Genomic DNA, 57671 nt, shown 5'->3' on the forward strand with positions numbered 1-57671 from the left:
CAGGGGAGTTCGTGGATGCGTCGTTGCGGTTGCTGAGGCCTGGTGGACGGTTTGTGGAGATGGGGTTGCTGGATCGCCGCGACCCCGAGCAGGTAACCGTCGAACACCCGGGAGTCACCTACCGCGGTTTCATGCTCATGGATGTGGACCCCGATCGGCTCCAGGAGATCCTGACCTGCATTGTCGATCTTTTCGAGGCGAATGTGCTCACTGCGTCTCCACTCACCGCATGGGATATACGGGATGTGCCGGAGGCGTTGCGGTTGATGAGTCAGGCCCGGCATATCGGGAAGAACGTGCTCACCGTGCCGACGCCGCTGGCGCCCGAGGGCACGGTGTTGATCACCGGTGGCACGGGGGGATTGGGCGCGTTGGCGGCCCGGCATCTGGTGACCGAGTACGGGGTGCGCAGGCTGATATTGACCAGCAGACGCGGCCCGGATGCACCCGGTGCGGGGCAGTTGCGTGACGAGCTCGTCGCCCTCGGTGCGCATGTGGACGTGGTCGCCTGTGACGCGGCCGACCGGGCCGCGGTGGATGCGGTACTGGCGGCGATCCCGCTGGAGTATCCGTTGACCGGTGTCGTGCATCTGGCCGGGGTACTGGCCGACGCACTTCTGGAGAACATGACCGCGGAGCGGATCGAGCAGGTGTTACGGCCGAAGGTGGACGCGGCGTGGAATCTGCACGAGGCGACGCGGCATGCGGATCTGTCGATGTTCGTGTTGTATTCCTCGATCGCGGGCGTGATCGGTAATGCGGGGCAAGCCAATTACGCGGCGGCCAATGCGTTCCTCGACGCGCTGGCACACCACCGGCACGTGAACGGTCTACCCGCGACCTCCATCGCCTGGGGGCCGTGGCAGCAGAGCACCGGCATGACGCGGGAGCTCGCTGACGCCGACTTCGCTCGCTTGCGGCGGGAGGGTTTCCCGCCGCTGGGCGAGGGGGAGGGGATGGCGCTGTTCGACGCCGCACTCGCGGGTGGCGCGTCGGCGTTCGTCGCGGCCCGCGTCGACCGGTCCGCGCTCACGGAGAGCGGCGATCACGACCCCCGTCCGATCATGCGCGACCTACTGGGACCCGCCCGGCGCCGAGCCGAGGCCGTGCTGGGTGGATCGCCCCAAACGGTGCACCGCCTGGCGGGCCTGTCGACGGCCGAGCAGGACCGTATCGTCCTCGACCTGATCCGCAGCGAGGCCGCGGCGGTTCTCGGTGGCGACGCCGAGACCATCGCCGCCGACAAACCCTTCAGCGATATCGGATTCGACTCACTCGGTGTCATGGAATTCCGCAACCGGCTGAAATCGGCCCTCGGCGTCCAGGTTCCCGCGACCGCGATGTTCGACTACCCGACTCCGATGGATCTGGCCGGCTACCTCCGTCAGGAGCTCGCTCCGGTGGAGGACCCCGCGAAACGGATCACGGCCGAAGTCGAAGCGCTGGCCCGCAGTTTCGCCTCCGCCGACCTGTCCGCCGCCGACCGGTCGTCACTGGCGAGCACCTTGTCCGCCCTGCTGCGCGAACTCGAAGGCAGGGACGCCGGGGATGTCGATCCAGGTGGGGACGCCGACCACCTCGACACCGCCGACGATGACGAACTCTTCGAATTCATCGACAACCTCAGCTGAACTTGCGCGATCAGGAGCCCACCGATGGCCGACACCGACGAACTACGCCGCTACCTCAAGAAGACCGCGAAGGAGCTCTACGAGACCAAACAACACCTGCGCGAACTCACCGATCGAACGCGTGAGCCCATCGCCATCGTCGGCATGGCCTGCCGGTACCCCGGCGGAGTTCGTTCACCCGAGGATTTGTGGCGCGTCGCCGCCGAGGGCGTGGACGCCGTCGGAGTGTATCCCTCCGACCGTGGCTGGGATCTGGAGCGGTTGTTCGATCCCGATCCGGACGTACCTGGGACGATCTACACACGCGAGGGCGGATTCCTCGACTCCGTAGCCGATTTCGACGCGGGTTTCTTCGGCATCAGCCCGCGCGAGGCCGCCGCGATGGACCCACAGCAGCGTCTGATGCTCGAGGCTGCCTGGGAGGCGCTGGAAGACGCCGGCATCGACCCCGCATCGCTACGCGGCAGCGATACCGGCGTTTTCGCCGGGGTGGCCCACCAGAACTACGGGCCCCGCGTCGGCTCCCCGGATATCACGGCCGAAACGGAAGGCCATGTGTATCTCGGTGTTTCCAGCAGTGTGCTGTCGGGCAGGATCGCCTACACCCTCGGGCTGGAGGGTCCGGCCGTCTCGATCGACACGGCATGCTCGTCGTCGCTGGTCGCCCTGCATCTCGCGTGCCGGGCGCTGCGCAACGGTGACGCCACCCTCGCCCTCGCAGGCGGGGTCACCGTGATGTCGGACCCGTCCCTCCTCATCGCGTTCGCGCGCCAGCGCGCCCTCTCACCCGACGGCCGGTGCCGGGCGTTCGCGGCGGCGGCCAACGGGACGGGCTTCTCCGAGGGGCTCGGCGTGCTGGTGCTCGAACGGCTCTCCGACGCACGGCGGCTCGGGCACACTGTCCTGGCGGTCGTCCGTGGCAGCGCCATCAACCAGGACGGCGCGAGCAACGGGCTGACCGCGCCGAACGGACCGTCGCAGGAAGCCGTTATCGGGCAGGCGTTGCGCGACGCGGGCCTCGAGCCCGCGGATGTCGACGCGGTGGAGGCGCACGGCACGGGCACGATGCTGGGCGATCCGATCGAGGCCCGGGCCCTGATCAACGCCTACGGCGCCCGGCAGACCGACGTGCCTTTGCGTCTGGGGTCGCTGAAATCCAATATCGGTCACACTTCGGCCGCGGCTGGTGTCGGCGGAGTGATCAAGATGGTGCAGGCCATGCGGCACGAAGTGCTGCCGAAGACCCTGCACATCGACGCGCCAACCCCCCATGTGGACTGGTCGGCGGGTACGGTTCGGCTGCTGAAGGAGAGCGAGCCGTGGCCCGCTGGAGCGAGGGTTCGCCGCGCGGGCGTGTCCTCCTTCGGCGCCAGCGGTACCAACGCCCACGTCGTCCTGGAGGAAGCTCCCGCCGACCCCGCTCCCGCTGAGGCAGACTCCGAACCTGGTCCCACGGAGCAGGCAGGGTCGAATCACACATCAGTGGAAACGATTCCGTTACTGTTGTCGGCGGCTTCCGGCGCGGCCCTGCGGGCACAGGCTGATCGCCTGCGGCAGTGGATGGCGGACGGTCCGGAGGCGGACCCGCGGGATATCGCGCATTCGCTGCTCACCTCCCGTGCCCGGCTGGGGTGGCGCGGCGCGGTCGTCGGCCGCGACCGGGACGAACTCCTGGACGGTCTGGTGGCACTCGCCGAGGGGCGTCCCGCGCCGGGCGTCGTCGAGGGTCGCGCGGGCTCGGGGCGCACGGCGTTCCTGTTCACCGGTCAGGGTGCGCAACGCGCCGGGATGGGGCGAGAACTGTACGCCGCGTTCCCGGTGTTCGCCGCGGAACTGGACAGGGTGTGTGCCGAGTTCGATCCGCTGCTCGGACGTTCATTGAAGGACCTGATCCGCACCGAAGCACCGGCTGGCGACAGCGCGCTGGGACCGCTCGATCGAACCGAGTTCACCCAGCCCGCCCTGTTCGCCTTCGAGGTGGCGTTGTACCGGCTCGTCGAATCATTCGGCCTGACACCGGATGTGCTGCTCGGCCATTCCATCGGTGAACTCGCGGCGGCGTATGTCGCCGGTGTGTGGTCGCTGCCCGACGCATGTGTGCTGGTGGCGGCGCGGGGGCGGCTGATGGGCGGACTGCCTGCGGGCGGCGCGATGCTGGCCGCGGCGTTGTCGGAAGACGAGGCAGCCGCCGCGCTCGATGGATACCTCGACCGCGTGTCGGTAGCCGCGGTGAACGGTCCCTCGTCCGTGGTGCTGTCCGGTGACGCCGACGCTGTCGCCGAGGTCGAGGGGCTCTTCAGCGACCAGGGTCGCCGGACGAACCGGCTGCGCGTCAGCCATGCCTTCCATTCGGCGCGGATGGAACCGATGCTGACCGAGTTCCGGACCGTGGCTCGCGGTGTGACCTATCGGCAGCCGACGATCCCGATCGTCTCGAATGTTTCCGGCGAACCAGCCGGTGACGAGCTGACCGATCCGGAGTACTGGGTCCGTCAGGTCCGGGCGGCGGTGCGGTTCGCACCGGGAGTCCGGGCGCTCGTCGCGAGCGGGGTCCGGCGCTTTCTGGAGGTCGGTCCCGACGCGGTGCTGGCCGCGATGACCCGTGAGTGTCTGACCGAACAACCCGATCTCGAGGCCCGCTGCACGGTGGCCGCCGCCGCGCGGCGTGGGGCGGACGAGGTCGGGCAGTTCACCGCTTTCCTGGCGGCCGCCCACGCCGCGGGCGTCGACGTGAATTGGCGTCCGGTGTTCACGGGTCAGCCGCCACGCCGAGTGCCGTTGCCTCCCTATGCCTTCCAGCGTCAGCGGTACTGGTTGCCGCCGGCCGACGGTATCGGTGACGTGGGCCGCGCCGGACTGACCGCGATGGACCATCCGCTGCTCGGCGCTGCGCTGGCCCTGGCCGGTACCGACGAGTGGCTGTTCACCGGCCGCCTGTCCACGATGTCGCAGCCGTGGCTGGCCGACCACACGGTGTTCGGCACGGTGCTGTTGCCTGGAGCCGCGTTCGTGGAGTTGGCGTTGGCGGTCGGCGTGCGACTGGATGCCGGGACGGTGGACGAACTGGTGCTCGAGGCGCCGCTGCGGTTGGACGAGGGGACCGAGGTCGATATCCAGATCAGCGTCGAATCGCCCGATGACACCGGGCGCAGAAGTTTCGTCATCGCGTCGCGGACAGTAGGTGACCGGACCGCCGGCTCCACGCACGCGCGCGGTGTGCTCGCTCCCGATACGGGGGACGCGACGGTGTCCGCCGGTACGGACGGACTGTCCCCGGACGAGGACGCGACGACCGGAGACGCGCTGTACCGCGAACTGGCCGCGCGCGGTCTCGACTACGGGTCCGCGTTCCAGGGGGTGCGCCGATTCTGGCGTCGCGGCGAGGCCGTCCTAGCCGAGGTGCGGCTCGGCGAGATGACCTCGGACGCTTCCCGTTTCGGCGTGCACCCAGCCTTGCTGGATGCCGCGCTGCACGCCGCTGTCGACGAATGGTCCGCTGATTCGGCTGCGCACCAGGCGCCGCTGCCGTTCTCCTTCAGTGGCGTGCGGTTGTACCGCGGTGGCGCGAGCGCGGCGCGGGCGCTGATCCGGCGGACGGGCACCGAGGGAATGCGGGTCGAGCTCCGCGACGATGCGGACGTGTTGCTGCTGACGGTCGATGCGCTGCGGGCGCGGCCGGTCGACAGCGACGCGGTGCGCAACGCCCGCTCCGCCGGGCCGAACGGTCTCTACGACGTGCACTGGACCGCAGTGGCATCCGGTGCACGGTCCGGCGCGGTGCGGCTGGCCGCGGTCGGCGGACCATCGCAGTGCGCTTTCGACGAACACCATCCGGATATGGCCGCGCTGGTAGGGGCCGCCGGGACCGACGCAGGGGACTCGAATGCTCGAGCGCACGCCGACGCGGTGGTGTGGTTCGCCGAGTCCGGACCTCGGCACGCGGACAGCGACGAAGCCGACAGGGTGCGCCGGAGCGTGAACACCGCGCTGGCGGCGGTGCAGTCCTGGTTGCGACTGCCCGAGTCCGGCGACACCCAACTGCTCGTGGTCACCCGCAACGGCGCCGGACTGCGTGGCGAAGATCCGGACCTGGCCGCCGCGGCGACCTGGGGTCTGCTGCGCAGCGCGCAATCGGAGCATCCCGGCCGGATCGTCCTGGTGGACGTCGACAGCGACGCGCTGGTCGCGCCCGAGCTGATCTCGGCGGCCCTCGCGACCGACGAGCCGCAGCTGGCGGCGCGTGGAGGCGAACTGCTCGCGCCCCGGCTCGCCCGGCGGGACGACGTGTCCGGCCCAGCTATCACCATGGGCATGGGCATGGGCACGGGCACGGTGTTGATCACCGGCGGCACCGGTGGATTAGGCGCCCTCGTAGCCCGGCACCTGGCCGCTACGCACGGTGTGCGGGAGCTGGTACTGGTTTCACGGCGCGGCGAACGAGCCCACGGTGTGAGTGAACTGGTGGCCGAACTTTCCGTACTCGGTGCGCGAGCGCGGGTGCTGGCCTGCGACGTCGGTGACCGCGCCGCGGTAGGTGCCCTGCTCGACCAGCTGGCCGACGGTCCCGAGCTGACCGCCGTCGTCCACGCCGCGGGCGTTCTGGACGACGCGACTCTCGACGCACTCACGCCCGACCGGGTCGAGCGGGTATTCGCGCCGAAGGTCGACGCCGCACTCCATCTCGACGAGCTCACCCGTGACCGGAACCTGTCGGCGTTCGTCCTGTTCTCGTCGATCGCCGCCGTCTTGGGCTCGGCGGGCCAGGGCAACTACGCCGCCGCGAACTCGGTGCTGGACGCGCTGGCCCGGCGCCGCGTCGCGGCGGGTCTGCCCGCAGTCTCGGTGGCCTGGGGCCCGTGGAACCAGAACGGTGGAATGACCGCCGAGCTGGGGCGCGCCGGCCTGGATCGGCTGTCCCGCATGGGCTTCCGGCCGCTGACCGAGTCCGACGGTGTCGCGCTGTTCGACCGGGCCATCGGTGCGGACACGCCGCTGGTCGCCGCCGTGGACTTCGATACCGCGGCATTGTCCGCGCAGGCTCGCGCAGGGTCGCTGCCGCGGCTGCTGCGTTCGTTGGTATCGGTGCCGCGCCGCGCCGACGGCGGTGGCGGTGATCTCGCGGCGCGGCTCGCGTCGGTGCCGCCGGACCGGCACGACGCGATCGTGCTGGATTTCGTGCGCCACCAGGTCGCCGGAGTACTGGGGCACGCCACGGGCGAACTGATCGAAGCCGACAAGCCGTTCAGCGAACTGGGATTCGATTCGCTGGGCGCGGTGGATCTGCGCAACCGCCTCACCAAGGCCACCGGTCTGCGTCTTCCGTCGACGCTCGCCTTCGATCATCCGACTTCGGCGGCCGTCGCTCGACTGCTGCGTTCCCGCATCGATGGTGTCGGGTCGAAGGTTCGCCGGTCGGACCGGCGCACGCGGGCCGACGAACCGATCGCGATCGTCGGTATGGCCTGCCGGTACCCCGGCGGTGTGGCGTCTCCGGACGACCTCTGGGAGCTGGTGGCATCGGGAACCGACGCCATCTGCGAGTTTCCGTCGGACCGCGGCTGGGATCTCGATCGTCTGATCCATCCGGATCCCGAGCACACCGGAACCTCGTACGCCAAAGAGGGCGGATTCTTGGGCCACGCGGCCGATTTCGATGCCGGATTCTTCGGCATCGGCCCGCGGGAGGCGAATGCGATGGACCCGCAGCAGCGTTTGCTGCTGGAGGTGTCCTGGGAAGCGCTCGAGCACGCGGGTATCGATCCGACATCGCTGCGGGGCACCGATACCGGCGTCTACACGGGGGTGATGTATCAGGACTACGAGGTTCTGACCCGCAAGGCCGGGCCTGAGGCCGAAGGCTATGTGGGCACCGGCTCGGCGGCGAGCGTCGTCTCGGGGCGCATCGCCTATTCACTGGGCCTGGAAGGCCCCGCGATGACGGTGGATACGGCGTGCTCGTCCTCGCTGGTGGCACTGCATGTGGCGTGCCGCGCGCTGCGGCAGGGGGAGAGTTCGCTCGCCCTGGTGGGCGGTGCGACGGTGATGGCCACCCCCACGGTGTTCGTCGAATTCTCCCGCCAGCGCGGCCTGGCCCCGGACGGGCGGTGTAAATCGTTCTCGGCCGCCGCCGACGGTGTGGCCTGGTCGGAGGGCGCGGCTGTCCTGGTGGTGGAACGGCTCTCGGACGCACGGCGGCTCGGCCACAACGTGCTCGCGGTGGTGCGCGGCAGCGCGGTGAACCAGGACGGCGCCAGCAACGGTCTCACCGCGCCGAACGGTCCGTCGCAGGAGCGGGTGATCGCGGCGGCGCTGGCCGATGCGGGACTCGGACCGTCGGACGTGGACGCCGTGGAAGCGCATGGGACCGGAACGACACTGGGCGACCCGATCGAGGCGCAGGCGTTGCTCGCCACGTACGGGCAGGGCCGTCCGGATCGCCCACTGCGTGTCGGTTCGCTCAAATCCAACATCGGGCACAGCCAGGCGGCGGCCGGCGTGGGCGGCGTGATCAAGATGGTGCAGTCCCTGCGCCATGAGATGCTGCCGAGAACCCTGCATGTGGACGAACTCTCCCCGCATGTGGACTGGACGGCCGGATCGGTGCGGGTGCTGACCGAAGCCGAGCCGTGGACCGCCGGGAGCCGGGTCCGGCGCGCGGGGGTGTCGTCGTTCGGGATCAGCGGTACGAACGCGCATGTGATCCTCGAGGAAGCGCCACCGGCCGAGCGCGACGCGCGTACGGCGGAGAACCCTGATCCGGCGGCAGGCGCCGCACTCGCCGCGGTACCGCTCGTGGTCTCCGCGAGATCCGCGGAAGGCCTGCGCGGTCAGGCCGAACGGTTGCGCTCCTGGCTGGCCGGTGAGCCGGAGATCGACTCGTGGCGGGTGGCGCGCGCGCTGCTCGACTCGCGCGCGCTACTGGATCGCCGCGGCGTGGTCGTCGGCAGCGATCGGCAGGAACTGCTCGCCGGGCTTGCCGCGCTGGCGGCGGGGGCGCCGTCCCCGCACGCGTTCGCGACAGCGGTGGTGCCGGGTACGACGGCTTTCCTGTTCACCGGTGGTGGTGCGCAGCGAGTCGGCATGGGTGCGGGCCTGTATCAGGCGTTCCCGGTCTTCGCGACCGCATTGGACGAGGTGTGTGCGGAGTTCGACCGGCATCTCGGTGGTTCGCTGCGGCAGGTGATGTTCACCGACGAGGCCGGGGTGTTGGACCGGATGGACTGGATGCAGCCCGCCTTGTTCGCGTTCGAGGTGGCGATGTTCCGGCTGCTGGAGTCGTACGGTCTCGTACCGGATGTGCTCGCGGGTCACTCGCTGGGCGAACTCGTCGCGGCGTACGTGTCCGGGGTCTGGTCACTCGCCGACGCCTGTGTGCTGGTGGCGGCGCGGGGACGGTTGATGGGAGCGGCGCCCGCGGGCGGGGCGATGCTGGCGGCCGCGGTGTCGGAGACGGAAGCGGAGGAGCTGCTGACCGGTCTCGGCGACCGGCTCGCGCTGGGGGCGGTGAACGGTCCGGAGTCGGTGGTGTTCTCCGGCTACGCCGATGCCGTCGATGAGATGCAGCGCCGGCTGACCGAGGCGGGACGCAAGAACACCCTGCTGCGGATCTCGCATGCGTCTCATTCGATGCTGATGGAGCCCATCCTCGAGGAATTCCGTGCGGTGGCCGAGGGCCTGACCTATCGCGAGTCCACCGTGCCGATCGTGTCGAACGTATCCGGTGCGCGGGTCGGCGACGAAGTGCGCGATCCGGGCTACTGGGTGGCGCAGGTGCGCAGCCGTGTGCGCTTCGCTCCCGGGGTGCGCAGTCTCCTCGACTCCGGGGTGCGGCGTTTTGTCGAGGTCGGACCGGACGCGGCGCTCACCGCGATGACCGGGGAATGCCTGGCCGAGCGACCCGACTTGGCGGCGAAGTCGCTGGTCGCGGCCTCGTCCCGGCGCTCGGTCGACGAGGTGACCCAGTTCGTCACCCTCCTCGGCCAGTCCTTCGCGGCGGGCGTACCGGTGGACCTGCGGTCGCTGCTGCCCCGAGGAGACGTACGGGTGACTCTGCCGACATATGCGTTCCAGCGCCGCCGCTATTGGGTGCAGCCTGCGCCCGAGCCCGTGGCAGGCTCGTTCGGGCATCCATTGCTGACCAGCGCGGTGCAGTTGGCGGGGAGGGACGAGTGGTTGTTCACCGGCCGGTGTTCCCTGCGCACCCAGCCGTGGATCGGCGACCACGCGGTGTTCGGCTCGGTGTTGCTGCCGGGAACGGCTTTCACGGAGATGGCACTGGCTGCGGGCGTGCATCTGGACGCAGGAGGTGTCGACGAACTGTTGTTGCAAGCCCCGCTGTTGCTCCCCGCGGGCGCCGAGATCGATCTGCAATTGAGCGTCGGGCCGCAGGACGAGGAAGGGCGACGGAGCTTCGCCGTCCACTCCCGCGCCGCGGACCAGGATTCGGCGGACGCGTGGGCGCAGCACGCGAGCGGCGTGCTGACCGCCGCCGACGATCCGGCGCCGACGTGGAGCGAACCGGTGTGGCCGCCCTCTGGCGCCGAGCCCTCGGACGGGTCGCTGTACGACCGGCTGGCGGCGCGGGGCTTCGACTACGGCCCCGGCTTCCAGGGCGTCACCGCACTGTGGACTCGCGGCGAGCAGACCTTCGCCGAGGTCTCCCTCGACGAATCCGTCAGCGTCGCGGCAGCCTCGTTCGGCATCCATCCGGCGCTGCTGGACGCTTGCCTGCACGTGGCGCTCGGCGATCTGCTCGACGGCCTGCCCGCCGAGCAAGTGTTGTTGCCCTTCTCGTTCGCCGGTGTGCGATTGGGACGATCCGGTGTCACGGCGGTGCGTGTCCGCGTCATCCGGGACGCCGACGGACGGGCCGGGATCGACATCGCCGACGATTCCGGCGCCCTCGTGGCGCGCATCGATGCGGTCACGGCCCGCCCGATCGCCGCCGACGCCTTGGCCACGGCGAGCGCGGCGCGGCGTGCGGCGCCCCTGCACCTGCGCTGGATGCGCTCGGAACTCCCCGCGTCGCCTGCCGTGTCCACCGGTGTGACGGCGACGATGGGACAGGTGCGGGTTCCCGGCATCGATTCCCACTACGCCGACGTGGCGGAAGTGGCTGCGGCCGAAGAAGTTCCGGCTGTGATCGTTTGGTCGCTCGATGAGTTGCCCTCCGTCGAGCTGGACCGGACCGGTGATTCCGTGCTCGACGGAAGTGCCCGGGTAGTGCGGCATGCGACCCTGCGGGCATGGGAATTGTTGCGGTCGTGGCTGTCCACCGAGCGGCTGGCGGACACCCGCCTCGTGGTGGCGACCCGCCGGGCGACGGGCTTGGACGGCGAGCCGGTCGATTTGGCCGCTGCCGCGGTGACCGGCCTGGTCCGTAGCGCGCAATCGGAACAACCGGGTCGGATCGTGCTCCTGGATCACGACGAGGACCTGGACGCCGACACGGTGCTCGACGTGATCCGATCAGGGCACGCCCAAGTGGCGGTCCGCGCCGGAGAGATACACCTGCCGCGCCTGTCCTATGGTGAACTACCCGCCGAAACCCTGGTTCATACAGGCGCTTTCGGCAATGGCACGGTGCTGATCACCGGCGGGACGAGCGGGTTGGGCGCCTTGATCGCGCGGCACCTGGTGGTCGCACACGGCGTCGGGCACCTGCTGCTGGTGTCGCGTCGTGGTGCGGCGGCCGATGGGGTCGCGGAGCTGGTCGCCGAGCTGGAACGGCTCGGCGCGCGGACCAGGGTCGCCGCGTGCGACGTGGCCGATCGCGCCGGCATGGCGGCCGTGCTCGAGTCGATCGGGAACGAGCACCCCTTGACGGCGGTGGTCCATTCCGCCGGCCTGATCGACGACGCCACCATCGAGACGCTGACCGAACGACAGATCGATCGTGTGCTCGCGCCCAAGGTCGACGGCGCGTTGATCCTGGACGAGCTCACCCGAGGGCACGATCTGGCCGCGTTCGTCGTATTCTCCTCGGCCGCGGCGATCCTCGGATCACCCGGACAGGGCAACTACGCGGCCGCCAACGCGGTCCTCGACGGGCTCGCGCACGCCCGCCGTGCGCAGGGGCTCCCCGCACTGTCGGTCGCCTGGGGGCTGTGGAATCAGGGCACCGGCATGACCGGCGAGATGGACCGCGCCGCGCTGGCACGGCTGGAGCGGATGGGTCTGCGGATCCTCGGTGACGCCGACGGGATGGCGCTGTTCGATGCCGCGATCGCGATGGACACGGCCGTCGTCGCCTGCGTGGAATTCGACAAGCCCGCCCTGGCAGCGCAGGGACGCGCCGGACTGCTGCCCGAGGTGCTCAGCGACCTGGTGCCCAGCCGCGCGAGACGGGCCCCGAGCGCAAGCGGGCTGCTGGCCGACCGGCTCGCCGCCGCCCCGGAGGACGAACGCGACGCGTTGGTACTCGGATTCGTTCGCGAACACGCCGCGGCGGTGCTGGGGTTCCGGTCCGCGGCTGCGATCGATCCCGAAACCCCGTTCCAGGAATTGGGTTTCGATTCATTGGGTGGCGTCGAGCTACGGAACCGGTTGTCGGAGGGCACGGGTACGCGGCTGCCGTCGACGCTGGTGTTCAACTACCCGACGGTGAGCGCGGTGGCGAAACTGCTGCGGTCGCAATGGGAGGCCACCTCGACCAGCTCGGCGATCGACGACCAGATCGCCGCGCTCACCGCGTTGTTCGCGACGCTGCCGTCCGAGGAGGACAAGGCGCGGCTGGCCGAGCGGATCCGCGCGACACTGACCGACGCCGTGGACGGAGCCGAGCCCGATTCCGATTCCCTCGGCGCTCAGGGCCGCGACGCCGTCGAGGCGGCCGCGACCGCGGACGAACTGTTCGCTCTCATCGACCAGCAGATCACCGGAAAGTAGAGGAAGCTCATGGCACCCAACGACGTGTCGAAGATCGAAGTGACCGATGGCGTGCGCTCGCTGCACCTGGAGTGGGACGATCCCGGCATCGCCGTACTCGGCATGATCCAGCTCACGCGGGACGACCTCGTCGAGCGCATTCGCACCGGTGAACTGCCGCTGCCGCCGCTGGCGAAGCTGCTCAATATCGAGGTCGTCGACGCCGAGCCGGGGCGGATGACGCTGAGTCTCACACCGGACGAGCGCCATGTGAACTTCCTCGGCGTGGTCGGTGGCGGCGTCGTCGGCACGGTGCTCGATGTCGCGATGTGGGGCGCGGTCCAGCTGTCGGTGGAGGACAAGTCCATGCTCACGACCGTGAGTATGAACACCAACCTGGTGCGCGGGGTCTCGCACACCCAGGGGCCGTTGCGGGCGGTCGCGGAGGCGGTGCATGTCGGCCGGACGACAGCGAACGCCGAAGGCCGCCTCATCGACGCCAACGGCAAGGTCTATGCGACCGCCACCGCCACATTCGTGCGGATGGGCGGCGGAAACGGCTGAATCCCCGGTCGGCCCGGGGATCTGGCCCCGGGCCCACTGTCCTCGATCAGAGTTCGGCCGCGAGCTGGGTACCCTGCTGAATGGCGCGTTCGGCGTCGAGTTCCTTCGCCTCGTCGGCGCCGCCGATGAGATGCACCCGGACACCGCGGGATTCGAGCTGGTCCTTCAGGTCGCGGACCGATTCCTGGCCCGTGCACACCACCACATTGTCGACTTCGATCACCCGGCCGCCCTGACGGTGCGGGCCGAAGCTGAGGTGCAGCCCGCGATCGTCGATCCGCTCGTAGTTGACTCCGCCGATCTGCTCGACACCGCGCGCCTCGAGCGCGGCGCGGTGGATCCAGCCGGTCGTCTTCCCCAGAGTCAGTCCGAAGGGGCCCGACTTGCGTTGCAGTAGGGTCACTTCTCGGATAGCCCGGGCGGGCCTACGAGCGCGAAGCTGGCCCGGAGCGTGGATATCGTCGGTGACACCCCACTCGTCGCGCCATTGGTCGAGTGTGAGCGCGGTGTGGTGGTTCGCGGTGAGGAACTCGCTGACATCGAAACCGATTCCGCCCGCGCCGATGACGGCCACCCGGTTGCCGACGGGCCTCTCCTTCCGGATCAATTCCGGATAGGACAGCACCATGGGGTGGTCGATGCCGAGGATGTCGGGAACGCGGGGGCGCACGCCGGTCGCCAGCACCACCTCGTCCCAGCCGCCCGCGGCGAGCTGCTCGGCGGTGGCGCGGACGTCGAGATGCACGGTGACGCCGGTGAGTTCGAGCTTTCGGCGATAGTACCGGATCGTCTCGTCGAACTCCTCCTTGCCGGGGATGCGGCGGGCGAGGTCGAACTGGCCACCGATCCGGCTCTCGGCTTCGAAGAGCGCCACCTGGTGTCCGCGTTCGGCCAGTCCGATCGCGGCCGACAACCCGGCCGGGCCGGCGCCGACGACGGCGACGCGTTTGGCCCGCTTGGTGGGCAGCAGTTGCAGCAACGTCTCATGGCAGGCGCGGGGATTCACCAGGCAGGACACGGTTTGCCGGGTGAAGGTGTGGTCCAGGCAGGCTTGGTTGCAGGCGATGCAGGTGTTGATCTCGTCCACGCGCGATTCGGCGGCCTTGTTGACCCAATCCGGGTCGGCCAGCAGTGGGCGGGCCAGGGAGATCAGGTCCGCGTCGCCGCGCGCCAGGATGTCCTCGGCGACCTCGGGCATGTTGATCCGGTTCGACGCACAGACCGGGATCGTGATGTGCTTCTTCAGCGCCGCGGTGTATCCGACGAACGCGGCCCGCGGCACCGAGGTGACGATCGTCGGTACCCGCGATTCGTGCCAGCCGATATCGGTGTTGACGACATCGACCCCGGCGGTTTCCAGCTCCTTCGCCAGGTCGATGATCTCGGCGAAGGTCTGTCCCTCCTCGACGAATTCGGCCAGCGACATCCGGAACATGATGAGTAGGTCCTCGCCGACGGCGTCCCTGGTCCGGGTGGCGACCTCGACCGGGAAACGCCGCCGGTTCGCCGCCGATCCGCCCCAGCGATCGGTCCGGGTGTTGGTGCGCGGCGCGAGGAATTGGTTGATCAGGAAGCCTTCGCCGCCCATGATCTCCACGCCGTCGTACCCGGCCAGCTGCGCCAATCGCGCGCAGCGCACGTGGTCGGCGATCGTAGTCTCGATCTCCTGCTCGGTGAATGCTCGCGGCTCGAACGCGGTGAGCGGCGACGCCACCGCCGAGGGCGCCAGATTGGTGGGAATGTTCGAATCGCGTCCACCGTGCAGGATCTGCAACGCGATCTTGCCGCCCGCTTCGTGGACTGCCTCGGTGATCGCCCGGTGCCGCTCGGCGTCGGTCTCGTCGAGCATCGCGCACGCGAACGGCCAGAGCCATCCCTCGCGACTGGGGGAGTAACCACCGGTGATGATCAACCCCACTCCGCCGCGTGCGCGTTCGGCGAAGAACGCGGCCAGCCGGTCGATGTGCCAGGGCCGGTCTTCCAGGCCAGTGTGCATGGAGCCCATCACGACTCGGTTGCGGAGCCTGACCCTCCCCAGTTGGATCGGCGACAGCAAATGAGGAAAGGCGCAGCTCATGGGATGAACCTAATGGCAGTGACGTGCCTCCGCAATCGCTGGGCGTTTCCACGTTGACGGGCGAGTTGACGCCGTCTGATGTGATGCGTCATGACCGTCCTCCCAGCGGCGAGCGCGGTAGCCGATCGAGGAATTCCGCGACCAGTGCGGCGATGTCGGGCAGATGGGTTCCAGAGCGAAGTGGCCGGTGTCGAACACGTGCAGCTCGGCTGCTTCCACTGATGAGTCTTTCTCTTGGAGATGCCGTCACTCAGTGAGAACAGGATCGCCGGCGTCAGCACGATGGAAGTGATCAACACGACGCGTAGGAAGCCATCGATTCCGGGGCCAGATGCGATTCATCCCGACGGCTGTCAGCATGCACGTTCCAACTGCGAGGAAGCTGGGCAGGATCTTGCCGTGATTGTCACCGATGAATCCGGATTCCGCCAGCCACCGGCATCTCTGGGCGCTCATCGGATGCGTCTGCCAGGTCGCGGCGACTCGCGTGACGAACCCGGCCATAAACCTGACGACCAGAGCGAGCGGGCCGCGAGCTCCTCCGCTGGTCCGGCGCAGGGGAGCGAATAAGACGACGCGACGGATCCCCGCCAGCTGGTTGGTGCCGTGTTCGAGCATCACCCACACCGCGGGGTCGGCTCCCCAGACACGTGCGTCGTGATCGGCGACCTGCTCCCGAGTGCGTTGCAAGCCCGCGTAGATCAGATGGCCCGACACGATCAACCCTCCGAGACAAGACAACTCGCGCACGGGGTCCACGGGACCGCCCGGCCAATGCCGCGAGTACATGCGCACTCCGACGACCCGCACTTTTGGTGGCTCCTTACCGGACACCGCGCGGCCGGCTCGGTCGTCGGAGAGAGGGCGGGTGTTGTCGCCGGTCAGCTATTCCGCAGCTCGCTCCCGAGTCGGGGACCAGGGGTTGCCCGAACCGGCGTCGGGGGGGCATGTCGGACCCCAAAAGCGGTGAATCGCCCGGCGCTCGCTATCGCCGGCCAGATCGCGGAAATCCGGAGCCGCCAAACCGCTTGTAGGCAACTGAAGCCGACCTACGAATTCCGCACTTTACATAGGCAATTCAGCAGGGATACCATTTGGTCTGATTCGGGCGAGGCGCCGGTTGGGCATCGGATATGCCACGAACTAGATCGTTGCTGGAGGTAGCTTCACCCGTGTTGTCCTGGTCTATGGAAGCTGTCCGGGACTGGCTCACAGCTAGAACCGCCGCCCTCAGCGGGCTGGATCCCCTCGCGATCGATGGACGTGAGCCGTTTACCAGCTACGGCCTCGACTCGCTGATGTTGACGGCGCTCGCCGACGAATTGAGTGAGGCAGCGGGGCGCCCCGTTTCGCCCGTCCTGTTCTGGGCGCATCCGTCGCCGATCACTCTGGCGCGCAGGCTGACCGGAGCCGCCGCACCGCCACCGGTGCAGCGCGAAACGCCGGATCAACAGCATTCGATCGCCATCGTCGGTCTTTCTTGCCGGTTCCCCGGCGCTCCCGACCCGATGGCATTCTGGCGATTACTCAGCTCGGGTGCCGACGCGCTCACCGAACCGCCGGATGGTCGATGGCGCGACGGTCCACCGCGCGGCGGGTTCCTCGACCGGATCGACGAGTTCGACCCGGAGTTCTTCGGTATATCTCCCCGGGAGGCTCCGCACGTCGACCCGCAGCAACGGCTCATGCTCGAACTGATGCAAGAAGCTCTCGATGACGCGGGCATTCCGCCAAGCGGTCTCGAAGGCAGCCGGACCGGAGTTTTCGTCGGTGCGATGTGGAGTGAGTACGGGGCGGGAATTCGCGCGGACCCCGGCCTGGTCACCCAGCACACCTTGGCCGGAGGCGATCCGAGCATCATTCCCGCCCGCTTGTCCTACACGCTCGGTGCGCGCGGGCCGAGTCTTCAGGTGAACACCGCATGTTCGTCGTCACTGGTCGCGGTCCACCTCGCGGCGCAGAGCCTGCGTGCAGGCGAGTGCGACCTCGCGTTGGTCGGGGGCGTGAGCCTGATGCTCGCGCAGGACACGGTGCACGCACTGTCCCGGCTCGGCGCGCTGGCACCAGACGGGCGGTCCAAGGCGTTCGACGCGCGTGCGGATGGATACGGCCGCGGTGAAGGTGGCGGGATGATCGTGCTCAAGCCGCTCGATCGGGCACTCGCCGACGGTGATCCGATCCACGGCGTGCTCAAGGGCAGCGCGGTGAACCACGACGGATTCAGTAACGGCCTGACGGCGCCGAGCCCGCTGGCCCAGGAATCCCTGCTGCGCACCGCTTATCGCCGCGCGGGGGTTGCGCCTGCCGAGGTGGGCTACGTCGAGGCGCACGGAACGGGAACGGCGCTCGGTGACCCGATCGAGGCAAGCGCGTTGGGCGCGGTGCTCGGGGCGGGCCGGTCTCGCGACCAGCTGCTGCCGGTCGGTTCGGTCAAGAGCGCGATCGGCCATCTCGAACCCGCCGCCGGGATCGCCGGCCTGATCAAGGTGCTGTTGGCGATGCGGCATCGCACCGTGCCGCCGTGCGGCCAGTTCGAGGAAGCCAACCCGAATATCCCGTTCGATGAATGGGGTTTACGGGTGCCTACGCGGGCGGAGCGGTGGCACGGTAACGCAGAAGGTCGCCTCGTCGCCGGGGTGAGCGCGTTCGGCTTCGGCGGTACGAACTGCCATGTGGTCCTCGAGAGCGGCGATGACGCTTCGGTCCACCTGCTGCCCCTTGCCGCGGGCACCGAGGACGGCCTCCGTGCCGCGGTGCGGGAGCTGGCGTCAATCCGGGACCTGCCGCCGATCGCCCGATTGTGCGCCGCCGCGTCGGTCGAGGCGGACGGCTCGCACCGGCTCGCACTGTCCGTTCGCGACCGCGACGATATCGCCACGGGCGCGGAGAAATTCCTCAGCGGCCGTGCCGGAGCCGGAATCAGCACCGGGATTATCGACAGCGACCGGCCGAGGATCACGTTTCTGTTCGGCGGCCAGGGTGCGCAGTGGACCGGGATGGGTGCGCGGTTGTTGCGTGAGCCGGCGTTCCGGTCGGCGATCGTGCGGTGCGAGACCGCGTTGCGCCCACACGTCGACTGGTCCCTCACCCGGCTGCTGACCTCGGCCGACGAGACCTGGATCGAGCGCACTGAGCTGGCCCAGCCGGCGATCTTCGCGATGCAGCTCGCGTTGACCGACCTGTGGCGATCACAGGGAGTCGAGCCGGATGCCGTCGCCGGGATGAGCATGGGTGAAGTCGCCGCCGCGCACGTCGCCGGAGCGATCACTCTCGACGATGCCGCGCTGATCATGTGCAGGCGCAGCGCGATCGCCGGCAGACTGTCCGGCCACGGCGGCATGGCGGTACTCGACCTGTCCGCTGAGGAGACGACCGACCTGCTCTCCCGGTACGGCGGTGACGTATGGGTCGCAGGCAGCGCGAGCCCGGGATCCACGGTCATCTCCGGCGATCGAGCAGCGATCAAGGCGATACGGGACGAACTCGCCGCGCGCTCGGTCGCGTCGGCATGGATCAGGGTCGACTACGCCTCGCACAGTCCCTACGTCGACTCGGTGCTGCCTGACCTTCGGACCGCGCTCGCCGATCTGCGACCCGGCGAGACCCGGATACCGTTCTATTCCTCGGCCACCGGAGCACAGATGAAGGGCGCGCTGCTCGATGCCGAGCACTGGGTGCGCACCGAACGAGAACCATGGCGATTCGACACCGTGATGGAACACCTGCTCGCCAGGGGTCGCCAGATCTTCGTCGACGTCGACCCGCATCCGATTCTGAAGTCGGTGGTCGAGCAGCACGGCGGCACGGCGCTGCCGACATTGCGCCGTACGGACCGCGACCGCTCGACCTTGATCGACTCATTGGGTGCGCTGTACACCCTGGGCGCGGTCCAGCCGCCGGACCCGGGCCGCACACAGTTGCTGGTGCTCTCCGCCCGCTCACGCGATTCCCTGCTGGCATCGGCGACCACGATGGTGCGCGAGCTCAGTGGTGACAACGACATCGCCCTGCGCGATCTGTGTTATACGGCCGCGGTGCGGCGGGACCACCACGAACACCGGCTCGCGGTGACGGGTTCGTCTTCGAAGGAGCTGGCCGATTCGTTGCGTGCCGCGGCTGTGGGGACCATGCCCGGCAACACGTGGATGGGCAGTGTGGCGCGTGGCGAGCGCCGAGCGATCGTGTTCGTGTGCTCCGGCCAGGGTTCGCAATGGGCCGGTATGGGCCGGAACCTGTTGCGTGCCGAGCCGGTGTTTCGCGCGGCTGTCGAAGAGTGCGAGAAGTGGTTACGGCCGTTGACCACGTGGTCGCTTACCGCCGAGCTGACCGCGCCGGCGGAACGGAGCCGCCTCGATGAGACCGCGGTCGCGCAGCCTGCTCTGTTCGCTGTCCAGGTGGGGATCGCGCGGCTGTGGCAGGCATGGGGACTTGCGCCGGACGCGTTGATCGGCCACAGCGTCGGCGAAGTCACCGCCGCGTACCTGGCCGGGGCACTGTCCCTCGCCGAAGCGGTCGAGGTGGTGTATCACCGCGGCCGGTTGATGCAGGCCACGGCCGGAGAAGGTGGGATGGCTTCGGTGGAACTGCCCGCCGAGCGGGTGCGCGACCTGCTGAGCGTGTACCAGGGTGAGCTCACGATCGGCGCGATCAACGATCCCGATTCGACCGTCGTTTCCGGTGACGCCGCCGCACTTGCCGACTTGCTCGGACGGCTGCGCGGCGAGGGGATCGCATGCCGTCGGCTCCGGGTCGGTTACGCGTTCCACAGTGCGCGGATGAACCCGGCCGGGCGCGAATTATCTCAGGCGCTCGGCACGCTTACTCCGGGGCCGAATCGGTTGCCCATCTACAGCACAGTTTCCGGGAATCTCATCGATGATCAGCGATTCGACGCGGACTACTGGGTACGGAACGTGCGGGAGAGCGTGCGGTTCGCGGACGCCATGAACGGCGCGATCTCCGACGGATACCGGATTTTCCTGGAGATCGGCCCGCATCCGGTTCTGCTGGAGAACATCCAGCGATGCCTTGCTGCCCGCCGGATCGACGGTCACGCGGTTGGTTCGCTGCGCAAGGGCGAGGACGAACGATCCGCGCTGCGCCGCGCGGCCGGCGCACTGTACGCCGGTGGCTGCTCGCCAGATTTCGATCGGCTACTCGAAACCGGCAGGGTGGTTTCCCTGCCCGCTTACCAGTGGCAACGGAAGCGATACTGGCTCGCGGCCGACCGACGCACCGCGCTCGCCGTCGGCGACGACCGGGGCCATCCGCTGCTCGGCACCGGCCTGATCTCGGCGGTAGAGCAGGGAACCCGCTACTGGCAACACGCACTGGACCCGGTAAGGCTGCCGTATCTCGTGGACCTCACGGTGCGGGGTAACACCGTGATCTCGGGGGCTACGTTCGCCGAAATGGCATTGGCAGCGGGTGCCGAGGCGTACGGAACCGAGGACATCGCCGTCACCGACCTGGTGTTCGAGCGCATGCTGGAAGTGACCGCGGCTGCGGTACCCACGACCCAGACGGTGATCAGCACGCGGGAGGGACTCTTCCAGGTATTCGGCCACCACGGTCCGGATTGGGTGCGGCACGCACGGGCAACCATCGGGCCGGATACCGAAAAGCCGGATGTGCGCGAGGAGCCCGCACTGATTCGGCACCGCTGCACCGCGCACCGGGACCGGACAGAGCACTACCGCGCGCTGGCCGGAGCGGGGGTGGGAATCGGCGAGCACCTTCGTGGGGTATCGGAGCTGTGGTTCGGCCAGGAGGAAGTGCTGGCCCGGCTCGTGCTGCCGGAGCAGCCACATGGCCGAGACACCGATTACCGCATCCACCCCTCGGTGCTCGACGCCGGTCTGCAGGCGCTGATCGCACTGTGCAACGGTTCGTCCGGAAGCAATGTGGTGACCGGGATCGGTCGGTTGCGAGTGCATCGGACACCGGCGGGCCCGGTATGGGCCCACGGCCGATCAGCGGAGTCGGGCGGCGACCTCTACCTGCTCGACGACGACGGCCGGGTACTGGTGGAGGCCGAGGGCGTGCGCCTGCGGCCGCTCGAAGATCCCGATCCGGTGGCGGATTGCCTGTACACGGTGGAATGGCGCGAACGAGCGGACCGACAACCGGTGCGAGATCGAGCCGGGTCGTGGATCGTGTTGGCGGGCGAGGATCATCTCGGCGCTGAGCTCGCGGACGAGCTGAGGGCTCGAGGCAAGCAGTGTGAACTGGTGACCGCGCAGCGAGCGGACCCGACCGGAACAGAATCTCTGCGGGCGGTTCTGACCGGATCGCCACCGGCCGGGGTGGTGCACATCGGAAGTCTCGGCAGCGCGAGCGTGCGGGGCGTGGCCGACGTGCTGGTCGGCATGGGCTGGCGCGATCTGCCACGGCTGTGGCTGGTGACCCGTGCCGCCCAGGCGGTCGGCGAGCACGTCTCGGCGGTGGATGTCGACCAGGCGGCGTTGTGGGGACTCGGCAGGGCGATCGGGCTCGACCATCCCGAGCTGTCGGTCACGCGGGTGGACCTCGCCGCGAAGACGACACCCGATGACGCGGCCACGCTGGTGACGGTCTTGCTCGACGATGATCGGGAGACCGATGTCGCCCTGCGTCCCGGTGGCCGGTTCGTGGCCAGGCTGGTCCGCGCGCCGGAGGTCCGTGAGCGAGTGGCGACGTTGCGGGCGGACGGCGCATACCTGATCGTCGGCGCGGATGCCGCACTCGCGGAGTCGTTTGCCAGGTGGATGACCGACCGCGGTGCTCGCAGCATCGTGATCCTGGACCGAGACGGCGCCATCGGGCCGATCAGCTTCCCTGGGGCGCAGGTGTCGACCATCGACACGTGCCCGACCGGCGACCGCGAGATGACCGGGCTGATCACCGAGATCGAGGCTGCGTCGGGCCCATTGCGCGGCCTCGTCCACGCCGCGGGTGAGGACAGCGCGTGGCGGTGGCATCAACACACGCTCGATCGCGAGCTGGATCTCTTCGTGCTCTGCTCCTCGGTCGCCTCGTTGTTCGGGTCCCCGAGCGACTCGATGGGAAGCGCACGGTGCAACGCGATCGCACACCATCGCCGTGCCCACGGCCTGCGCGCACTGAGCCTGCACCTCGCGCAGGCAGGCATGGCGACACACGGCATCGCCGATGTGTCCTCGGCAGATCTCGGGCGAGCGTTGGACCACGGGGTATGCGCGAATCTTGGTCAACTCGCGGTGATGAAGCTGAACCTGCGGCACTGGTTCGAATCGTTTCCCAGCGCGGCGGGGACACCGCTGTTCGACGAGATCGAATCCCGTGCCTCGGGGATCACCACCGCGTTCGCCGAGCGGCTGGCGGCGACCAGCGCCTCGAAACGGGCAGGGTTGATCGAAGAGCACCTGATCGAGCAGGTTGCCCTGACGCTGCAACGAGATCCCCCGAGCCTGAGCCGACAGTCGACTTTCCAGGACATGGGAATGGACTCGCTGATGGCGGTGGAGCTACGCAACCGGCTGGAATCGACGCTCGGCGTCCGGTTGTCCGTCGCGCTGGTCTTCACCTACTCGACCATCGCCGCCCTCGCCGAGTTCGTCGCGGACCAACTCGTGGTGACCGAGACTCCGGCCGAAGATCCGGAACCGGACGATCGGCCTTCCATGGCAGCGGACATTGATCTGCTCTCCGACGAGGAAGCCGAGGCCATGCTGCTGGAGAGCATCCGGCTCGTCGAACAGGAACAGCACGATGACTGAGCAGACCTCGCCGGTGAAGAAGGCCTTGGCGGCTATGCGGACCCTGCAAGCCCGGCTGGACCGGGAGCTGATGGCGAAGAGCGAGCCGATCGCCGTCATCGGCATGGGCTGCCGTGTGCCGGGCGGCGGCTGCGGCCCCGACGAATTCTGGCAACTGCTCGACGACGGCGTCGATGCGATCACCGAAGTGCCTCCGGACCGGTGGGCAAGCGCGGCCGGCAGTCCGGCACGCTGGGGTGGCTTTCTGTCCGATGTGGACGCGTTCGACGCGGCCTTCTTCGGCATCGCGCCCCGGGAGGCAGAGGCGATGGACCCCCAGCAGCGCCTGCTGCTGGAAGTGGCCTGGGAGGCGCTGGAACAGGCCGGGCACGCTCGGCTCGACCGGCTGGCCGGCTCGAGAACCGGTGTCTTCACCGGTGTTGTCGTCACCGACTACGACCGGCTGAGCCTCGGAAACCGGGACATCTACACGGTGACCGGCAACGGGCACTCGTTCCCCGCAGGGCGGCTGTCCTACGTGCTGGGGCTCCAGGGACCCAGCTTGGTCGTGGACACCGCGTGCTCGTCGTCGCTGGTCGCCGTACATCTGGCAGTCCAGAGCCTCCGTTCGGGAGAGAGCGAGATGGCGCTGGCCGGTGGGGTCAACCTGATGCTGGCCAGAGACATGACCGACATGCTGGCCAGCTCGCGCGCGCTGTCCGAGGACGGGCGATGCAAAACCTTCGATGCGCTGGCCAACGGCTATGTCCGGGGCGAGGGCTGCGGGATGCTGGTCCTCCGACGGCTTTCCGACGCGGTGGCGGACGGCGATCCGGTGCTCGCGGTGATCCGTGGTTCCGCGGTGAACTCCGACGGCCGTTCCTCCGGACTGACCGCCCCGAACGTCTCCGCGCAGAAGGCTTTGCTCCGTCAGGCGTTGCGTAGCGCTCGCGCCGACGCGGCGGACATCAGTTACGTCGAGACGCACGGCACCGGAACGCCACTCGGCGATCCGATCGAAGTGGACGCGCTTGCCGACGTGCTCGGCGGGTTGCGGGACGATGGTTCACGTTGCGTGCTCGGCGCGGTGAAGACCAACATCGGGCATCTCGAGGCGGCCGCCGGGGTGATAGGACTGATCAAGGTCGTGCTCGCGCTGCAGCGGGAGCGAATCCCGGCGAACCTGCACTTGCGCACCGTCAATCCCAGGATCGATCTCACCGGCACCGCCCTGGTACTGCCGAGTGCTCCGGTTTCGTGGCCGAAACACGACGGTGCGACGCGGATGGCGGGTGTCAGCTCGTTCGGGATCAGTGGCACCAATGCGCACGTCATCGTCGCCGATCCGCCGGAGCACGCCGAGCCTCCCGCGACCGAACCAGGACCGGCACTGGTTCCGATCTCCGCGCGCGATGCGGGCGCACTGGCCGATCTGGTCGCTGCGTTCCGCGCCGAGTTCGACGAGCGGCAGGCCGAGGCCCCGGATATCGCATACACCGCTGCTGTCCGCAGGCATCATCATCAGTACCGGGCCGCCCTGGTGCTGTCCGGCGACGGGCCGCCGCGGCTGGTGCCCGGCGCCGAGCCGGACGAACGGCCGCGAGTGGTGTTCGTGTTCTCCGGCCAGGGCTCGCAGTGGCTCGGCATGGGGCGTGCACTGCTCGCCGGTGAGCCCGCGTTCCGAGCGGCTGTCGAGACATGCGACGACGCCATCCAAGACGAGACCGGTTGGTCTGTTATCGATGAATTGACCGCCGAACCCTCCACGTCGCGGCTCGACCGGGTGGACGTCGTGCAGCCGGTTCTGTTCGCGATGGAGGTCGCGTTGGCGGCCCTGTGGCGATCGAAGGGCATCGAGCCGGACGCCGTCATCGGGCACAGCATGGGTGAGGTCGCCGCCGCGCATGTGGCCGGCGCGCTCACGCTGACCGACGCGACCCGCATCATCTGCCGCCGCAGCCAATTGCTGCGCGGACTGGCCGGGCGCGGCGCGATGGCGCTGGTGGAACTGCCGATCGAGCGAGCGAGCGCGGTGCTGTCCGGATACGCCGACCAGGTGTCGATCGCGGCGAGCAACAGCGCGCGCTCGACCGTGCTCTCCGGTGACCCGGACACGCTCGACGAGGTCCTGGCCGAGCTGACGGGTGCGGGGGTGTTCTGTCGCCGGATCAAGGTCGATGTCGCCGCGCACAGCCCACAAGTCGGTGCCATCACCGATGAGCTGAGGCGCCGACTCGGTGCGCTGACGCCGGAGGCCACCACGGTGCCGATGTGGTCCACCGTGCTCGGAAAGGTCTGCGACGGAGTCGAGTTGGACACCGCCTACTGGATACGCAACCTTCGTGAACCCGTGTTGTTCGCGCAGGCGGTCCGTGACTGCATGGCGCTGGGGCGCACGGTATTCGTCGAACTGACCCCGCACCCCATCCTGCTGCCCTCGATCGAAGAGGACGGAGGCTTGGTCGTTCCGTCCGGACGGCGCGAACACGATGAGCGCGCGGTTTTCCTCGAATCGCTCGCCACACTGTATGTCCGGGGCTGCCAGGTGGACTGGTCCGCGCTCCACCCGAGCGGCGGACGCTGCGTGCCATTGCCCGCTTACCCGTGGCGGCGCCGGCGGTATTGGGTGGATCGAGCCCCGGCCGCGCGCGCCGACCACGGGCATCCATTGCTCGGTGAGCCGGTCAGCCCGGCAACCTCGCCGGGTACCCGGATCTGGGAGCGCGAGCTGAACCTGCCGTACCTGGCCGACCACATGGTGGACGGCGCGGTGGTGTTCCCGGCGTCGGGATATGTGGAGATGGCGCTTGGCGCGTGCGGACAATCGATTGTGCTGGAGGACCTCGCATTCGACCGGATGGCGATTCTCGCGAGGGACGGCTCCGGCCACGTCCAGTTCCTCGAGGACTCCGGCCATTTCCAGGTGTATTGCCGAGCGGCGAGGGACGAACCGTGGGTTCTGTGCGCGCACGGAACCGTCCGGCATGGGGACGGAGAGCCGCCGATGGCCGAGCCGCCATCGTCGGTGCGGGACCGGTGCGGCACCGAGGTAGCCGTAGCGGAGCACTACGCGCGGTATGCCGGGCGAGCTATCGACTACGGCCCGGCTTTCCGTGGTGTGCAACGAATTTGGACCGGTGACGGGGAGGGCGTGGCCTCGGTCGAGTTGACCGGATCGTCCGCGGGGTATGTCTGCCACCCTGCTCTGCTGGACGCTTGCTTCCAGGTGCTCGGCAGCGTGCTACTCGACCGGCGAGCGAGCGGCGGGGTCATTCCGGTTCGGATCGAACGGCTCCGAGTGCACCGGCCACCCGGTGGCCGTGTGTGGGTGCACGCACGCGCCCGGTCCACCGAGGACAGTGGGGATCTGCTGGTACTCGCCGACGACGGCACCGTGCTGATCGAGGTCGAGGGGTTGACGGTGGCGAGGCCTGCCGAACCGACACCGTACCGGGACTGGCTCTACCGGGTGGCATGGCGCGCCGCGGAGCGGCTCGTGGCCCCGGATCCTGGCGAGGGACCTTTTGGGACGTGGCTGGTGCTCACCGATTCCACCGGTGTCGGTACGGCGCTGGCCACGCTGCTCGAACAGCGTGGCCAGACCTGCGTACTGGTCGACAAGCGGGATATCGACGTTGCCGACGACGACGCGTGGAGCGCGTTGCTCGACGACGTCGCCGCCGGTGGCGAAAGAGCCTGCGTCGGGGTAGTGCATCTGTGGAGCCTGGACACCACAGCTACCGGACACGTCACCGCCGACACGCTGACCGCCGATCAGCACATCACCGGACTCAGTACAGTGCGCCTCGTCCGCGCGCTCGCTCGCCGCCGTCTGCGGGACCATCCCCGGCTGTGGCTGGTCACCAGAGGCGCACAGCAGGTGGGCCCCGAACCGGTCGAGGTTTCCCAAGCGCCGTTGTGGGGATTGGCGAGGACATTGAGCGTCGAGCATCCCGAACTGGAGTGCGTGCGGGTCGACCTCCGATCGGGATGGGGGCCGATTCGTTGCGCCGACGAACTCCTTCCCGAACTGGTCGGGGCGGACGGCGAGGACGAGATCGCTTTGCGGGAGGGAGGGCGCAATCTGGCGAGGCTGGCACGGGCCTCGTTCGAGTCAGGGGACGTCGAACTGTCCTTCGCCCGGGGCACGTACCTGATCAGCGGCGGGCTCGGCGGGCTCGGCATCGGTTTGGCGCGCTGGCTGGCCGAGCACGGTGCGCGGCACCTCGTGCTGGCCGGACGGCACGATCCTGTTCCGGACGTGCTGGCCAGAATCGAAGAGCTCAGGAGGGAGGGCGTCGAGGTCGTGGTCGCGCGGGCGGACGTGGCCCGGCGCCAGGACGTCGCCGCGATGCTCGCGGACATCGACGACCGGCTGCCGCCACTGCGCGGAGTGCTGCACGCTGCCATGGTCCTCGACGACCGGACCATTCTGGAACTGGATGCCGAACGGTACGACCGCGTGCTGGCACCCAAGATGCGGGGGGCATGGAATCTGCACGAGCTCACCGAGGACCGGGAGCTGGAGTTCTTCGTGATGTACTCGTCGGCCTCTGCCCTGCTCGGCTCGCCGGGACAGGCCAACTACGCGGCCGCCAATGCATTTCTCGGCGCACTCGCCCGGCATCGGGAACACGGTGGCCGAAAGGCCCTGTGCGTGGATTGGGGGTTGTACTCGCAGGAAGGAATCATGGCAGAACGCAACACCGAAGGGCAGCGACTCGCGCATCGGGGGGTTGGCACCCTGACCCCCGAACAAGGTATGGACATCCTGGGTCTGCTGCTGGGTGGCACCACCAGCCAGATCGCTGCGGCCAATCTCGATTTGCGACAGTGGCTGGCGTTCTACCCGGTTCTGGCCGGTGCGTCGCTGTTCACCGAACTCGGTGACGATGGCCGGGAGAGTGCGAGCAAGCCATCGGATTCCTGGTTCACGGACCGGCTGCGCGCAGCGACACCTGCCGAACGCCCGCGCTTGATCGACGACCTCGTCACCGAGCAACTCGGTCGGATCCTGCACCTCGACGCCGATTCGATCGACCGGAAGGCGCCGCTGACGACCATGGGAGTCGACTCGCTGATGGCGCTCGAACTGCGGAACCGGCTGGAGGCGGCGCTGGGCGTCCGGCTGTCGGCGACGTTGCTGTATACCGCACCGACGGTGCGGGCATTGACCGAACAGCTGCTCGACGTGCTCGGCATGGGCGAGCCCCAGGACGCCACCGACGAGTTCGATGACCTCGGCGAGCTGCTGGCGCAGATCGACGGTTCGATCGAACGGCTCGAACGCAGGCAGCTGCCGTGACCGTCATCGACGAGGAAGGCTACCGCTCGCGTCTGGTGAAAGCTGCTTCCGCACTGCGCAGCCTGGAGGCCGAGGTCGCGCGGCTGACGCGGCAGCAATCCGAACCTGTGGCTGTGATCGGCATGGGCTGCCGCTTCCCCGGCGGCGTCGACGACCCGGAATCATTCTGGACGTTGCTTTCCGACGGCGTCGACGCGGTGTCTCAGCGACCAGCTCGCGCCACGGACGATGCGGCGGTAACAGGCGCCTTTCTTTCTGCGGTCGACGGTTTCGACGCGGCGTTCTTCGGGATCTCGCCGAGGGAGGCCGCGGCGCTGGATCCGCAACATCGGCTGCTGCTCGAAGTCGCGTGGGAAGCACTGGAAGATGCCGGCGTGGTGACCGAGCGGCTGGCCGGTAGCAGAACCGGTGTGTTCATCGGCATGAGCAGCAACGACTATCTGCTGCTCAGCGCCAGATCCGGCGCGATGGGCGCGTATGCGGGCACGGGAACGGCCCACTGTTTCGGTGCGGGCCGGTTGTCGTACCTGCTCGGACTGCGTGGGCCGAGTCTCGCGGTGGACACCGCGTGCTCATCGTCGCTGGTCGCCGTACACCTGGCGATCCGCAGTCTGCGGACAGGAGAGAGCTCGCTCGCGCTGGCCGGGGGAGTGAACCTCGTTCTCGACGAGTCGGTGACCCAAATGGTCGCCGATCTGCAGGCGCTGTCGCCGGACGGCCGGTGTCGCACGTTCGACGCGCGTGCGAATGGGTTCGTCAGGGGCGAAGGTTGCGGAATCGTCGTGCTGAAGAGATTGTCCGACGCGCTGGCCGACGGTGATCGAGTGCTTGCTGTGCTGCGGGGTTCCTCGATGAACTCCGACGGTCGCTCGGCCGGACTGACCGCGCCGAACCCACTGGCGCAAAAGGACATGCTGCGTCAAGCGTTCGCCGATGCGCGTGTGCACCCCGCCGAGATCGGATACGTGGAGACCCACGGCACCGGAACCGCGCTCGGGGACCCGATCGAGATCGAGGCACTGACCGACGTTTTCGGCGAACCGGAGCCGGACAGCAGCGGTTGTGTGCTCGGCGCCGTGAAGACCAACATCGGGCATCTCGAAGCTGCCGCCGGGATCGCCGGATTGATCAAGGCTGTACTAGCGTTGCGGAATGCGGAGATTCCCCGCAACCTGCACTTCAGCACCCTGAATCCGAGGATTTCCCTGACGGGAACACCATTCGTGATCCCGAAGACGGCCGTCGCATGGCCTGAGGGCGAACGGCCACGGATCGCCGGTGTCAGTTCGTTCGGCATGAGCGGCACCAACGCCCATGTCGTCGTCACCGAAGCGCCGACGCCCGAACAGGTGCCACCGCGCGCCGGGCCGGTCGTGCTCCCACTGTCGGCGCGGAGCCCGGCGGCACTGACCGAGCTGGCTTCGGCATACGCGAGTGTCCTTGAGCGGGGCAACGACCCGCACGACATCGCCTACACAGCAGGGGCACGGCGCGATCATCACGAGTGGCGAACCGCGGTGATCGGCGAATCCGGGGCCGAACTGGCCGAGAAGCTACACGCCTTCGCACGAGACGGTGCCACCGCGGCACGAGCCGACGCCCCGCCCGCGCTCACCTATGTCTTCTCCGGACAGGGCTCGCAGTGGATCGGCATGGGACGGCAATTGCAATCCAGCGAGCCGATTTTCGCCGCTGTGCTCGGTCGATGCGATGAGCTCATCGCGAAGAACGCGTCGTTCTCGCTGCTCGCGGAGCTGGCCGCGCCACCGGACCGGTCGAGGTTGCAGCGCACCGAGATCGCCCAGCCCGCGCTGTTCGCCTTCCAGATCGCGCTGACCGCCCTGCTGTCCTCATGGGGCGTCCGACCGGACGCGGTCATCGGGCACAGTGTCGGTGAAATCGCCGCAGCGCACGTCGCGGGTGCGTTGAGTCTCCCGGAAGCCATCAGGATCGTGGTGTCGAGGGGCCGCATCATGGCGCGGGCAGCCGGTTCGGGGGCGATGGTCGCGGTCGAGCTCACCCACGATGAGGTCGCGGCCCTGTTGTCCACGATCGACACTTCGGTCGCGGTGGCCGCGATCAACGACGACAGATCCGTGGTGCTGTCCGGCACGGTGGACGAACTGCACACCGTGCTCGGCCCCCTCCAGCGACAAGGCGTTCGCTGCCGCCGACTGCCGGTCGACTACGCGTTCCACTCGCCGTCGATGGCCCCGCTGGCCGTGGAACTCGCGCAGGAGCTCGGCACGGTCGAAGCAGGCCCCACCGCGTGCCCCCTGTACAGCACGGCGCGCGGAAACCGGATCGCCGGAAATGAATTGACCGGGGATTACTGGGCGGACAACCTCCGGCATCCGGTCCGGTTCGCCGAAGCCGTGCACGCTGCGGGCAGAGATGGGCAGCAGCTCTTTCTCGAGATAGCACCGCACTCTGTGCTCTCCGGCCATGTCGCGAACTGTCTCGGCGCGCCGGCGGCGATAGCGACGCTGCGCAGGGAGCGCCCGGAAATGCGCAGCCTGCTGAAATCCGTCGCCGACCTCTATACCGCGGGGTATCCGGTGGACTTCGCCGGCCTATACCCGGATCGCCGCCCGGTGGTGTCGTTGCCACACTATCCGTGGCAGCGCAGGCGTTTCTGGCTCGAAACCCCGGAACCCCCGCGCGAACAGGTCGCCGTCGAGCCGGTGCATTGGCTCGAGGAGCTGATCGGGCTGCCGGACGACGAGCGGGAGGCCGCGATCGAGTCGGCGGTACGCGCGGATGCGGCTGCCGTGCTCCAGTTGTCTTCGACATCCGATGTCCCGGTCGACGGCAAGTTCATGGAACTGGGCATGGATTCGCTGATGACCGTGCAACTGCGGCACGAACTGGCCGCGCGAACGGGCCTCGCGCTGCCATCCACCCTCGCCTTCGATCACCCGACCCCGCGGGCGATCACTCGATACTTGCTGAAAATGCTCGCGGAGCGCGAAGAGGATGGATCATGATCAAGGTTTACGGCACAGCCACCAGCGCGTGTACGCACAAAGTGCTGATGGTGCTGGCGGAGAAGGATCAGCAAGCCGAGCTGGTCGAGGTGAGTGTTCTCAAAGGACACGACAAGTCGCCGGAACACCGGCGACGTCAGCCTTTCGGTGAGATTCCGGTACTCGAAGACGACGGGTTCCTGCTGTATGAATCGCGGGCGATCATCCGCTATCTCGATCAACGGCTGCCGGGCCCCGTGCTGACGCCGGATGACCTCCAGCTGCGTGGGCTGATGGAACAGTGGATCAGCATCGAGCAAAGCTATGTCAGCGGCCCGGTGTGGGAGTTGGTCCGTGGCGGCCCGGTCTACGAGATCATCCGGAGCAGCCCCGCCGCTCCGATGTTGCCGCCGCCGCCGGACCAGGACGCTATCGCCGCTGCCCGTGCTGCATTGGCGACACCTTTCGACGTCGCGGACACCACGCTGTCCAAGCAGGAGTTCCTCGCCGGCCCGGAGTTCTCACTCGCCGAGGTCACCTGGCTGCCCTACTTGCAATACCTGGTCGCCTCCAACGGCGCGGACCTTATCGAGGCGCGGCCGAACCTGGCGCGGTGGTGGCGGGAGATCAGTGGAAGGCCGACCTGGCTTCGAGTCGGCAAGGTGCTGGAGCGACCCGAATGAACCAGTTCGACCTGTGGGGTGAGCAGATGCGGGTCGATCCGTTGCCGACGCTGGCGCAGATGCGTGCCGAGGCACCGATCGTCCGGCTGTTCAATCCGCACCAGGGGGCGCCCGAGTGGCGCGTGACCCGCTATGCCGACGTGGTCGAACTGCTCCGTGATCCTCGTTTCAGCAAGGACAAGCGGAAACTGTCCGATCAGGCGCGCTCCAGGTACTTCCGGGTCACCGAGTTCGACCGGCTGGACAAGCACATGCTCTACGCCGATCCGCCCGAGCACAGCAGGATGCGCGCATTGGTGGCCAAGGCCTTCACTCCCCGCCGAATCTCGCAGCTGCGCCCGCGCATCGCCGAGGCGACGGAGAGTCTGCTGGACCTGGCCGAGCAGCAGGACTCGGTGGACCTGCTCGACACACTGGCATTCCGGTTGCCGATCACCGTGCTGGTCGAGCTGATCGGGGTTCCGATCGAAGACCAGGAGCGCTTCCGGGAGTGGACCAGAATTCTGATCGCTCCGCCGTCGGACGGAAACTTCGACGCCCTGCGCCGGATGGCGATCGAGTTTCAGCAGTACCTCGAGGGATTCCTCGCGCTGCGCCGCAAACACCCCCGCGACGACCTCACCAGTGCGTTGATCGAGGCGCAGACGGGTGGCGACCGGCTCTCACCGGTGGAACTGATGAGCATGGTTTTCCTGCTCATCGCGGCGGGTTTCGAGACTACGGGCAACCTCATCGGCAACGGCGTGTGGGCGCTGCTCCGTCATCCAGCGCAGCTGCGGCGGCTGCGCGACGCGCCTGAACTCATCGAACCGGCCATCGAGGAGGTGTTGCGATACTGCCCGCCGGTGGCCAACAGCACCGGGGCCTTTCCGCTGACGGATGTCGAGTTCCGAGGCACGGTCATTCCGGCCGAGGAACTGGTCGTCGCTTCGCTGCTGTCGGCACATCACGATGACGAACGGTTCCCCGAACCGGACCGGTTCGACATCACCAGGACACCGAACCAGCATCTCGGATTCGGCCATGGCCTGCACTTCTGTCTCGGATCGTCGCTGGCGAAACTCGAGGCGCAGGTGGCCATCGGCACCCTGGTACAGCGCTTTCCCGGACTGGGGTTCGCGGCCGATCCGGACACATTGCGATGGAAGATCGGCGTATTCGTCCACGGCCTGGAATGCCTCCCTGTGACCTGGGAGGCGCAATGACGATCCGGGTGCGCCAGGCGGTGTTGGACGACCTGAATGAGATCATGGCCGTCGAGCAGGACTGGGAGGAATCCCAGCGGGCGAGCCGGGATCAGATGATCGCTCGCCTGCGCGCGTTCCCCGAGGGGTTCTGGATTTTCGAGCAGGACGATGAGGTCGTCGGAACCTTGATGGGCTTCCCTATGCACTATAGGCCGGACAAGATCGCCGAGCTCAGTGATTGGGATACGGTGACCGGCCACGGCTACTACCCGACGATAGACCTGGACACCGCGAACGCCCTCTACCTCGCCTCCGGCTCCCTGAAGCGGACCGCGCGCGGCGGAATGGCATACGCGGTGATGATGGAGACCCCCGTCGAGCTGGCCGAGCGGTTTGCGCTGGACTATGTTCTCACCGGAGCCAAGATCCCCGGCTACGACGCCTACTGCCGCCGGTTCGGTGAGATCGACGCAGCCGACTACGCGTTTCGTCAGCTCGGCGGCTGCCTTGTCGATCCATTCCTGGAGATGTACCGAGGGCATGGCTATCTGGTGCCCGACCGACAGCACATCATCCCCGACTATTATCCAGATCCGCCGAGCAGGGACTACGGCGCGATCGTCGTGCGGGACACATCCGGTCGATGATCGTCACCGGGATGTGCTGCTCCGCTGCCGACCGGATACGGCCACCTCCTGGTCGGCGGTGGCGGGGTCGAAACCCAGGGATGCCGCGCGAGCGATGATGCGGTCGACTGTCGAGTGCGCCCACGACCACGACCGCGCCGCCACACTGAGCCTGGTGCGAGGCTATCTGGCCGCCGGACAGCCCGCCGCAGCGGTGGCCCGGAAAGTCGCGATGATCCTGGCGGCCGCCCGGCCACGGCAGTCTTACCTGTGTGGCAGAGACGTCCGCTTGTCCTTCTGGAGTCGCAGGTTCGTCCCGGCGCGTGTCTACGAGCGAATGGTGCGGAGATATTACGGTTTTCGACCTGCTCCTCTCCGGCGGCAGTAGGCATCGTCGCGCGCGGTAGCCGACGCACATGGCCGTGCCGCCGGGGGCGCGGGCCGACCTCTCGGTTGGGGGGAGCGGTCACGGGAGGTCTGGCCGCCTGCACGGACCGCTCGTGACCGCTCCTGAACGATTCGGGCTACGCGGAGCCGCTGATGAACTAGTTGAAGCCGCCCTCACGGTGGCCGTCATGGGCGGCATCACCCACCAGGGCTCTACCCTGTGCCACGCAGTTCACCGCCGCCTCGGCGCAGACCGGATCGTGTGCGACCGTCGCGCAACGGCATTCCGAGCGTGACGCGCAGCGCGGTGTCCGCCATCTCGAGGTAGCCGCGCCAGACGCCGGGCGTGGTCGCGACAGACCACACAGTGCGGGTTCCGGGTTCTGTGATCGGGAGTCCGGCCAGGCGGTCGGACAGCCAATTCAGCGCCAGCGGGGTCGACAACGCCATCAGGGTGAAGTGCTCGCTGAGCCGGTCGCGCACGTACACCACGGTCGCGCCGTGGTCGCGGTATCGGTTCACCTGAGCATCCACGCATTCGCGGTGGATCACCTGGTCATGAACCGGTTGCACGACCAGCAGCGGACAGGCGGGCGCGTGGCCGCCCAGCCGCAGGTCATCGAGCATGGCCGTCATCTCGGGTTCGGCGAGGATGTCTGCGAGTGGCCGATCGAGGTGATCGTCGAAATCGCGCCCGGCCAGCCGCAACAGAGTGAGCAACGGTGTGAGGGTCTTCGCCTGCTCGAGCATTTGGTGGCCTCCCGGACGCAGGTGCGCGTCGATCACGCGTTCCACCACCGGATATAGCCGGCGTAGCGCGGCGATCACCATCGCGGGGAAACCTGCGAACAACCCGCCGCTGAGCCGCACCAGCACCTGCGCGGGATCTCCCACCGGCGCCCCCAGCACCGCTGCGGTGATGTCGAGTTCAGGAGCGTAGGCGGGGGCCATCTCCACCGTCCACGACGCGGCCATCCCGCCGCCGGAATACCCCCAAACCACGATCGGGCTGTCATCGCCCAGCCCGAGGGCTTCGAAACGCAACGCCGCCCGGATCCCGTCCAGAGCGCGGTACCCGGGTTCGCGAGGTGCGCCGAAACTGCCCTGCGGCCCTCCGTGATCGGTGATGCTCACCGCCCAGCCGCGCCGCACGGCGTTGGCGATCATCATCGGCCACTCGATCGGAGTGATCGAACCGTGAGCCCGCGACCCGCGCCGCAACGCATACGACGGCGCCGAACGTTCGGTCACCGCATCGATCGCCGACTCGAACGCCAGCAACGGCCGTTCGACGTCGGGGTCCGCGTCCGCGGGTAGCACCACCGTCGTCACCGCAACCTCCGGGCGGCCGTGCATATCCGTGCTCCGATACACCAACTGCCACGCCGACACTCTCTGCGGCACCAACCCGAACAGCGCCAATTCGACCCGACGACTCCGCAGGATCGTTCCCGGCGGCAACGTACGCAGGTCAACGGCCGGATGCAGGAACTCATCCCGCGACCGCACCTCCACCGGCTGGACCCTGCGAGTCCCCATCCGCGACCACACCGAGAAGCGGCCCCGCATCGGTCCGGCCTGCCTCACCACACCCGAGCCCACGCCCATCGCTACCTCTCGCCACATACCCGAACACCACGCTGATGGGATTGCTACCGCCTGGGCAATCGACCCCCGGCGAAGCGTAGACGCCGAGCGCCCCGTTTGAAACGGCCCGCACCGAGAATTTACTTTCTTCACAAAAAGAAACATGGGATGACGAGGAGGCCCCGTTCTTCGCCCGCCGCCTCGGCCGGGCCCGCTTGTCGGCGTCCCGATGTGGCAGGCATCGGCGACGCTGCCCATGTCAGCGTGATATTCGTCGTCTGTCCCACCAACGGCCGCGGTTCTGGCGGGCGGGTCACGGCGATCCGATGCGGGGGCACCGGAGCGCGTACTGCGAAGATGCACGGGTGAGCGGCGAGGGCGAGGACGGCGGGGCGGCGGGTGCGCCGTCGACTCTGTATCTGGTCAAGCAGCTCGAGTTGGTGGTGCGGGCATTGCTGGATGACGCGCTGCGGCCACTTGGGTTGACGACATTGCAGTACACCGCACTGACAGTGCTGCAGCGGCGTAGCGGACTGTCGTCAGCGCAATTGGCACGGCGATCGTTTCTGCGCCCGCAGACGATGAATGTCATGGTGCAGGCTCTGCAGGAGCGGGGACTGATCAGCCGGGACCGGGATCCGGACAACCGCCGGGTACTCGTGCTGACGTTGACCGACCATGGGCGAGAGCTGTTGCGCGCGGCCGTGCCCCGAGTCGAGTGGATCGAGGCACGACTGCTCGAGGGGGTGGGTCCGGCGCACAGCCAGGAGTTTCGCGATGCCTTGCGCGGCGGCGTCGCCGCGCTGGCGGCCGAGGCGGCGAACCGGCGGATCTCCGAACTCCCCGACACCTGAGTCGCACTGGTTGACTTCCACGGTTGGGGCTGACACGCTGTCCGCGCAATCATCAGCAATACTGATAATGAGAGTGAGGCGGACATGGACCGCGAACCCTGGGGCGACACCGTTGCCGTGGACTTCGACGAAGGTATCGCCTGGGTGACTTTGAACCGGCCACAGAAGCGCAACGCGATGAACCCGGCCCTCAACGACGAGATGGTCCGCGTACTGGACCACCTCGAATCCGATGACCGATGCCAGGTGCTCGTACTCACCGGCGCGGGCGAAGCTTTCTCCGCCGGAATGGATCTCAAGGAATACTTCCGCGAAGTCGAGGCGACCGGCAGCATCGCGGCGCAGATGCGGGTGCGCCGGGCCAGCGCGCAATGGCAGTGGAAGCGCCTGGCGTATTTCGGTAAGCCGACGATCGCGATGGTCAACGGATGGTGTTTCGGCGGCGCGTTCACGCCGCTGGTGGCCTGTGATCTGGCCATCGCCGATGAGCGCGCGCAGTTCGGGCTCTCGGAGGTGAACTGGGGGATTCCGCCGGGCGGCGTGGTGACCAAGGCGCTGGCCGCCACCATCGGCCAGCGGGACGCGCTGTACTACATCATGACCGGCGAAACCTTCGACGGCGCACACGCGGCAAGGATGCGGCTGGTCAACGAGGCGGTACCCGCCGAACGGCTGCGGGAGCGCACCCGGGAACTGGCGCTCAAGCTGGCCGCCCTGAATCCTGTCGTGCTGAATACAGCGAAGGTCGGATACAAGTTCGCCGCGGAGATGACCTGGTCGCAAGCCGAGGACTATCTCTACGCCAAACTGGATCAATCCCGCGCCCTCGACCCGGAGAACGGCCGCGAGCAGGGGCTGAACCAGTTCCTCGACGATAAGACCTACCGGCCCGGACTCGGCGCCTTCGACCGATCGAAATAGCCCGCGCCACGACAGGGAAAGAACCGAAGGTGCGAAATCAAGGATTGGGTTCGTGGCCGGAGCGCCGGTCCAGGATGACCCCGTCGGCCATCGCCATCACCACCGCAGACCGGTCGGTCAGCTACATGCAGTTGCACGATCGCGTGGTTCGGGCAGCAGAAGTATTGCGACAGAAGGGCATTCGCCGAGGAGATCGCATCGCCTATCTCGGGCCGAATCACCCCGCTTACTTGGAGCTGTTGTTCGCGGCGGGACGGGTAGGTGCGGTTTTCGTTCCGCTGAACGCTCGATTGACGGCGGTGGAAATTGATTACGTGCTGGACGACTCCGGCGCGCGGCTGTTGATCCATACGACCGATTTCGACGCCTTGGTCGCGGACATCGCGGATCGGCGCATGCTGCGAGTCGACGGCCCGGGCGGTTACGAAGAACTGCTCGCGGCCGCTTCGTTCGCCGAGATCGATGAGCCGGTCGGTCTCGACGATGTCTGTCTCATCATGTACACCTCTGGAAGTACCGGTCGACCGAAGGGGGCGATGCTCACCCATGGCAACCTGACGTGGAACTGTGTCAATGTCATCATCGAAAGCGATATCGCCGCCGACGAGGTGGCATTGATCACCGCCCCACTGTTCCATGCCGCCGCCCTCGGCATGGTCTGCCTGCCGACCCTGCTCAAGGGCGGACGCGTGATGCTGCTGGAAAAATTCGATCCGGCGACGGTTCTGGATCTCATCGAACGCGAGCGCGTCACCTGGATGTTCGGTGTGCCGACGATGTTCGACGCGCTGGCCGAGCACGAGCGCTGGACCGACGCGGACCTGTCGAGCCTGCGCATCTTGCTGTGTGGTGGAGCGCCGGTGCCGCACGACACGATCCGGCGCTATCTCGACCGCGGGTTGAGTTTCCTTCAGGGGTATGGGATGACCGAGACCGCGCCAGGGGCACTGCTGCTGGACCGTGCGCACGCGGAATCGAAGCTGGGATCCGCCGGAGTGCCATCGTTCTTCACCGATGTGCGAGTCGTGGACGCCGAAGGACATCCGGTAGCACCTCACGTTCGAGGGGAGGTCGTCGTCAGCGGGCCCAATGTCATGCGGGGCTATTGGGGGCAACCCGAGGCGACAGCGGCGGTATTGCGCGACGGCTGGTTTCACTCCGGCGACATCGCGATTGTCGACGACGACGGCTATGTCTACCTGGTCGATCGCTCGCGGGACGTCATTATCTCGGGTGGCGAGAATATCTACCCCGCCGAAGTGGAACAAGCGTTGTGCCGGCACGCCGCGGTCGCTTCGTGCGCGGTGATCGGGGTGCCGGACCAGCGCTGGGGGCAAGTGGGCAAGGCCGTCGTGGTGCCGGTGCACGGTGCCGCAGTGACGGAGCGGGAATTGCTGGACTTCGCGCGCGGGCGGTTGGCCTCGTACAAGGTGCCCCAGCACATCGTCTTCGTCGATGAGTTACCGACCACCGGGTCGGGGAAGATTCACAAGACCGTCGTCCGGGAAATGTACGGGCAGCCATGAGGGACGCTGCGCCTCTTGTACTGCTCCATGGCGTGGCCATGTCCGCGAGGGTGTGGGACGACGTCATTCCGCTCGTGCAGACCCGCCACGAGGTGGTCGCACCAACCGCCCTCGGGCATCGGGGTGGCCCGCCGGTGATGCGCCATCCGGCTACCGTACGGGAGCTGGTCGACGGTGTGGAGCGCGTGCTCGACGATATGGGGATTGATCGTGCGCATCTCGCTGGGAATTCGCTGGGCGGGTGGATGGCCATCGAGCTCGCGCTGCGTGGCCGGGCGATCAGTGTATGCGCGCTCTCGCCTGCCGGGTGCTGGGACGCGGATGGTCACGGGCGAGGGGGCGGAACCGCGAAGTTGCGCCGAATGGTCGGCTTGACTCGTCGAACGCGCCGAATCCACCCACTGGCGTTGCAATCGGCATCGGTCCGACGGCTGGCGATGCGTGATATCGCCTGTCACGCGGATAGATTGACCCCAGCACAGGCGTTGGCGGCGGCCGACGATCTGATCGGGTGCACGGTCCTCGAGGACCTGTTGGCTACTGTCGAACAGATGCCGGAAGTGGCGGAACTGCCGTGCCCGATCACGCTCGCCTGGTCGGGTGAAGATGTGATCTTTCCCCCACGGGTCAATGGGCGGATCGCGCGAGAGCGTTTGCCCCAGGCGCGTTTCGAGGTGCTGCCCGGTATAGGGCACGTGCCGATGATCGATGATCCGGGACTGGTCGCTTCGACGATACTCGCCACGACCGGCACGGGGGAGTCGGGATAGCTTTCGCATCAGTCGCCGACATTGGATCAGCGGAATCGAGTACGCCTGGTATACGGGCGAACGCCAACACGCGTTGCCCGGCCCTCGCCCGGCGACCGATAGACACCGACCGGTCGGCTACGCGACGGTTTCTGGTGTTCTTCTGTGACACAGTGCATTTCGGTGACGAAAACCGTTTCCAGATGGTAGAGTGGTTCACGTCACCGTAGCAATACATTCGAAGAGTTCCTGCTGGGATCTATGAATGCCGGCAGGCAATCACCCCAAAGGTGTGCGGCGCCGATGGGATAGAGCCGTCGATGCTGTTCGGCTCAGGACATCCCGCTGTAGTTGATGGGCCCGCTCCAGGGTGCTCGTGCAAGTGGAGCGAATGGAGATCGGTGGCAGCGCAACCAATTTCTTCGATGCCGTATGTGTCCGATTGTCGCCGGCCGACCAGTGGATGTGCTGTCACGGGACCCCCGTCGAGTGACAGCCCGTTGGCCCGCCGGCAAGGAGGCGCCGAGATTTCGTTGGAGTCGGATGAGCTGTTGATACATGGCCGTCCCCTGGTCGTATCCAGATGACGTGATGAATCAAATGGATTCAAGTCCGGGCACGAAGATCGACGCAGTCAAACTTATCCGAAGTGGTGACCTGGCAGATTATCACATTCGAATCGAAGATCTACCCCGTACGACTGCGGTCGTGGGTCGGTTCGTTTCGGCGAGTACGCGCTCGACTGGTTGATGGAAAGGCGTGGTGTAGGGTGAATGCAGGACAGACGGATCGCGTCCAGGATGCTCCCGCGCAAGAGGGCGAGAGCGCTCTGGCATGGTCAGCGGCGAATGTGCCGAGTTCGGATGCCAGGAGTACGCGATATGTGACGCGCCGGGCGACGAGTTTCGAACCGTCACGTACCTATCAGCAATCGCTTCAGTTCGAGCTCATCGAAGAGGTGGCGACACCGAATACGCCCGAACGAGGGCGAGCTGTTCGAATCAGCACTCGTGGCACGGTGCTCGACACCGCCCGCCTACGCCGACCATTCGTGGACGGGCAGTGGGCGACGCACTCCCTTCTCGCAGGACGGTTCACACCGGACGGCCTGAAGAACAGTCGTGATCTCGCGCATGACCATCTGAAGGACAACGGTCACATTCTCGAGAATTTCGCGGTGACCATTCAACCGGCCACTCCGTCCGCAAGTTCAGGAGTTCAGCACGGTAAGGATTGGATCCTCGGCGATTACTCACCGATCACCCACAACGAGGCCGAGACCGTCAGCACTTCCACAACCATCGGCGCAAGCGTGGGTTTCTTCGGCGACGTCCCCACGGCAGGGTTGAGCTACGCTTACACAAGCGGTGCATCGTGGACACTCAAAGACTACGAGTTGGTGGCTGCCGGCGGCACAACAGAGGAGGGCCCGTGGGTTTCCTGGTCGATCAAGCGCAGTCGAGACCGTAGCGATCCGGACCTAGCCCATTCTGCGCTGTCCCCGCATTTCGAGGCGGTGTTCCATCTGGGGTCCAGCGCGGCAACCGAGCGTTTCTCGGCATTCAATGTTCTGACGACGGTCACCGTCGACAAGGCGACGAAGGAAGTCTTCTACCTGCCGCTCGACTATCTGTCGTTCGGCTGGCTTATTCCGAATCGATACAAGAAGATCGAAGTCGATCACCAGTACCACTTTCCGATGCAATTCGTGCAGTCGTACGTGATCAACTGGGATCGTGGGAAGGTCGACATAATAAGTCTGGACATCTCGAGAGACGCCGGAGCCCTCGCGCAAATCCTGGCGGTGGAGGAGATTTCCAGTAGCGAACCATATCTGGCAGTTGTTGCTACGACGCCGATGCCGAAGGAACTGCACGATCCACCCGCGATGGTTCAAGTCGTCGACTATTTCCGCCAAATGGAGGAGCAAGGAGAAGGTCACGACATCGGATTGATGTTCGAACTGCCGGTGGACGGATTGGCCGGGGCAACGCAGTTGCCGGACCGCCGCCGGCGATTCCGCTATCGCGGGGAATCCCCGGTGGGAACCCTGGTGATTCCTCCGGCCGATGCGGAAGGAGTCAAGAGCGCGGAGATCGCTATCCCGACCGAACGGCTCGGGCAATACTACGACGGCTTCAGCGTCGACGGTATCAATATCGCTCGATACGAGTGGATTCGTCCTCGCCGTTCGGTGATCGTAGATCACGACGTAGCCAACAAGTGCGCTGTGTGGATCGCCCCCCGCGGCTTCCGTGGCGGCGTGTGCAGCATACCGCCATCCGGCCCCGGCGGACTCACCCAAATGTTCGTATCCGACCTGGGACTACCCGAAGTACCCGACGCAATCATCGGCTACTACAAAGGACCGAAACAAGCCCCCACCCGATCCTTCGCATTCTGGCGAGACTGCATCTACACCCTTACTCCACGTATGCGGCCCGGTGATTCTGTCCCGGAGATGAGTCTGGAAAACCCGGTGCCGCTGTCGGTTTTGGCATACCCGCCGATGACCCGTGATGTCGACTGCGCCTATAGCTTTTACGACACCGTCACCAACACAACCAAAGTCGTTACCACAAAAGACGCCACCGTTTTCACCTGGACCCTGGAGGAGAACGGGAATATCAGGATCATCCAGGGTGAATCCGATATCATGGTGAACCTCCCCAGGGTCATCACCACTCTCGGCGGCAGGCTCGACGCGGTCATTCCGGTGGCCGGCCCCGAAAGGCACTGGTATGCCTTCGGCGGGCGCATGGTGGCCAAGATCGATCAACACGGCAAGCCGATCGACCAGCTCGAGCCCTTCGAGCAGGTCGTCGCCGAGCCGTTCCTCTTCCAGGGGCAACTGAGCCCGGACTATCTGATCGACGCCTACGGCCAGATCAGCGTAGAGAAGGAGGGACAGCCCAGCGTGTACGACCTCGTCCTGCATACCCCATCCAGCTATATACCAGCCTGAGGGGTGGACGCATGTCAGACACGTCACCCGCGGACACCACGCTGTGGTTCGGCCGCCACCCCAATTCGCGCACCGATATCACCGTGACCGTTCGCGATCTCGGCAACGGTATCGCCCTCCTCGACCGCGACGTCGCAGACCTACTGCACTTGCTCCGCATGGACGTCGGCAGTGACATCTATCGGAAGCTTCTCAATCGCAGATACCTGCACCGACATAGGAACCGGGCTCCATCGTGGCCGGGGATGGTTGGATTCGAAAGGTACGCCCGAACGCTACTGGCGATGTTGGTCGAAGATCTTCACAGCGGCAGGACGCCGTCCGCGAGAAAGCTGGTCGAATCGTTCTCGAAGTTCACGCCGATCCCCGAAGGCTTCAACCTGTCGACATCGGACACCTACGATCCGACCCGGTTTCGCGACCAGTGGAAGCGCGATCCGGTCACCGGACGCAACCTCCAGATCCTCGAGCTTCCACCCGGCGACGGCAGATCCTACGGCGAAAACAGTGGTGTTCGCATCATCATCGCCAACGGCGGTGACGACGTCGCCAATACCGGCGTCATCCCCGCGGATCGCATCTGTGCCCGTAACTGCCGCGGGACCTGGTCCATCGTCTCTCTTCCGCACGGCCTGCTCCTGGAAACCGAGAATCGCATCATCCGCCCGGACATCATGCTCGGCACCCTGCTCCGAACCGCCGCCAGCCTGCAATCGGGGAGTTACGACGACACCATCGTGGAACTTCCCATCAGAACAGGACCTCGGAGACGGCATACCCGTGATACCGCACTGTCGTATCTCACCTCCTTCGAGATCTTGGGAAACCAGAGCGCGCTGAATTATTACAATCAAGGAAACAGGAGCGCCGCGGGCGATCGACCACCCGCACCGCTACCCGTCACGCGGATTGCGGCCGAAGTGGCGGAGAAATTCAACGCTGTCCTGCGAAATGTAACCCACGAGCAAACGATGACAGACACCGGTCTCGCCGACCTGATCCACCGAGCCACCCGGCTACCCGCCTTGCGAGCCGATACGGCTGAGATCAACGAAGCCCTCATGAGTACCGAGCGCGGACTCACTCCTCGTATCTCACCGGCGTTCTCATCCGGATTGAGCTGGATCTATCAACGCCGACTTCTCGAGAGTCCTCACCTGCTGACCAAAACGATCCTCGAAGCGCCGCAACGCTCCGGGCTGCACGAAAAGCTACTGACGAGCCGTGAGCTGGTGTGGAAGAAGGCCGTCGAACCTATCGTCGGGAACATATCCGACGCACAGGAGTACATGCACGACAACATAATCGGCCTCACGGCAACCGGAGCAACCCTCTGAAAGTGCACACCATGCCATCCAACTTGTATCAGGTACTGGCCCGAAAAGCCGAACTCCGCCGGCACAGCCTGCCTCCCATCCGGGAAGACCCCGAACCCGAGCAGGCCGAGAAATGCCTGTTGCCCAGAGATATCGAACTCGTCAGGAATCTCGGACATAGAATCGAGCCTCTTCTCACCTATTTCGAGCAACACGCCGATGAAATCAGGGAGAACAGAAGGCTACTCGCCGAGCTGCCCTTCGACATCGCCGCACCGATAGATTTCGACGAGCGCGCTATGCCCCGAACATCCGACATCGCGGTCATCGGAAGGCTGTCCGGCACCGAGGAATTAAGGGGAGAGCCAGGGTACAACGTCCTCTGGGCTAATGACTGGTCGATGTTCCTCAACCACCGATGGGTACACGAAGCGATCGATGCCGGCCAGATCGTCTTTGTGGCTTCCGATCCGGCCACTCAGTTCTATGACACCCCACTCGATGAAAGCCGACCACCGGAGACACGATGGGGACGAGCAACGGTCTTCTATAGAGAATTTTGCAAATTCGAAGAGTCAGGCTACCGATATGTCGAACACGAGAACCGCGAATTCCTCATCCCACCCAGACCCGAGTCATACGCTACCGATGAACCGGATCCGAACTCACCAACCACTTCGGCCGACCTGGACGCGGCCATGCGCGCCGGAAACGAACACCCCGCTAACGACTATCTCTGGGCTCACCTCCCCGGCTTCGGTACCGGCCCGGCATGGGACCTGCTGAGCTGACACAACAACGACCTCCGTTACTCCTTTTTCGTAGTCCGCAACAGGGCTGCGGGTGGCCACGCCCGGTTCGCCTCGACCTCTCGAGTTGCCGCCCGGCGGAATCTGGAACCGATACTGCGCCCCTCGAGTCGCGCGCACCGGCCGCCCCCCACGCCCGGCAACCGGGCCGCGACAGCGCCGACTGTCTTCGCTGACACAGTAGATTCCAGTAGCAGTAATTGGGGCAATCATGCCGCGACCCGCGCGAAGCGGGTCGGGTTGTCAGTTCCTCTGCGCCGGAGCACTTTCGGGAACGCTGTTCCGCCTTCTTCGCGGACGCCGTTGGAGTGGGCTCGGTGTTCGACCGAGCATTGTGCGCTGTAGGGTTCGGTGATCAATCCGGGGAGGACTACCGCATGGCGCAGCTTCGGCATCGGATCGACGAAATGACCGATGACTCGGGATTCCTCGGTCTTGTCGACCCACACGCGTACACGTCGTTCGTGGGCGAAGACTGGACTTTGGAGATGCTGTTCGAGCGCGTCGAATCGGAGATGCGGCAGCGGACGATACTGCTCTGGGGAACCGGCGGCGAGGAGCAATGGCGGCTCGACCTTTCGGATTCGCCGGTAGATCCGCGGCTGCCCGTCATCAGGCAAATCACCGGCCCCATCACCGTGACGCGCGGTGAGCTGGTCGTCGTCAATTTTGACACGGTCACCATGGCTGCCCAGTTCGCGGACTCCGCCGTGGACGCCGACAAGGATATATACGGGTCCAGTATCGAACTCCCAAACGGCGACTACATCTGCACCATCAGTCAACTCACCGATCCCGGAGAGGATCGGACACATGAAGGCCCTGACTTCCACCTCCAGCTACTAGCTGGACGAACCTCACCATGGTTCGGGGTCGCATGGTCCGAACTGTGACGCTCCGACCAAATGCGCGGCATTCGGCAATAGCGCGCATCGTCAGCGAACGCGCGCTACGCGGCAGATCCGGACGCTCGCGGATGGCGCGCCCAGCGGCATTACCGTGCGTTCGGGGAGGCGGTGAGGGCTCCCGGAGTCCGGTCCTTTCCGTCGCTATTCGTGAACATCTTCGAAGTGGTGTAGGTGGCGGCACGCCACCAGGATTCGCGAACACCTGACGTCCCAGTTCTCGGACAGAATTAAGCTCAACGCGCGAGTGCTCGGCTCATCACGCGGTGGCGACCGCGGGCTCCAGGTTCGCGGCGTCACCGCGTTGAACAGCATCGGCACCACCACAGGTGTTCGGCAGCGTTCAGCGAGTTATGGACGCAGGGTGCGGAGAAAGTTCATCAGCTTTTCGTCCACGACTTGGTATGGATCGCGCCCGTCATCTTTGCGCTGAGCCATTGTGATCAGGTCATCGTCGCTCAGAAAGACGATCATCTTTCCAGATCCGAAGTTCGGCTCCGTCCATGCTCTCCGACGTGCAGTAATGGCCGATTGACTTGGTCGCTTCGAGAACGAGCAACGGAGAGGGGCGCGTCGCCGAACTCCCTCCGGCGAACCGCCGTTGAGCTACTAGCTCTCGTCGCCGAGTTCGGTTCACTTCCTATCAGGAACGCCCCGCATCAAGATTGATGACCGGACAATGGAATTCGTTGCCACGGTGAGGGCCGAACACCCGCATAGAGATCTTGTCGTGGGATATTCTGGCGGTATGCGTACCTCGGCGGCGGTCCCGCACCCACCGGTGGCTGTTGTCCGTGGACCTGGGGTGGGGGGGACCGCCCCGAATCTCAACGCCCGGATACAGGCTGAGGCGCAACGGACTGCGGTGGCATTGGCCGCGGTCCCGACCCATGCCGGTCCGGTCGAGCGCACCACAGCGCTACAGCGGGCTGCTGCTTCGGCCGACAGGTTGGTCGGCGCTATCGCGGCGGAGGCCGGGCCGGTGGTTGGCGAGGATTTGCCTGCCGAGTCGGTGAGTCAGTCGTTTTTCCGAGTCCGTGAGGTGGACTTGTCCGATCAGCAGGCAGCCCTGCACGGTGTTCTGGTCATCCATCGAGGTGTGCGGGACCTTTGCAGTGCCCCGCTGTCGGGTGCCGATTTGGCGGTGGAGATCGCGGGTATGCGGCAGGCCGTACTCGACCTTACCGGCGCCGCAGCGGACGACGCACAGTCCCTTGACGTCTTGACCACTCCCGAGATACCTGACGGAGTTTCGTTGGAGGACGAGTGGACAGCCCGATGGCTCGTCGGGCATCACGTCCACGTTCTGTTCAACATCTGCGCCGCGGTCGCGGTGACCGACGCCGCGCATCATCTGCGCCACGGTGCGGGTGATGCTGCGCTGGCACGGCTCGAACACGCGACCACCTACGTGCGGGGTTTTCCCGCTGCGATGATTCACGCCAGCACGATTCCGGTGGACTACTATCTGGCGACCGTCCGCCCCACCATGCAGCCGCCAGAGGTTGCGACGCCGCTGAGTGGCCGACAGCACCGCGGCTACAAGACGTTCCGCGCCGCGATGAAAGACCTCCTCAAAGCTGTGCCCGACACCTATGAGCAGTTGGTTGCGCGCGATCCGGAACTCGCCTATGCCAGGGACGCGCTGCTCGAGGCCGACCTCATCGACAGCGAACGCCATGTCACCCTTGCCTATTCGATGGTCCGACTACGCCGCTCCATCGCGCAGACCCCGACCGGCCCGGAAAACGCTGTCGGTGAACTCCGGCTGATGCGGCATCGGCGGGCTGCCCAGTACGCACCGTTGATCCGATTCGGGGACCACTACATCGCCGACGCCGTGTCAGCCCTACGGCACGGATAACACTCCGATGTGCTGCGTCACCTCGACCTGTGAACAGTTGCCTGCCGCTGATGTGCTGAACCGGGAGTGAGCGTCGATGCACGAAATCGTTGACACCGTCGACTTCGCAGACCTGGAGTTGAACCCGACTGACACAACCGAGATCGACCGACTCGCTCGTACCTTGTGCACGGGAGATCAGGACCGGGTGGACGACCCTGCGTGGGTCGCGCGGGCCCGTCAATGCTGGGATGCGTTACCGCTGAGGCTGCGTCGCGGTGTTCGGCAGTTCCGCCGACACTCGGGACCGCTCGGGTCACTGGTGATCCACGGCCTGCCGGTTGACGAGACGATGCTGCCCTCCACACCATCGACACCGGATTCGGTGCAGCGTGCGGCGGTCGTCTCCGCTGCCGTACTCACCATGATCGCCTGCGGGCTCGGTGACCCGATCGCCTATCTGGCCGAGAAGTCCGGGGCTCTCGTGCAGGACGTCGTACCGGTGCGTGGCAAGGAATCATTCTCGGGAAACGCCGGTTCGGTGTTGCTGACCTTCCACAACGAGAACGCTTTCCACCTGCATGAACCCGACTATGTGCTGCTGCTGTGCCTTCGTGGCGACCACGAGCGGGTCGCCGGTCTGCGTACCGCCTGTATTCGTCGAGCACTGCCCCTGCTCAGTCCAGGGGCCCGGGAAACGCTGTTCGCACCAGAATTCATCACCGCACCGCCGCCCTCTTTCCCCTCGGACAACGCCGCGCGCTCGCCACAGCCGCTGCTGTCCGGCGCTATCGACGACCCCGACATCCGGATGGCCACGATCGCGACGACCGCGCTGACGCCGCGCGCCGAGGCAGCGCTGAACGAATTCGGCCTAGCCTGCGACTCTGTCTGCCGCACCACGGTGCTGACGCCCGGCGACCTGGCCATTCTCGACAACCGAGTCACCGTCCACGGCCGCACCGCCTTCCGACCTCGCTACGACGGCGCGGACCGCTGGTTGCAACGCACGTTCGCCATCGCCGACCTGCGCCGCTCCCGCGATCACCGGCCAGACGACGGATACATCCTCACTCGATGATCCAGGGTTCCCGGCAATCCGGACTTCGTCCTCGAGGAGGATGGAGTCGTGTCGTCGAGGATGAAGTATTCGGCCGAGTTGTGTGAGTTCTCGAAACGCCGCGACTCGTAACCGGCGTACGCGCGAGTGAGCCTGTGTGCCCCGCGCAGTAGGCGGCATTTTGCGGACATTCGTCAAGTCGCGTGGTCGGTGGCGGGATGTTCGGTCCTCGGCAAGACGCTGGCCACGTGAGGACCGCCGATGTTGGCAGTGCGTCATTCCCGATGCCTCGGGATCCAATTGCCGTGGAACCCGTTGGGCACGCGAACCGGAAGCCGCACCTCGGCGATCGGCCCGCTGCTCAGGTCGGCGGCGTCGATGATCGCCAGATGACTGGTGTCGCGGGTGCGGTCGTGGACGAAGGTCATCAGGTATCCGTCATCGTCGCCTTCGGTGTCGGCGCGCGGTACGAATACCGCTTCCCCACAGGTGTTTCCGGCGGGCAACCGCAGCACTTGACGCGAACCGCCGGGGGTGAAGTCGTATTTGTAGATCAGGGAGTGCGACGGTCGTGGGTCCAAGGAGAAGCTCGTGACGTACCCGAAACGGTGGGTAAGCCCGACGTCGGCGTCGGCGACCCGCGGATACTCGATATCGGCATCGTCGAGCGGTTCTTCGGTGACCGTGCCCGAATCGAGGTGCAACGTCCAGCGATGCAACCGCGGCAGACCGCCTGTGAGATCGGCGGGGCCGTCGCGCCACAGGGTCGGCATGCGGCCGCCGACGACCACGATCGTGTTTCCCGCGTCGAAGGCGTTCATCGTGTGCCACATGTAGCAGGGCTCGACCTCGAACCAGCGCACGCCCCCGCCGTATCGGCGCATGACCCCGAAGCGGGCGCCGTGCGTATCATCCCACCGCCACGGCAACCCCGCGGCCGCGGAGACCGGGTCGAACACAACCGGCAGGTCCAAAAAGACCACCGCCGTGGCGGTAATCGCGAAGTCGTGCATCATCGTGGCCCGGGGAACGGCGATCTCTTTCGCCTGTAGCAAATCTCCGTTCGCTGCCGCCCGGTAGTAGGTCAGGAACGGGGGACGCTGCCGGGCTCCGAAGAACACCAGTTCTCCCGTCGTCGGGCAGATCTTCGGATGTGCGGTCATCGGTGTGCGCAGCGCGTCGCGGAAGGTGAACGGTCCCACTGTCTCGAGCTCGGGGGTGATCTCGTAGGGGAAACCGCCCTCCTCGAGCGCCAGCACCCGGCCCGCATGGGCAATCACGTGGGTGTTCGCCGTGGTGACGCGGAAATCTATCGTGCCTTCGACCGTGTCGAAGGCCAGCTCGAACCGCGACTTCCCCGGATTCACCGCCAACGGGGTCCGCACATACCGGTTGCGGTACCAGGCGGCTCGGCCGTCGGCGAGCGACACCGCGTGCACCATGCCGTCGCCGGCGAAGTAGTGCGTCGAAGTTCCCGTGCGCGGATTCGGTCCGTTGCGCACGAACACGCCATCGAGGTCGCGTGGGATCTCCCCGATGACCTCGCTCGGCTCCACGGTCACTTCCTCGGTCACCGGCGTGTTGTTACCCACCAGATGCAAGGGGCCTTCGTCGCGATTTGTCGCTGTCATCGCTGTACTCCTGTTCGTCGGTCAGGACGCCAGGGTGCAGCGACAATCGGCGCAGAAACAGTCTTGTTCTTCTCGATGCTGTCAGCCGGTCGCAGCAACCGCAGGTCACAGCGGTGCAGAATTCTGGTCCCCCTGGAGCCGATCGGACGGAATCAGCGAGCGATTCGGCCGTTGCGGCGCGCTCGCTGTTCGAGGCGGCGCTGTTCTCGGCCGAGGAGTGTGCTCAGTTCGCGCAGGGCGACGATCTGTTCGTCTATCTGCCTGCGCTTAGCCGCGATCAAAACCGCGCCGTCGGCACAGTCGATATCGCGAGCGCGCACACCTTCCATGACCTGACCGATCTCGACCAAGGAGAACCCCAGCGTCTGCATCCCTCGCAACAGCCGGACGTGTTCGACAAGTTCTTCGGGGTAGTCGCGGTAGTTGCCCGCGGTGCGGTCGATCCGGCCGAGCAGGCCTCGGCGCTCGTAGTAGCGCAACGCGTGTCGGCCGACGCCGGTCCGGGCTTCCAATTCACCGATCAGCATGGATCTCTCGCTTGACTGTAGAGCTAGGTCTACACCTTAGTCTCGGTCGGCCGACCTGGAAGGAGCCCGGATGTACCTGCTGGCCGATACCGAAACAGCCGTGCCGTGTTCGATCGCGGACGCGTTCGTCTACGTCACTGACCTGGAGAACTTTGCGCGATGGTTCCCCGGCGTCGAGTCGGTCACCGCCGCCGACGAGCTACCTGCCGGAGTGGTCGGGAAGCGCTATCTCGAGACAGTCACACTGCCGATAGGTTGCAGATTGACGATCCCACTGCGCGTGCGTGAGGCCTGTGCGCCGGTGCGGCTGGTCACCGAAGGAAGGCTTGCACTGCTTCTTCCCCGCATGGAAATCGACCTCAGCCCCGTCGATGCCGAGCATTGCGTGATCCGGTGGCGGATGTACAGCCGTGTCGGCACCCGGCTGCTGCGGTGGACCCTGCTGCCTGTCGCTGCCATCACCATGCGACGGCGGGCGCAGGTCGGCCTGCGCAACCTCGCACAGCTGCTCGGTGCTGACCGAGGCGAGCCTCAGCGCGGCTGTTCGCTGTGAGGCGACGATCCGCTCGAGCGCGATCTTCGCCCCCCGACCCTCCTCGGAGCCGCCGCTGCAGTCGCCGCCCTTCGGGTGTGCGCGAGATCGCGCCGTGCGCGTACGGCTGTGGCTCCGACGACCGCGATCGATCGTCGAACCGTGTTCACCTCAGCCGGGCGATTGCGGCGACGGCAGGGTCATCCAGGTCGACGAGACTCGAGTACGGAAAGTTGGCGAGCCCCGCCCGGCCGACAATTGACGTCGTGCCGAACAGGCTTTCCGTGATCAGGACAAGCCAAGCGGTGAGCCACCGCGCTGAGCGCCACGGCGGTCAGCGCGAGGACACCCGTGAGCAAGGGTACGGTGATCCGCAGGTCATTCGGCCGGCGCGCTGTCCGGCGCAACCGAGGAGCGTATCGCGGCCACTTCGGCGCGCAGAGCTCTGATCTCGGCGACGAGTTCGGTGATCTCCCGGTCGGTATTCTCCACGTTCGCCTCGACACTCTTCAGCTGATCCATCACCCAGCTGGTGGTGGTGCCGATCGCGAAACTGATCAGGCCGATGCCCAAGGTCATCAGGATCAACGAGATCAAACGACCTTCGGTCGTCACCGGATACACATCGCCATAGCCGACGGTGGTCACCGACACCATCGACCACCACAGCGCGTCACCGAAATTGTGGATCTTGCTGTCGGCCGCCCCGTACTCGGCGTCGAAGAAGGCCAGACTGCACAGCAGCAGCAGGAGTATCGAACTGGCCCCGACGAACACCGCGAGCCTGGCTCTCGTCGTCGTGTTCCGGTTCAACGTGCCGATCACGAGCATGGCGGCCCGCAGCAGCCGCAGCGGGCGAAGCGGCGGCAGCGCCACGATCAACAGGTCGACCGGGTGGGTGCGCAGGAACCGCAACCGGTTCCCGGACAGCCACAACCGCACCGCGAAATCCAGCGCGAACGCCGCCCAGATCAGCATGTCGACCCGGGTGAGCCAGGCGTCGAGACGAGGTGAGGCCCCGGTGTCGAGCACCTGCCAGGCGTAGACGCCGAGGAACGCGACGGCCAGCACCATCAGTGGAATGCCGGTCGTCCGCTCCCAGGACTGTCTGCGGGTGAACTCGGAATGTGTTTCGGGCATCGAACTACCTGTGTCGCTCAGCTGCGGCGTCGGCGACACCGCGAGTTCGGCCGCTGGGGCTCACGAAAGAGACCGGCCGTTCCCCGCAGATTCTCACACGGAAATCGAAGGCGTCATGCCGATCCATGTCGCAGTCCGACGGGGCATTCCTGCCGCCGGCAGCCGCTGCTGTCGATGATGACGGCGTCTCAGCTGGTGACGGCGTCGTAGGCGGCCATCAGGATGCCGAGGGCCCGGGCATTGTCGTCGCTCCACAACACCTGGTTCATCACATAGGACACCGTCATCCGATGCTCCATATCGACAAGCACCAGGGATCCGCCCCACCCGCCCCACGAGCACGTGCGACCCTCGAGCCGGTAGCCGAGGCCCCATCGGATCGGCTGCGCCAGGATTCGGTCCTCGCCCCGGAACTGTTCGTCGAACACGCGCTCGCAACCGGTCCTGGACAGCAGGCGGACACCGCGGATGCCGCCGCCGCAGGCCAGGATCGACTGGATCGCGGCGACCGAGCGTGCGTTGCCGTGCCCGTTGATCGCCGGGATCTCCGCGCGCCGCCACGCGAGGGTGTTGGCGTCGGACACCCCGACCGGGAATCCCTCAGGGCGGTCCCCAGCGGGATCGGGGATGAGCGTGGCGACCCGATGGTCGTGCTCTGGTGCGAGCCCGATATGGAAATCCGCACCGAGCGGGGCGGCCACCTCCTCGGCGAGGAAGGCGCCCACGCTGCGTCCGGTCACCCGGGCAATGACCTGGCCGAGGAGGAAACCGTAGGTGATCGAGTGATATCCGGCCGCGGTGCCCGGCTCCCATTCCGGGGACTGCCCGGCCAGGCGAGCGGTGACGGTCGGCCAGGAATACAGGTCGGTGGCGGTGATCGGGTCGTGCCACACCGGCAGGCCCGCTGTGTGGCCGAGCAGGTGCCGCACCAGCACGTCCTGCTTGCCGCCCGCCGCGAACTCCGGCCAATATCCGGCGACCGGCGCGTTCAGATCGAGTTCGCCACGGTCGGCCAAGATGAGCGCGCACAACGCCACCATCGTCTTGGTCGTCGAAAAGACGTTGACGATGGTGTCCTCCTCCCACGCCGCACCGCGATCGGCGTCGACGTAGCCACCCCAGATGTCGACTACCGGTTCACCGTCGATGAACACCGCGGCCGACGCGCCGACGTCATCGACGTCCAGCGAGGCCGCGAGCGCCTCGGCGACACCGGCGAATCGCGCGTCGTATGAACCCCGCACCTCCGTAGTCACGTACGCACCCTAGACCGCACTTTCACAAGCGAACGAATGATTTTCACTCACCGCGACGGCCGCCAGCCGCGCGATCCGCGAGCGGACGGAGCTCACAGCGCGTCGCCGACGAAGTCTTTTCCACTGCGCTGAGCTGGGGAGTTCGATGAGAGGCTGAGGGCGCCGGTTAGAACAAGACTGTTTGTTCGTGAATTGTCTCGCATCCTGGCACGGTGATCCAGGGAAGGGAGATCCACCGATGGCAAATCCGTCGAACGCCGCTGTGCCACTGCATCTGGCCGGCGGGCCGGCGCACCGGTTCTGGTGATCCATGCGGTCAACCAGCTGGACGGCGGCGACGACCTCACCTGGATCCCCGCCTGCGCCGATCCCCGGGTGTGCCTGGTCGTGTCCACGACGCCGGGGCCCGTCTTCGACGCGCTCGATCCCTCCTGGCCGCGGCTGGCCGTCCAGCCGCTGGACACCGCCGAACGCCGGGCGCTGGTCGTGCGGTTCCTCGCCGCGCGCAGCAGCGAGCTGGACCGAGACCGGCTGAAGCGTATCGTCGCTGCGGAGCAGTCAGCAGTCCCGCTGTTCACTTGCAGCAAATGCTTGAAAGACACCCAGCTTGGGTCGCTTCGAAGTCGCTGGTACACCACTCTGCCGGACACAACCGTGGCTACGAACCACCGCACCGCACGGTAATGGAGCCATTACCGTGCGTTCAAGGGAGGTGGTGGATGCTCGGCTGAGTCGGACGGGACCCCTGCCGTCGTCATTCGTGAACATCTTCGAAGTGGTGTAGGTGGCCACACGCCACCAGAATTCGCGAACAACTGACGTCACAGTTCGGTTCTGGCCCACTTTCCGTGGTCAGGTCTGGGAGCTGTGGCCCCTGTACGAGTACCCCTGTCGCAGCCCCATGGTTGCGAGCGAAGGTCCGTACCACCCAGTCGATCCGAGCCAGGTCTCGGACAGTCGACCAACGAACGCCCAGCGGCACTACAGTGCGATGGCATGAGTGGGCCCGCCGCGTGGTTGGATCCTGTGGCGGCGGGCCGACTGTGTGGCTGGGTCACGGGCCAGCTCCTCGACGCCACCGGCGGGGCCCTGCTCTAGCAGCCGCGGCCGTTGGGTCGTGTCTCCCGATATTTCGAGCCATTCGACAACGCGGGCCAGGACGTACGTCCTGTCAGCAGGACTGCCGCCATCATCAATATGACGGTCGGGGTGGTGAAGCGCATACGTTTCATTCTGGCGTCCGGGGCGCCAGAAGTTTCCGCCCATGCATCGCACGACGACAGGTCAGGGCGCGGCGGCGGCTGGAGCCCCGGTCACCGCGCCTCGACGCGGCAGCAGGCGGGTGTCGACGACGACCTCGCGCCGCTGGGCGTGCCCGCTGTCGTGGTGGGTGCCGTGCTGCTCCGCCTCGGGCTTGTCGCATCGGGCTCGTTGAGCGGCTGGGTTCACGAGTACGGCCTGCTCTTGATCGCCGTCTATACGGGCTACATGGCGCCGCGCTGAGCGGCTGGGGCACGCACATGATCTAACAAACGGCGCACCGGCGTGCGAGGCCGCGAGTGACGCGCCAGGTCACCCGCACCGACGCCCTAGACCGTGCTGACCACCTCGTCGTAGTCCAGTCGCGGTGAACGCGGGAACCACGCGTCCGGGCCCGGCTTGCCGATATTGACCACGACGAGGCCGGTGTGGTCTCCGTCCGGGAAGAAGTCTTTGTCCAAGCCGGGGCCGTCGAAACCGTTCATCGGGCCCGCCGCCAAGCCGGCGGCTCGGATGCCGAGGATGAAGTAGCCGATCTGGATCAAGGTGTTGGCGCGCGCGGACTCGGCGCGTTGATCCGGATCGGCGAAGTACTCCTTGGCCTCGGGGGCGTGCGGGAACACCTTGGGCAGGTTCTCGTGGAAGTTCAGGTCGGCCGCCAGGATCGCCGACAGCGGCGCGGCGGCGGTCTTCGGCTTGTTGTTGTCGATCATGTGGGTGACCAGCCTGGCGCGAGCCTCGGCGCCGCGCACCAGAACGATCCGCAGCGGTTGCTGGTTCATCGATGTGGGGCCGTATTTGACCAGTTCGTAGATCTCGCGGATCTGTTCGTCGGTGACCGGCTCATCGGTGAAGGTGTTCGCCGTGCGGGCTTCCCGGAACAACAGGTCTTGGGCGTCGGCGGCGAGCGTGAGCAGGGCTGGCTGAACGGAATTCACGTGGGTTCTCCTCGAATAGTGGTCGGGAACAATCGAAATCAGTCGTGGGCGACACGCCGCGACCGGGTCAGCAACGCGCCGTCGACGTGGACAAGCACGTCGTGCACGACGCAGCTCGGCGCGATCTCCGGCTTGCTGTTCGGGCGGATCTTGACCACCAGGCAGTAGGCGGTGGACATGATGGTGCCGTCCTCCTGTGGTTGCAGGTTGATCATGTTGAACCAATGCCTGCGCTGCATCGGGTCGGTCTCGAAGCGCTTGTGGAACTCGACCAGGTCCGCGATGATGCCCGCCCTGGTCCGGGCGGGCGGGATGCCCGGCGTGTGCTCGAATTCCGCGTCCTCGGTGAAGGTCGCGGCGTAGCCGGGGATATCGCGGCTGTCCAGCCGCTGCATCTGCTCGGCGTAGAACTGCTGGACCTCGGCGTACAACTCGGTGCGGCTGGCGACGGTGGTCATGGTTGCTCCTGTGGGTGCGGCGGGGCTCGGCTGCACGCCACAGTGGTCGACGCCGCTAGAGCCTCGGTTGAGCCGCGATTCGCCACCGGCAGTTGACCGGATCTATAGGACGCCGGTCGACCCTGGTGAGCGAAAAGCCCGGCGAGTTCGGAAGAGATACCGATGGAGGAGTCATGGCGGAAAATCGGCGCGTCGCGCTGGTCACCGGAGCGACCAGCGGAATGGGCCTGGAGATCACCAAAAGCCTGGCGGCCCAGGGCATCGCGGTGTTCCTCTGCGCTCGCGACCAGCAGCGGGTGACCGATACGGTGAAAAGCCTGCAGGACGAGGGGCACGAGGTGGACGGCACCACCTGCGATGTCGCCGACGCCGCGCAGGTTCGCGAGTACGTCGACGCGGGCGTGCGGCGCTACGGCCCGATCGACATCCTGATCAACAACGCGGGCCGCAGCGGCGGCGGCGTCACCGCCCAGGTGACCGACGAACTGTGGTTCGACGTGATCAACACCAATCTCAACAGCGTGTTCCTGATGACCAAGGCGGTGCTGAACGCGGGCGGCATGCTCGAACGCGGCAGCGGGCGGATCGTCAACATCGCTTCCACGGGCGGCAAACAGGGCGTCGTGCACGGTGCCCCGTACTCCGCGTCCAAGCATGGGGTGGTCGGCTTCACCAAGGCGCTCGGGCTGGAACTGGCCAAGACCGGCATCACGGTCAACGCCGTATGCCCGGGGTTCGTGGAGACGCCGATGGCCGAGCGTGTGCGCGAGGTCTACTCCGGGCTGTGGGGTGTCGACACCGACGAGGTGCACGCCCGGGTCAGCGCGCGGGTGCCGATCGGTCGCTACGTGCAACCGTTCGAGGTCGCGGCGATGGTCGACTACCTGATCGGTCCGGGCGCCGGCGCGGTCACGGCACAGGCGCTGAACGTCTGTGGCGGTCTCGGTAATTACTGACAAGGAGCGACGGCAATGACCGCAGTGGACGAGAACACCGCCGATGCCCCGGCCACGGGGCACGAGGACTATATCCGGGTGCTGGAGGCGATCCAGACCGGCGCGTTGCAATTGCTCGCGGGTTTCCCGCAGCAGCCGAGCGCGCTGCGATTCCAGGTGGGGGAGGTGACCGTGGAGGCCGAATGGCAGGCGGCCGTGCAGGCCGTCCCCGCGGCGATCGCGGCGGCTACGGTGGAAACCGTTGCCGCCCCGGATGTTCCGGCGCTCGGCGCGGTCGTGCGCGCGCCCAGCGTCGGCGTGTTCTATCGGTGCCCCGAGCCGGGTGCGGATCCGTTCGTCGAGGTCGGCGACCGGGTCAGCGCCGGGCAGCAGATCGCCATCGTCGAGGCGATGAAGTTGATGATCCCGGTGACCGCCCAGGCGGGCGGGGT

33 protein-coding genes (1 of these 33 running past the window's edge) are annotated in these 57671 nt (G+C 66.8%); 24 read left to right on the forward strand and 9 right to left on the reverse strand.

The genetic code is table 11. The annotated features are described in order from the left end of the window. From ACGF7Y_RS33710 to ACGF7Y_RS33720, 3 genes are all read left to right on the forward strand, one after another. Positions 1-1631 (forward strand): SDR family NAD(P)-dependent oxidoreductase (locus ACGF7Y_RS33710; RefSeq protein WP_393241152.1); only part of this gene is annotated, 1631 nt, incomplete at its 5' end. Between the two features lie 24 nt (positions 1632-1655). Continuing rightward, positions 1656-12518 carry an SDR family NAD(P)-dependent oxidoreductase gene (locus ACGF7Y_RS33715; protein WP_393241155.1) on the forward strand — a complete coding sequence of 3621 codons (10863 nt, stop codon included), beginning with the start codon at positions 1656-1658 and terminating at the stop codon, positions 12516-12518. A gap of 9 nt (positions 12519-12527) precedes the next feature. Beyond that, positions 12528-13061: a PaaI family thioesterase gene (locus ACGF7Y_RS33720; protein ID WP_393241158.1), complete on the forward strand. Its 534-nt coding sequence runs from the start codon at positions 12528-12530 to the stop codon at positions 13059-13061. Positions 13062-13107: 46 nt separating this feature from the next. Here ACGF7Y_RS33720 and ACGF7Y_RS33725 read toward each other — a convergent pair whose 3' ends face one another. Both ACGF7Y_RS33725 and ACGF7Y_RS33730 read right to left on the reverse strand, forming a co-directional pair. Next, entirely contained in the window at positions 13108-15138 is a 2031-nt protein-coding gene (locus ACGF7Y_RS33725) for an FAD-dependent oxidoreductase (RefSeq protein ID WP_393241161.1), read from the reverse strand. A 246-nt stretch (positions 15139-15384) separates the two neighbouring features. Continuing rightward, complete coding sequence (locus tag ACGF7Y_RS33730; RefSeq protein WP_393241164.1) at positions 15385-15888, reverse strand: hypothetical protein; 504 nt, start codon at positions 15886-15888, stop codon at positions 15385-15387. Positions 15889-16325: 437 nt separating this feature from the next. On the opposite strand from ACGF7Y_RS33730, the gene ACGF7Y_RS33735 reads away from it, so the two are divergent. From ACGF7Y_RS33735 to ACGF7Y_RS33760, 6 genes are read left to right on the forward strand one after another with little or no spacing between them, the layout of a single operon-like run. Continuing rightward, on the forward strand, positions 16326-22874 hold the full coding sequence (locus ACGF7Y_RS33735) for an acyltransferase domain-containing protein (protein WP_393241167.1): 6549 nt from the start codon (positions 16326-16328) through the stop codon (positions 22872-22874). Further along, complete coding sequence (locus tag ACGF7Y_RS33740; protein ID WP_393241170.1) at positions 22867-28158, forward strand: type I polyketide synthase; 5292 nt, start codon at positions 22867-22869, stop codon at positions 28156-28158. Before ACGF7Y_RS33735 ends, ACGF7Y_RS33740 begins: the two co-directional genes overlap by 8 nt. Further along, a complete protein-coding gene (locus tag ACGF7Y_RS33745; RefSeq protein WP_393241172.1) occupies positions 28155-31145 on the forward strand; it encodes a type I polyketide synthase in 2991 nt (996 codons plus the stop codon). Before ACGF7Y_RS33740 ends, ACGF7Y_RS33745 begins: the two co-directional genes overlap by 4 nt. Beyond that, entirely contained in the window at positions 31142-31807 is a 666-nt protein-coding gene (locus ACGF7Y_RS33750; protein ID WP_393241175.1) for a glutathione S-transferase family protein, read from the forward strand. Before ACGF7Y_RS33745 ends, ACGF7Y_RS33750 begins: the two co-directional genes overlap by 4 nt. Next, a complete protein-coding gene (locus ACGF7Y_RS33755) occupies positions 31804-33012 on the forward strand; it encodes a cytochrome P450 (protein ID WP_393241177.1) in 1209 nt (402 codons plus the stop codon). Before ACGF7Y_RS33750 ends, ACGF7Y_RS33755 begins: the two co-directional genes overlap by 4 nt. After that, positions 33009-33641 (forward strand): hypothetical protein, encoded by a 633-nt coding sequence (locus tag ACGF7Y_RS33760; RefSeq protein ID WP_393241180.1) that lies wholly within the window; start codon positions 33009-33011, stop codon positions 33639-33641. The genes ACGF7Y_RS33755 and ACGF7Y_RS33760 overlap by 4 nt, the downstream gene beginning before the upstream one ends. 579 nt (positions 33642-34220) lie before the next feature. Here the strand turns inward: ACGF7Y_RS33760 and ACGF7Y_RS33765 are convergent. After that, the gene (locus ACGF7Y_RS33765) at positions 34221-35546 is read right to left on the reverse strand and encodes a lipase family protein (protein WP_393241183.1); all 1326 of its coding nucleotides are present in this window, start codon (positions 35544-35546) and stop codon (positions 34221-34223) included. A gap of 413 nt (positions 35547-35959) precedes the next feature. Here ACGF7Y_RS33765 and ACGF7Y_RS33770 point away from each other — a divergent pair, with 413 nt between their 5' ends. From ACGF7Y_RS33770 to ACGF7Y_RS33815, 10 genes are all read left to right on the forward strand, one after another. After that, entirely contained in the window at positions 35960-36448 is a 489-nt protein-coding gene (locus ACGF7Y_RS33770) for a MarR family winged helix-turn-helix transcriptional regulator (RefSeq protein ID WP_393241186.1), read from the forward strand. Between the two features lie 84 nt (positions 36449-36532). Further along, entirely contained in the window at positions 36533-37369 is an 837-nt protein-coding gene (locus ACGF7Y_RS33775) for a p-hydroxycinnamoyl CoA hydratase/lyase (RefSeq protein ID WP_393241188.1), read from the forward strand. Positions 37370-37398: 29 nt separating this feature from the next. Beyond that, positions 37399-38895, forward strand: coding sequence for a long-chain fatty acid--CoA ligase (locus ACGF7Y_RS33780; RefSeq protein ID WP_393241191.1), 1497 nt, complete (start codon positions 37399-37401; stop codon positions 38893-38895). Next, a complete protein-coding gene (locus ACGF7Y_RS33785; protein WP_393241194.1) occupies positions 38892-39665 on the forward strand; it encodes an alpha/beta fold hydrolase in 774 nt (257 codons plus the stop codon). Before ACGF7Y_RS33780 ends, ACGF7Y_RS33785 begins: the two co-directional genes overlap by 4 nt. An 862-nt stretch (positions 39666-40527) precedes the next feature. Beyond that, entirely contained in the window at positions 40528-42609 is a 2082-nt protein-coding gene (locus ACGF7Y_RS33790; protein ID WP_393241197.1) for a hypothetical protein, read from the forward strand. 11 nt (positions 42610-42620) lie between these two features. Next, entirely contained in the window at positions 42621-43946 is a 1326-nt protein-coding gene (locus ACGF7Y_RS33795) for a hypothetical protein (protein ID WP_393241200.1), read from the forward strand. Positions 43947-43957: 11 nt separating this feature from the next. Then, positions 43958-44716: a hypothetical protein gene (locus tag ACGF7Y_RS33800; protein ID WP_393241202.1), complete on the forward strand. Its 759-nt coding sequence runs from the start codon at positions 43958-43960 to the stop codon at positions 44714-44716. A gap of 395 nt (positions 44717-45111) precedes the next feature. Then, on the forward strand, positions 45112-45627 hold the full coding sequence (locus ACGF7Y_RS33805; protein WP_393241205.1) for a hypothetical protein: 516 nt from the start codon (positions 45112-45114) through the stop codon (positions 45625-45627). Between the two features lie 877 nt (positions 45628-46504). Then, the gene (locus ACGF7Y_RS33810; protein ID WP_393241208.1) at positions 46505-47503 is read left to right on the forward strand and encodes a hypothetical protein; all 999 of its coding nucleotides are present in this window, start codon (positions 46505-46507) and stop codon (positions 47501-47503) included. Between the two features lie 301 nt (positions 47504-47804). Then, positions 47805-48563, forward strand: coding sequence for a TauD/TfdA family dioxygenase (locus ACGF7Y_RS33815; protein WP_393241211.1), 759 nt, complete (start codon positions 47805-47807; stop codon positions 48561-48563). A 254-nt stretch (positions 48564-48817) separates the two neighbouring features. Here the strand turns inward: ACGF7Y_RS33815 and ACGF7Y_RS33820 are convergent, their stop codons facing one another. Both ACGF7Y_RS33820 and ACGF7Y_RS33825 read right to left on the reverse strand, forming a co-directional pair. After that, complete coding sequence (locus ACGF7Y_RS33820) at positions 48818-50173, reverse strand: carotenoid oxygenase family protein (protein ID WP_393241214.1); 1356 nt, start codon at positions 50171-50173, stop codon at positions 48818-48820. A 152-nt stretch (positions 50174-50325) separates the two neighbouring features. Beyond that, positions 50326-50700 carry a MerR family transcriptional regulator gene (locus tag ACGF7Y_RS33825; RefSeq protein WP_393241217.1) on the reverse strand — a complete coding sequence of 125 codons (375 nt, stop codon included), beginning with the start codon at positions 50698-50700 and terminating at the stop codon, positions 50326-50328. A gap of 70 nt (positions 50701-50770) precedes the next feature. On the opposite strand from ACGF7Y_RS33825, the gene ACGF7Y_RS33830 reads away from it, so the two are divergent. After that, positions 50771-51253 (forward strand): SRPBCC family protein, encoded by a 483-nt coding sequence (locus ACGF7Y_RS33830; protein ID WP_393241220.1) that lies wholly within the window; start codon positions 50771-50773, stop codon positions 51251-51253. 357 nt (positions 51254-51610) lie between these two features. Here ACGF7Y_RS33830 and ACGF7Y_RS33835 read toward each other — a convergent pair whose 3' ends face one another. After that, on the reverse strand, positions 51611-52372 hold the full coding sequence (locus tag ACGF7Y_RS33835; RefSeq protein WP_393241223.1) for a potassium channel family protein: 762 nt from the start codon (positions 52370-52372) through the stop codon (positions 51611-51613). A 188-nt stretch (positions 52373-52560) separates the two neighbouring features. Then, positions 52561-53628 carry a serine hydrolase domain-containing protein gene (locus tag ACGF7Y_RS33840; protein WP_393241226.1) on the reverse strand — a complete coding sequence of 356 codons (1068 nt, stop codon included), beginning with the start codon at positions 53626-53628 and terminating at the stop codon, positions 52561-52563. Between the two features lie 303 nt (positions 53629-53931). Here ACGF7Y_RS33840 and ACGF7Y_RS33845 point away from each other — a divergent pair, with 303 nt between their 5' ends. Next, on the forward strand, positions 53932-54312 hold the full coding sequence (locus ACGF7Y_RS33845; protein ID WP_393241229.1) for a hypothetical protein: 381 nt from the start codon (positions 53932-53934) through the stop codon (positions 54310-54312). A gap of 513 nt (positions 54313-54825) precedes the next feature. Continuing rightward, entirely contained in the window at positions 54826-55131 is a 306-nt protein-coding gene (locus ACGF7Y_RS33850) for a hypothetical protein (RefSeq protein WP_393241231.1), read from the forward strand. 86 nt (positions 55132-55217) lie between these two features. Here ACGF7Y_RS33850 and ACGF7Y_RS33855 read toward each other — a convergent pair whose 3' ends face one another. Then, entirely contained in the window at positions 55218-55826 is a 609-nt protein-coding gene (locus ACGF7Y_RS33855; RefSeq protein ID WP_324197551.1) for a malonic semialdehyde reductase, read from the reverse strand. A 38-nt stretch (positions 55827-55864) separates the two neighbouring features. Next, complete coding sequence (locus ACGF7Y_RS33860; RefSeq protein WP_393241234.1) at positions 55865-56284, reverse strand: nuclear transport factor 2 family protein; 420 nt, start codon at positions 56282-56284, stop codon at positions 55865-55867. A 173-nt stretch (positions 56285-56457) separates the two neighbouring features. Between ACGF7Y_RS33860 and ACGF7Y_RS33865 the strand changes: the two genes are divergently transcribed. Both ACGF7Y_RS33865 and ACGF7Y_RS33870 read left to right on the forward strand, forming a co-directional pair. Further along, positions 56458-57240 (forward strand): SDR family NAD(P)-dependent oxidoreductase, encoded by a 783-nt coding sequence (locus tag ACGF7Y_RS33865; RefSeq protein WP_393241237.1) that lies wholly within the window; start codon positions 56458-56460, stop codon positions 57238-57240. 15 nt (positions 57241-57255) lie between these two features. Further along, positions 57256-57671, forward strand: the 5' portion of a protein-coding gene (locus ACGF7Y_RS33870; RefSeq protein WP_393241240.1) for an acetyl-CoA carboxylase biotin carboxyl carrier protein. The gene runs 76 nt beyond the window's last position; the window shows 416 of its 492 coding nt (coding positions 1-416); it begins with the start codon at positions 57256-57258; its stop codon lies off the right edge, out of view.

The sequence above is a fragment of the Nocardia sp. NPDC047654 genome (genome assembly GCF_043205035.1).
In the GTDB taxonomy this organism is placed as follows: domain Bacteria; phylum Actinomycetota; class Actinomycetes; order Mycobacteriales; family Mycobacteriaceae; genus Nocardia.

Bases quoted from the DNA above. Each gene is read 5' to 3' on its own strand.
- ACGF7Y_RS33715 (WP_393241155.1), top strand. From the start codon at position 1,656: ATGGCCGACACCGACGAACTACGCCGCTACCTCAAGAAGACCGCGAAG.
- ACGF7Y_RS33720 (WP_393241158.1), top strand. From the start codon at position 12,528: ATGGCACCCAACGACGTGTCGAAGATCGAAGTGACCGATGGCGTGCGC.
- ACGF7Y_RS33725 (WP_393241161.1), bottom strand. From the start codon at position 15,138: ATGAGCTGCGCCTTTCCTCATTTGCTGTCGCCGATCCAACTGGGGAGG.
- ACGF7Y_RS33735 (WP_393241167.1), top strand. From the start codon at position 16,326: ATGGAAGCTGTCCGGGACTGGCTCACAGCTAGAACCGCCGCCCTCAGC.
- ACGF7Y_RS33740 (WP_393241170.1), top strand. From the start codon at position 22,867: ATGACTGAGCAGACCTCGCCGGTGAAGAAGGCCTTGGCGGCTATGCGG.
- ACGF7Y_RS33750 (WP_393241175.1), top strand. From the start codon at position 31,142: ATGATCAAGGTTTACGGCACAGCCACCAGCGCGTGTACGCACAAAGTG.
- ACGF7Y_RS33755 (WP_393241177.1), top strand. From the start codon at position 31,804: ATGAACCAGTTCGACCTGTGGGGTGAGCAGATGCGGGTCGATCCGTTG.
- ACGF7Y_RS33760 (WP_393241180.1), top strand. From the start codon at position 33,009: ATGACGATCCGGGTGCGCCAGGCGGTGTTGGACGACCTGAATGAGATC.
- ACGF7Y_RS33765 (WP_393241183.1), bottom strand. From the start codon at position 35,546: ATGGGGACTCGCAGGGTCCAGCCGGTGGAGGTGCGGTCGCGGGATGAG.
- ACGF7Y_RS33775 (WP_393241188.1), top strand. From the start codon at position 36,533: ATGGACCGCGAACCCTGGGGCGACACCGTTGCCGTGGACTTCGACGAA.
- ACGF7Y_RS33785 (WP_393241194.1), top strand. From the start codon at position 38,892: ATGAGGGACGCTGCGCCTCTTGTACTGCTCCATGGCGTGGCCATGTCC.
- ACGF7Y_RS33795 (WP_393241200.1), top strand. From the start codon at position 42,621: ATGTCAGACACGTCACCCGCGGACACCACGCTGTGGTTCGGCCGCCAC.
- ACGF7Y_RS33800 (WP_393241202.1), top strand. From the start codon at position 43,958: ATGCCATCCAACTTGTATCAGGTACTGGCCCGAAAAGCCGAACTCCGC.
- ACGF7Y_RS33805 (WP_393241205.1), top strand. From the start codon at position 45,112: ATGGCGCAGCTTCGGCATCGGATCGACGAAATGACCGATGACTCGGGA.
- ACGF7Y_RS33820 (WP_393241214.1), bottom strand. From the start codon at position 50,173: ATGACAGCGACAAATCGCGACGAAGGCCCCTTGCATCTGGTGGGTAAC.
- ACGF7Y_RS33825 (WP_393241217.1), bottom strand. From the start codon at position 50,700: ATGCTGATCGGTGAATTGGAAGCCCGGACCGGCGTCGGCCGACACGCG.
- ACGF7Y_RS33830 (WP_393241220.1), top strand. From the start codon at position 50,771: ATGTACCTGCTGGCCGATACCGAAACAGCCGTGCCGTGTTCGATCGCG.
- ACGF7Y_RS33835 (WP_393241223.1), bottom strand. From the start codon at position 52,372: ATGCCCGAAACACATTCCGAGTTCACCCGCAGACAGTCCTGGGAGCGG.
- ACGF7Y_RS33850 (WP_393241231.1), top strand. From the start codon at position 54,826: ATGACGGTCGGGGTGGTGAAGCGCATACGTTTCATTCTGGCGTCCGGG.
- ACGF7Y_RS33860 (WP_393241234.1), bottom strand. From the start codon at position 56,284: ATGACCACCGTCGCCAGCCGCACCGAGTTGTACGCCGAGGTCCAGCAG.
- ACGF7Y_RS33865 (WP_393241237.1), top strand. From the start codon at position 56,458: ATGGCGGAAAATCGGCGCGTCGCGCTGGTCACCGGAGCGACCAGCGGA.